This window comes from Bradyrhizobium sp. CSA112, from assembly GCF_029051645.1.
In the GTDB taxonomy this organism is placed as follows: domain Bacteria; phylum Pseudomonadota; class Alphaproteobacteria; order Rhizobiales; family Xanthobacteraceae; genus Bradyrhizobium.
Genome location: NZ_JAACFS010000040.1, coordinates 1 through 56,176 on the forward strand (window position 1 = coordinate 1; position 56,176 = coordinate 56,176).

The 56,176-nt window shown below is 63.5% G+C and carries 52 protein-coding genes and 1 tRNA gene (1 of these 53 cut by a window edge); 29 read left to right on the plus strand and 24 right to left on the minus strand.

The genetic code is table 11. The features are described from left to right. Positions 1 to 136: 136 nt before the first annotated feature. The 14 genes from GWE18_RS36020 to GWE18_RS36085 all read left to right on the plus strand — a co-directional run bounded on the left by GWE18_RS36020 (position 137) and on the right by GWE18_RS36085 (position 12,096). Positions 137 to 328, plus strand: coding sequence for a hypothetical protein (locus GWE18_RS36020; protein ID WP_275190406.1), 192 nt, complete (start codon positions 137 to 139; stop codon positions 326 to 328). A 2-nt stretch (positions 329 to 330) separates the two neighbouring features. Next, positions 331 to 1,086, plus strand: a complete 756-nt coding sequence (locus GWE18_RS36025) for an ABC transporter ATP-binding protein (protein ID WP_275190407.1) — start codon at positions 331 to 333, stop codon at positions 1,084 to 1,086. Continuing rightward, positions 1,086 to 1,955, plus strand: coding sequence for a metal ABC transporter permease (locus GWE18_RS36030; RefSeq protein WP_275190408.1), 870 nt, complete (start codon positions 1,086 to 1,088; stop codon positions 1,953 to 1,955). The genes GWE18_RS36025 and GWE18_RS36030 overlap by 1 nt, the downstream gene beginning before the upstream one ends. A gap of 2 nt (positions 1,956 to 1,957) precedes the next feature. After that, complete coding sequence (locus GWE18_RS36035; RefSeq protein ID WP_275190409.1) at positions 1,958 to 2,827, plus strand: metal ABC transporter substrate-binding protein; 870 nt, start codon at positions 1,958 to 1,960, stop codon at positions 2,825 to 2,827. A gap of 53 nt (positions 2,828 to 2,880) precedes the next feature. Beyond that, positions 2,881 to 3,933 carry a GTP-binding protein gene (locus tag GWE18_RS36040; protein WP_275190410.1) on the plus strand — a complete coding sequence of 351 codons (1,053 nt, stop codon included), beginning with the start codon at positions 2,881 to 2,883 and terminating at the stop codon, positions 3,931 to 3,933. 19 nt (positions 3,934 to 3,952) lie between these two features. Continuing rightward, positions 3,953 to 4,957, plus strand: coding sequence for a WD40 repeat domain-containing protein (locus tag GWE18_RS36045; RefSeq protein ID WP_275190463.1), 1,005 nt, complete (start codon positions 3,953 to 3,955; stop codon positions 4,955 to 4,957). Between the two features lie 85 nt (positions 4,958 to 5,042). Beyond that, the gene (locus GWE18_RS36050) at positions 5,043 to 5,399 is read left to right on the plus strand and encodes a hypothetical protein (protein WP_275190411.1); all 357 of its coding nucleotides are present in this window, start codon (positions 5,043 to 5,045) and stop codon (positions 5,397 to 5,399) included. 238 nt (positions 5,400 to 5,637) lie between these two features. Beyond that, positions 5,638 to 6,579: a dioxygenase gene (locus GWE18_RS36055; RefSeq protein WP_275190412.1), complete on the plus strand. Its 942-nt coding sequence runs from the start codon at positions 5,638 to 5,640 to the stop codon at positions 6,577 to 6,579. A 91-nt stretch (positions 6,580 to 6,670) separates the two neighbouring features. After that, on the plus strand, positions 6,671 to 7,915 hold the full coding sequence (locus GWE18_RS36060) for an amino acid ABC transporter substrate-binding protein (RefSeq protein ID WP_275190413.1): 1,245 nt from the start codon (positions 6,671 to 6,673) through the stop codon (positions 7,913 to 7,915). Between the two features lie 51 nt (positions 7,916 to 7,966). Further along, positions 7,967 to 8,833: a branched-chain amino acid ABC transporter permease gene (locus GWE18_RS36065; RefSeq protein ID WP_275190464.1), complete on the plus strand. Its 867-nt coding sequence runs from the start codon at positions 7,967 to 7,969 to the stop codon at positions 8,831 to 8,833. Continuing rightward, a complete protein-coding gene (locus tag GWE18_RS36070) occupies positions 8,830 to 9,795 on the plus strand; it encodes a branched-chain amino acid ABC transporter permease (RefSeq protein ID WP_275190414.1) in 966 nt (321 codons plus the stop codon). Before GWE18_RS36065 ends, GWE18_RS36070 begins: the two co-directional genes overlap by 4 nt. Then, positions 9,792 to 10,529: an ABC transporter ATP-binding protein gene (locus tag GWE18_RS36075; protein ID WP_275190415.1), complete on the plus strand. Its 738-nt coding sequence runs from the start codon at positions 9,792 to 9,794 to the stop codon at positions 10,527 to 10,529. The genes GWE18_RS36070 and GWE18_RS36075 overlap by 4 nt, the downstream gene beginning before the upstream one ends. Then, a complete protein-coding gene (locus tag GWE18_RS36080; RefSeq protein ID WP_275190416.1) occupies positions 10,519 to 11,256 on the plus strand; it encodes an ABC transporter ATP-binding protein in 738 nt (245 codons plus the stop codon). Before GWE18_RS36075 ends, GWE18_RS36080 begins: the two co-directional genes overlap by 11 nt. 99 nt (positions 11,257 to 11,355) lie before the next feature. Next, positions 11,356 to 12,096 (plus strand): acetoacetate decarboxylase, encoded by a 741-nt coding sequence (locus tag GWE18_RS36085; RefSeq protein ID WP_275190417.1) that lies wholly within the window; start codon positions 11,356 to 11,358, stop codon positions 12,094 to 12,096. 19 nt (positions 12,097 to 12,115) lie between these two features. Here the strand turns inward: GWE18_RS36085 and GWE18_RS36090 are convergent, their stop codons facing one another. The 8 genes from GWE18_RS36090 to GWE18_RS36125 all read right to left on the minus strand — a co-directional run bounded on the left by GWE18_RS36090 (position 12,116) and on the right by GWE18_RS36125 (position 18,556). Further along, positions 12,116 to 12,343, minus strand: a complete 228-nt coding sequence (locus tag GWE18_RS36090; protein WP_275190418.1) for a hypothetical protein — start codon at positions 12,341 to 12,343, stop codon at positions 12,116 to 12,118. Positions 12,344 to 12,555: 212 nt separating this feature from the next. Next, entirely contained in the window at positions 12,556 to 13,428 is an 873-nt protein-coding gene (locus GWE18_RS36095) for a hypothetical protein (RefSeq protein ID WP_275190419.1), read from the minus strand. Positions 13,429 to 13,660: 232 nt separating this feature from the next. After that, positions 13,661 to 15,091: a homospermidine synthase gene (locus GWE18_RS36100; RefSeq protein ID WP_275190420.1), complete on the minus strand. Its 1,431-nt coding sequence runs from the start codon at positions 15,089 to 15,091 to the stop codon at positions 13,661 to 13,663. Positions 15,092 to 15,130: 39 nt separating this feature from the next. Next, positions 15,131 to 15,520 carry a RidA family protein gene (locus GWE18_RS36105; RefSeq protein ID WP_275190421.1) on the minus strand — a complete coding sequence of 130 codons (390 nt, stop codon included), beginning with the start codon at positions 15,518 to 15,520 and terminating at the stop codon, positions 15,131 to 15,133. Positions 15,521 to 15,577: 57 nt separating this feature from the next. Continuing rightward, positions 15,578 to 15,775, minus strand: coding sequence for a hypothetical protein (locus tag GWE18_RS36110; protein ID WP_275190422.1), 198 nt, complete (start codon positions 15,773 to 15,775; stop codon positions 15,578 to 15,580). A gap of 5 nt (positions 15,776 to 15,780) precedes the next feature. Then, positions 15,781 to 16,380, minus strand: a complete 600-nt coding sequence (locus GWE18_RS36115; protein WP_275190423.1) for an N-acetyltransferase — start codon at positions 16,378 to 16,380, stop codon at positions 15,781 to 15,783. A 119-nt stretch (positions 16,381 to 16,499) separates the two neighbouring features. After that, on the minus strand, positions 16,500 to 17,642 hold the full coding sequence (locus tag GWE18_RS36120; RefSeq protein WP_275190424.1) for a type III PLP-dependent enzyme: 1,143 nt from the start codon (positions 17,640 to 17,642) through the stop codon (positions 16,500 to 16,502). A gap of 653 nt (positions 17,643 to 18,295) precedes the next feature. Beyond that, complete coding sequence (locus GWE18_RS36125) at positions 18,296 to 18,556, minus strand: hypothetical protein (protein ID WP_057855532.1); 261 nt, start codon at positions 18,554 to 18,556, stop codon at positions 18,296 to 18,298. 230 nt (positions 18,557 to 18,786) lie between these two features. Between GWE18_RS36125 and GWE18_RS36130 the strand changes: the two genes are divergently transcribed. The 4 genes from GWE18_RS36130 to GWE18_RS36145 all read left to right on the plus strand — a co-directional run bounded on the left by GWE18_RS36130 (position 18,787) and on the right by GWE18_RS36145 (position 23,433). Beyond that, positions 18,787 to 20,877 (plus strand): M3 family metallopeptidase, encoded by a 2,091-nt coding sequence (locus GWE18_RS36130; RefSeq protein WP_275190425.1) that lies wholly within the window; start codon positions 18,787 to 18,789, stop codon positions 20,875 to 20,877. Positions 20,878 to 21,041: 164 nt separating this feature from the next. Further along, a complete protein-coding gene (locus GWE18_RS36135) occupies positions 21,042 to 21,677 on the plus strand; it encodes a DUF1007 family protein (protein ID WP_275190426.1) in 636 nt (211 codons plus the stop codon). Beyond that, positions 21,668 to 22,741, plus strand: coding sequence for a nickel/cobalt transporter (locus GWE18_RS36140; RefSeq protein WP_275190465.1), 1,074 nt, complete (start codon positions 21,668 to 21,670; stop codon positions 22,739 to 22,741). Before GWE18_RS36135 ends, GWE18_RS36140 begins: the two co-directional genes overlap by 10 nt. Positions 22,742 to 22,995: 254 nt before the next feature. After that, entirely contained in the window at positions 22,996 to 23,433 is a 438-nt protein-coding gene (locus GWE18_RS36145; protein ID WP_275190427.1) for a thioesterase family protein, read from the plus strand. A 141-nt stretch (positions 23,434 to 23,574) separates the two neighbouring features. Here the strand turns inward: GWE18_RS36145 and GWE18_RS36150 are convergent, their stop codons facing one another. Beyond that, entirely contained in the window at positions 23,575 to 23,973 is a 399-nt protein-coding gene (locus GWE18_RS36150; protein ID WP_275190428.1) for an MAPEG family protein, read from the minus strand. A gap of 146 nt (positions 23,974 to 24,119) precedes the next feature. Between GWE18_RS36150 and hemH the strand changes: the two genes are divergently transcribed. From hemH to GWE18_RS36165, 3 genes are all read left to right on the plus strand, one after another. Beyond that, positions 24,120 to 25,154: a ferrochelatase gene (gene hemH, locus GWE18_RS36155; protein ID WP_275190466.1), complete on the plus strand. Its 1,035-nt coding sequence runs from the start codon at positions 24,120 to 24,122 to the stop codon at positions 25,152 to 25,154. 185 nt (positions 25,155 to 25,339) lie between these two features. Then, on the plus strand, positions 25,340 to 26,338 hold the full coding sequence (locus tag GWE18_RS36160; protein WP_275190429.1) for an SPFH domain-containing protein: 999 nt from the start codon (positions 25,340 to 25,342) through the stop codon (positions 26,336 to 26,338). A 44-nt stretch (positions 26,339 to 26,382) separates the two neighbouring features. Then, the gene (locus GWE18_RS36165) at positions 26,383 to 26,829 is read left to right on the plus strand and encodes an NfeD family protein (RefSeq protein ID WP_275190430.1); all 447 of its coding nucleotides are present in this window, start codon (positions 26,383 to 26,385) and stop codon (positions 26,827 to 26,829) included. 151 nt (positions 26,830 to 26,980) lie between these two features. Here GWE18_RS36165 and GWE18_RS36170 read toward each other — a convergent pair whose 3' ends face one another. Then, complete coding sequence (locus GWE18_RS36170) at positions 26,981 to 27,316, minus strand: helix-turn-helix domain-containing protein (protein WP_275190431.1); 336 nt, start codon at positions 27,314 to 27,316, stop codon at positions 26,981 to 26,983. Between the two features lie 73 nt (positions 27,317 to 27,389). On the opposite strand from GWE18_RS36170, the gene GWE18_RS36175 reads away from it, so the two are divergent. Continuing rightward, a complete protein-coding gene (locus GWE18_RS36175) occupies positions 27,390 to 27,944 on the plus strand; it encodes a carboxymuconolactone decarboxylase family protein (RefSeq protein ID WP_275190432.1) in 555 nt (184 codons plus the stop codon). A gap of 229 nt (positions 27,945 to 28,173) precedes the next feature. Here GWE18_RS36175 and GWE18_RS36180 read toward each other — a convergent pair whose 3' ends face one another. Continuing rightward, positions 28,174 to 29,187 (minus strand): KpsF/GutQ family sugar-phosphate isomerase, encoded by a 1,014-nt coding sequence (locus GWE18_RS36180; protein WP_275190433.1) that lies wholly within the window; start codon positions 29,185 to 29,187, stop codon positions 28,174 to 28,176. 192 nt (positions 29,188 to 29,379) lie between these two features. Here GWE18_RS36180 and GWE18_RS36185 point away from each other — a divergent pair, with 192 nt between their 5' ends. Beyond that, positions 29,380 to 31,086: an outer membrane beta-barrel protein gene (locus tag GWE18_RS36185; protein WP_275190434.1), complete on the plus strand. Its 1,707-nt coding sequence runs from the start codon at positions 29,380 to 29,382 to the stop codon at positions 31,084 to 31,086. 121 nt (positions 31,087 to 31,207) lie between these two features. Here the strand turns inward: GWE18_RS36185 and GWE18_RS36190 are convergent, their stop codons facing one another. Both GWE18_RS36190 and gltB read right to left on the minus strand, forming a co-directional pair. Then, positions 31,208 to 32,665 carry a glutamate synthase subunit beta gene (locus GWE18_RS36190; RefSeq protein ID WP_275190435.1) on the minus strand — a complete coding sequence of 486 codons (1,458 nt, stop codon included), beginning with the start codon at positions 32,663 to 32,665 and terminating at the stop codon, positions 31,208 to 31,210. 156 nt (positions 32,666 to 32,821) lie between these two features. Then, positions 32,822 to 37,555, minus strand: coding sequence for a glutamate synthase large subunit (gene gltB / locus GWE18_RS36195; RefSeq protein ID WP_275190436.1), 4,734 nt, complete (start codon positions 37,553 to 37,555; stop codon positions 32,822 to 32,824). Between the two features lie 479 nt (positions 37,556 to 38,034). Between gltB and GWE18_RS36200 the strand changes: the two genes are divergently transcribed. Further along, on the plus strand, positions 38,035 to 38,772 hold the full coding sequence (locus tag GWE18_RS36200; protein WP_275190467.1) for a hypothetical protein: 738 nt from the start codon (positions 38,035 to 38,037) through the stop codon (positions 38,770 to 38,772). Between the two features lie 171 nt (positions 38,773 to 38,943). Here GWE18_RS36200 and GWE18_RS36205 read toward each other — a convergent pair whose 3' ends face one another. Then, entirely contained in the window at positions 38,944 to 39,717 is a 774-nt protein-coding gene (locus tag GWE18_RS36205; RefSeq protein ID WP_275190437.1) for an alpha/beta hydrolase, read from the minus strand. 194 nt (positions 39,718 to 39,911) lie between these two features. Then, positions 39,912 to 40,373, minus strand: a complete 462-nt coding sequence (locus tag GWE18_RS36210) for an Hsp20 family protein (protein ID WP_275190438.1) — start codon at positions 40,371 to 40,373, stop codon at positions 39,912 to 39,914. A 236-nt stretch (positions 40,374 to 40,609) separates the two neighbouring features. Between GWE18_RS36210 and GWE18_RS36215 the strand changes: the two genes are divergently transcribed. Further along, a complete protein-coding gene (locus tag GWE18_RS36215; RefSeq protein ID WP_275190439.1) occupies positions 40,610 to 41,557 on the plus strand; it encodes an alpha/beta hydrolase in 948 nt (315 codons plus the stop codon). 176 nt (positions 41,558 to 41,733) lie between these two features. Here the strand turns inward: GWE18_RS36215 and GWE18_RS36220 are convergent, their stop codons facing one another. Together GWE18_RS36220 and GWE18_RS36225 are read right to left on the minus strand one after the other, a co-directional pair. After that, positions 41,734 to 42,408: a hypothetical protein gene (locus GWE18_RS36220; protein ID WP_275190440.1), complete on the minus strand. Its 675-nt coding sequence runs from the start codon at positions 42,406 to 42,408 to the stop codon at positions 41,734 to 41,736. A 159-nt stretch (positions 42,409 to 42,567) separates the two neighbouring features. Then, positions 42,568 to 44,382: an adenylate/guanylate cyclase domain-containing protein gene (locus tag GWE18_RS36225; RefSeq protein ID WP_275190441.1), complete on the minus strand. Its 1,815-nt coding sequence runs from the start codon at positions 44,380 to 44,382 to the stop codon at positions 42,568 to 42,570. A gap of 179 nt (positions 44,383 to 44,561) precedes the next feature. Between GWE18_RS36225 and GWE18_RS36230 the strand changes: the two genes are divergently transcribed. Then, positions 44,562 to 45,206, plus strand: coding sequence for a LysE family translocator (locus GWE18_RS36230; RefSeq protein WP_275190442.1), 645 nt, complete (start codon positions 44,562 to 44,564; stop codon positions 45,204 to 45,206). A gap of 74 nt (positions 45,207 to 45,280) precedes the next feature. On the opposite strand, the gene GWE18_RS36235 is transcribed toward GWE18_RS36230, so the two are convergent. Beyond that, on the minus strand, positions 45,281 to 46,033 hold the full coding sequence (locus tag GWE18_RS36235; protein WP_275190443.1) for a sulfite exporter TauE/SafE family protein: 753 nt from the start codon (positions 46,031 to 46,033) through the stop codon (positions 45,281 to 45,283). 244 nt (positions 46,034 to 46,277) lie between these two features. Between GWE18_RS36235 and GWE18_RS36240 the strand changes: the two genes are divergently transcribed. Next, complete coding sequence (locus GWE18_RS36240; protein ID WP_275190444.1) at positions 46,278 to 47,171, plus strand: LysR family transcriptional regulator; 894 nt, start codon at positions 46,278 to 46,280, stop codon at positions 47,169 to 47,171. Positions 47,172 to 47,195: 24 nt separating this feature from the next. On the opposite strand, the gene GWE18_RS36245 is transcribed toward GWE18_RS36240, so the two are convergent. The 3 genes from GWE18_RS36245 to GWE18_RS36255 form a co-directional block, all read right to left on the minus strand. Continuing rightward, complete coding sequence (locus GWE18_RS36245; RefSeq protein WP_275190445.1) at positions 47,196 to 48,176, minus strand: tripartite tricarboxylate transporter substrate binding protein; 981 nt, start codon at positions 48,174 to 48,176, stop codon at positions 47,196 to 47,198. 252 nt (positions 48,177 to 48,428) lie between these two features. Further along, positions 48,429 to 49,208, minus strand: a complete 780-nt coding sequence (gene hisN / locus GWE18_RS36250) for a histidinol-phosphatase (protein WP_275190446.1) — start codon at positions 49,206 to 49,208, stop codon at positions 48,429 to 48,431. A 550-nt stretch (positions 49,209 to 49,758) separates the two neighbouring features. After that, the gene (locus GWE18_RS36255; RefSeq protein ID WP_275190447.1) at positions 49,759 to 50,646 is read right to left on the minus strand and encodes an N-formylglutamate amidohydrolase; all 888 of its coding nucleotides are present in this window, start codon (positions 50,644 to 50,646) and stop codon (positions 49,759 to 49,761) included. 325 nt (positions 50,647 to 50,971) lie between these two features. Between GWE18_RS36255 and GWE18_RS36260 the strand changes: the two genes are divergently transcribed. Both GWE18_RS36260 and GWE18_RS36265 read left to right on the plus strand, forming a co-directional pair. Then, positions 50,972 to 51,331, plus strand: a complete 360-nt coding sequence (locus tag GWE18_RS36260; RefSeq protein ID WP_057852005.1) for a response regulator — start codon at positions 50,972 to 50,974, stop codon at positions 51,329 to 51,331. 134 nt (positions 51,332 to 51,465) lie between these two features. Further along, a tRNA-Val gene (locus tag GWE18_RS36265) sits at positions 51,466 to 51,540 on the plus strand. A gap of 150 nt (positions 51,541 to 51,690) precedes the next feature. Here the strand turns inward: GWE18_RS36265 and GWE18_RS36270 are convergent. From GWE18_RS36270 to GWE18_RS36280, 3 genes are all read right to left on the minus strand, one after another. Then, positions 51,691 to 53,454, minus strand: coding sequence for an adenylate/guanylate cyclase domain-containing protein (locus tag GWE18_RS36270; protein WP_275190448.1), 1,764 nt, complete (start codon positions 53,452 to 53,454; stop codon positions 51,691 to 51,693). A 130-nt stretch (positions 53,455 to 53,584) separates the two neighbouring features. Beyond that, positions 53,585 to 55,720: a glucans biosynthesis glucosyltransferase MdoH gene (mdoH, locus tag GWE18_RS36275; RefSeq protein ID WP_275190449.1), complete on the minus strand. Its 2,136-nt coding sequence runs from the start codon at positions 55,718 to 55,720 to the stop codon at positions 53,585 to 53,587. Further along, on the minus strand, positions 55,708 to 56,176 hold the final stretch of the coding sequence (locus tag GWE18_RS36280; protein WP_275190450.1) for a glucan biosynthesis protein G. It continues 1,040 nt past the right edge of the window; only the last 469 of its 1,509 coding nucleotides appear in the window; the start codon falls outside the window, past its right edge; its stop codon occupies positions 55,708 to 55,710. The genes mdoH and GWE18_RS36280 overlap by 13 nt, the downstream gene beginning before the upstream one ends.

Below are 56,176 nucleotides of genomic sequence, written 5' to 3' on the forward strand. Positions count from 1 at the left end.
CAACGGTGGTGTGCGTGTGGCTTACCCCTCTCCCTAACCCTCTGCCGCAAGGGAGAGGGAACGCACCTTTTGTGGGCCACTGCTGCGGCCGTTCCCCCACGTGGACTCCCGTAATGTTATATTATAACGTCTATCCATGTCTCACGCCCATTCCCACGACCACGCGCATCGTCACCACGGCCAGGCCCACAGCCATGGCCCGGCAACGCCGCATCCGGCGCAGGCCGCTCCCTGGTCGATCCTACGCATGACGGTCGTCGCCCGGCTCGCGGCGGCGCTCGCGGTGAGCGCTGGCCTGTGGGCGGTCGTGCTGGTGGCGATGAGGTGAGCATGCCGGCGCAGATCAAATTCAAAAACGTTACGCTCGGCTATGACCGGCATCCGGCGGTGCATCATCTCAATGGCGAGGTCGCCGCTGGCGCGCTCGTGGCCGTGATCGGGCCGAACGGCGCCGGCAAGTCGACGCTGTTTCGCGGGCTCGCCGGCATTCTCAAGCCGCTGTCGGGATCGATCGATCTCGGCGGCCTTGATATCCGCGACATCGCCTATCTGCCGCAGAGCGTCGACATCGACCGCAGCTTTCCGATTTCGGTGTTCGATCTGGTCGGCACCGGCCTGTGGCGCTCCACCGGATTTTTCGGCGGCATGGGCAAGGCGGAGCGGGACAAGATCACGCAGGCGCTCGCCGCCGTCGGCCTCAACGGATTTGAGAACCGTTCGATCGGCACGCTGTCCGGCGGCCAAATGCAGCGCATGCTGTTTGCGCGTGTGCTGCTGCAGGACGCGCGCCTGATCGTACTCGATGAGCCGTTCAATGCCATCGACACCAAGACCTCGGCCGATCTGCTGGCGCTGGTGAAGCGCTGGCATGGTGAGGGCCGCACCGTGCTGGCGGCGCTGCATGACATGGAGCTGGTGCGCGACCAATTCCCCGAAACGCTGCTGCTCGCGCGCGGGCCGGTGGCCTGGGGCGCGACCGCGGAAGTGCTGACTGCGGAAAACCTGATGGTCGCGCTGCGGATGTGCGAGGCGTTCGACGACAGCGCCGCCGCCTGCGCGGACGATATGTCGTCACGGGCCGCCTGATGCTCTACGACGCGCTGATCGCGCCCTTCATCGAATTCGAGTTCATGCGCCGCGCGCTTGCCGCCGTGATCGCGCTGTCGCTCGGCGCCGCGCCGATCGGTGTGTTCCTGATGCTGCGGCGGATGAGCCTCGTCGGCGATGCAATGGCGCATGCGATCCTGCCCGGGGCCGCGATCGGCTTCCTCGTATCCGGACTCAACCTGTTTGCGATGACGACCGGCGGATTGATCGCGGGCTTTACCGTCGCGATCCTCGCCGGCGTCGTGGCGCGCACCACGGAGCTCAAGGAGGACGCCTCGCTCGCGACCTTCTATCTGGTGTCGCTGGCGCTCGGCGTCACCATCGTTTCCATCAAGGGAACCAATATCGACCTGCTGCACGTGCTGTTCGGCAACATCTTGGCGATGGACGACCAGACGCTGCTGGTGATCGCCTTCAACGCCACGGTCACGCTGCTGGTGATGGCGGTGATCTTTCGGCCGCTGGTGATCGAATGCGTCGATCCGGTGTTCCTGCGCACCGTCAGCCGCGCTGGTGCGCCCGCGCATCTCGCCTTCCTGGCGCTCGTCGTGATCAACCTCGTCAACGGCTTTCACGCGCTCGGCACGCTGCTCGGGGTCGGCCTGATGATCCTGCCGGCCGGGATCGCACGGTTCTGGTCGCGCGACATCACCGGCATGATCTGCATCGCGGTCGCGAGCGCCATCGTGTCGGGCTATGCCGGGCTCGTGCTGTCGTTCCAGACTCGCATCCCCTCCGGTCCTGCTGTCATTCTGATCGCTGCAGTGCTCTATGTCGTGTCGCTACTATTCGGCAGTGTCAGCGGCCTGGTCCGGCAGATGTTTCCCGGCCGTCACCTCGAGGCGTAGTCATGGTTCGGTTCTGGCTTGTCGCTCTCGCCATGTTCGCGGCTGCTGGCCCGGCTCGCGCCGCGGATCGCCTCAACGTCGTCGCCAGCTTCTCGATCCTTGGCGACTTCGTCCGCAATGTCGGCGGCGATCGCGTCGATGTCGCCGCATTAGTCGGCCCCAATAGCGATGCACATGTCTATGTGCCGACGCCTTCGGACGCCAAAAGGATGGCGGATGCGAAGCTCGTATTCGTCAACGGTCTCGGGTTCGAGGGCTGGTTGGCGCGGCTGGTGAAGTCCGCCGGCGGCAAGGCTTCTGTCGTGACCACGACATCAGGCATCGCGCCGCTCAAGCTCGGCTCGGCCGCCGATCCACACGCCTGGCAATCGGTCGCTAACGCGAAGGTCTATGTGGTCAATATCCGCGATGCGCTGGCGGCTGCCGATTCGGCCCACGCTGAAACCTACAAGTCCAATGCGAGCGCCTATCTGGCAAAACTGGACGAGCTCGACCGCGAGGTGCGCGAGGCGATCGCGAAAATTCCGGAAAGCCGCCGCAAGGTGATCTCGACCCACAATGCCTTCGGCTATTTCGCCGCTGCCTATGGCGTCGAATTCATCGCGCCGCTCGGCGTCTCGACCGAATCCGAGGCCAGCGCCCGCGATATCGCCAAGATCATCACCCAGATCAGGGCTGCCAAAATACCCGCCGTGTTTCTCGAAAATATCTCCGACCCCCGCCTGATCGGCCGGATATCGGCCGAGACCGGCGCCAAGGTCGGCGGAACGCTCTATTCGGACAGTCTGACCGGCGAAAAGGGCGATTCTCCCACTTACATTGATATGGTCAGGCACAATATAAAGGCCCTGACCAGCGCGCTGAGCCCATAGGGCAGGGGCCTCCCTGCTTGCCGGTGCGCGCCATATTCCGTTCCGGAGCCATTATGTCTGAACTTTCGTCCCAAAAAATTCCAGTGACCGTGCTGACGGGCTATCTCGGCGCCGGCAAGACCACGCTGCTCAACCGCATCCTGTCGGAAAACCACGGCAAGAAATACGCCGTCATCGTCAACGAATTCGGCGAGATCGGCATCGACAACGACCTGATCATCGGCGCCGACGAAGAGGTGTTCGAGATGAACAATGGCTGCGTCTGCTGCACCGTGCGCGGCGACCTCGTCCGCATCCTGGACGGCCTGATGAAGCGCAAGGGCAAGTTCGACGCCATCATCGTGGAGACCACCGGGCTCGCCGATCCGGCGCCGGTGGCGCAGACTTTCTTCGTCGACGAGGACGTGCAGAAGAATGCGCGGCTCGACGCGGTCGTAACCGTCGCCGACGCCAAATGGCTGAGCCATCGCCTGAAGGACGCGCCGGAGGCCAAGAACCAGATCGCGTTTGCCGATGTGATCGTGCTGAACAAGACCGACCTCGTCTCCAAGCCGGAGCTGGCCGAAGTCGAGGCCCGCATCCGCGGCATCAATCCTTACGCAAAGCTGCATCGCACCGAGCGCTGCAAGGTGGCGCTGTCTGACGTGCTGGAGCGCGGCGCGTTCGACCTGGATCGCATTCTGGAGATCGAGCCGGAATTCCTCGATGCCGGTGACGATCATCATCACCACGACCATGATCATCACGGCCATGACCATCACAATGATCACAGCCACAGCCATGGCGGCCTGAAGCATTACCACGACGAGGAAATGCAATCGCTGTCGCTGCGATCGGACAAGCCGCTCGACCCGACCATATTCATGCCGTGGCTGCAAAACCTCGTCGCCACCGAGGGGCAGAAGATCCTGCGCTCGAAAGGCATTCTCGCCTTCACCGACGATGACGACCGCTACGTGTTCCAGGGCGTGCACATGATGCTGGAAGGCGATCATCAGCGGAAGTGGAAGGAAGGCGAGCGGCGCGAAAGCCGCGTCGTCTTCATTGGCCGCGAATTGCCGGAGCAGATGATCCGCGACGGCTTTGAGAGCTGTATTGTCGCGTGAGGCGGAGAAGATCGAAGTCATGTCCTCCGAACAGCTCACCATTGCATCCCTGACCGATCGCGTGAAGTCCGTCGCGGTCGGCGCTCCGATTGCCGACGTGCACTTCCTCGGCGATCGCGCAGCCTTCGTATGCGCCGAGGAAAAAGTCGCGTTGGCCGATGCCAACGGCGAAGTATCCCATGTCGACGTGCATAGCGGCGCCAACCTTTGCACGGCGTCCGATGGCCAGCGCGTCGTCACCGGCGGCGATGACGGCAAGGTCGTTGCGTTAAATGCCAAGGGCGAAACGTCGGTGATCGCCACCGACGCAAAGCGGCGCTGGATCGACAATGTCGCGCTGCATCCCGATGGCGCGTTTGCCTGGTCGGCCGGCAAGACGGCCTATGTCCGCAGCGGCAAAGGCGAGGAGAAAAGTTTCGATGCGCCCTCGACCGTCGGCGGGCTGGCGTTTGCGCCGAAGGGCTTGCGCGTGGCGGTTGCCCATTACAACGGCGTGACGTTGTGGTTTCCCAACATGGCCGCGAAGCCGGAATTTCTGGAATGGGCCGGCTCGCACCTTGCCGTGACCTTCAGCCCCGACAACAAATTCCTCGTCACCGCAATGCACGAGCCGGCGCTGCATGGCTGGCGGCTCGCAGATAACAGGCATATGCGGATGAGCGGCTATCCCGGCCGCGTCCGCTCGATGTCGTGGAGCGCGGGCGGCAAGGGGCTCGCCACGTCGGGCGCGGATACCGTGATCATCTGGCCGTTTGCCAGCAAGGACGGTCCGATGGGCAAGGAGCCCGCGATGCTGGCGCCGTTGCAGGCGCGCGTCTCCATGGTCGCCTGTCATCCGAAGCAGGACATCATGGCCGCAGGCTATAGCGACGGCACCGTGCTGATCGTGCGGCTCGAGGACGGCGCGGAAATTCTGGTGCGTCGCAATGGCGGTGAGCCGGTCTCGGCGCTGGCCTGGAATGCGAAGGGCACGCTGCTGGCCTTCGGCTCCGAGGACGGCGACGCCGGGCTGCTGGAATTCTAGGCGTCCCAGACAGGTCCAGGTTCCCCACGGAACCATGCGCCTTGCCGGCCGTTGACCTCACGAACAATTTCGTGGGTTGAACGAAATGCCTGCCGATGACGACAAGCGCGAATACCGACGGGATATGCTGCTCGCATCCGCGCTGATCGCGGCCGGGCTGGCTATCTCGGCGCTTGCGCTGACCGCGCTCAGCTCCCGCGATCCCCAGCAAACCGCGCAGGCGACACCGCCCACGCAATCGACGCCGGGCGCGGAAACGAAGCCGCCCGCACCCGCAGAGAAACCGCCCGCGCCCGCGGAGCCGGGCACCACCGGCCAACGGCCATCAGATATTCCGCCGCAACCGGCCCGGCCCGACCCGGACGCGCAGAAGCGGGGCGCTGAGCCCGCGCTGCCGCCGGCGCCAGCAGAGAAGGTTGCGCCGCCGGTCCGCGAGAAATGACCCCACTCCCACAGCTCCAATTGTGCAATCGCAAAGTTGGTGGGCCGGCGAAAACCTGCGGTGCGCGCCCTGACGCAACATTGTGCAGCCATGCGACCCCGATTCCCTCGTATCAATTTGTATGAGGGGGCACAGGCGTCGCCTCCGAACGCCTTGTGTTGATCCCCAACAAGCGGTTAGGCTTGCTGCAATAACAGCCGGCAGGTCGAACAACGGCCGCCAGGTCAGGGAGTGACGCATGCGTGAGTTAACGCCGGAAACGATCACGGACGCCGTGCTCGACCAGATGGCGACAACGCCGGACCCGCGCCTGAAGATGATCATGGCATCAGCGGTCAAGCACCTCCATGCCTTCGCCCGCGAGATCAATCTGACGCCGGCGGAGTGGATCAAGGGCATCGAATTCATGACCGCCGCCGGCAAGATGTGCTCGCCGGAACGGCAGGAATTCATCCTGCTGTCCGACACGCTCGGCCTCTCGGCGCTCGTCAATGGCCTGCACGACGCGACCGCCCTGGAGGAAGCCACCCATACCAGCCTGCTCGGCCCGTTCTACCGCGAGGCCGCGCCGACGCTCGCGGCCGGCAGTTCGATCGCCAAAAATCCACAGCCCGGCAGCGAATGTGTGCTTTACGGCCGCGTAACCGATGCCGGCGGCAAGCCGGTCGCAGGCGCCACCGTCTCGATCTGGCAAACCGGCGCCGACGGCCTCTACGACATTCAGGCCAGCGCGACCTCGGTCGATTATCGCGGCGTGTTCGCGACCGATGCGGAAGGATTCTATGTGCTGCGCACCGTCAAGCCGCTCGGCTATTCGATACCCATGGATGGACCGGTCGGCGCCATGGTGAAGGCGCAGGCGCGGCACGGCATGAGACCGGCGCATATTCACTTGTTGGTCGGCGCGTCGGGCTATCGAGAGCTCGTTACCGCGCTCTATCTGCGCGACGACCCCCATTTGGCTGATGATGTCGTGTTCGGCTCGTCGGGCGATCTCGCCGTCGACGTGGTCGCGAGCGATCCGGACTGCCCGATCAAGGGCATGCCGAGCATCCGCTTCGACATGCGGCTGTCGCGCGAAAGCGCCGCCGACAAGACCAGCGGGCGCGTCGGCGCCGATCCGTCGGCGATCATCAAACAATCGGCCAAAAACGAATCCGCGCCGGCGGGGGCCGGATAGTCCCGGTCGACCTAACCATTCGCAGCGACCGGGCGGAGATCCGGCGGAGCCGAAATGACTGATAATAACAACAACGAATGAGGGGGAAGCAATGAAACGCAGGACATTTCTCGGCGGAGCGATGGCGGTTGCCGTGCTCGGACAGGGTTCGAGCGCGTCTGCGCAGCAGCCGCCGATCAAGATCGGCATGTCGATGCCGCAGACCGGCGGTCTCGCCGGCGGCGGCAAGGCTTCGCTGCTCGGCATCGAAATCTGGCGCGACGACATCAATGCCAAGGGCGGCCTGCTAGGTCGCAAGGTCGAACTCGTCGTCTATGACGACAAGTCGAGCGCCTCGGAGACGCCGGCGATCTACGCCAAGCTGGTCGATGTCGACAAGGTTGATCTGCTGTTCGCGCCCTACGCGACCGTGCCGACGGCGCCGATCATGCCGTTCGTCAAGCAGCGCGGCCTGCTGCTGATGGGCAATTTCTCGTTCCAGGTGAACAGCAAGGTCGGCCACGACATGTGGTTCAACAATGCGCCCTGGGGGCCGGCCGATAGCTGGGCGGCATCGTTCCTCGATCTGGCGCAGAAAGCCGGCGGCAAGAACATGGCGCTGCTCACGGCGGACCAGGAATTCGCGCAAAACCTCGCGCTGACGGCCCGGGATGTCGCCAAGAAGCGCAACCTTCCTGTCGTCTTCGACCAGGTCTATCCGCCGAACACGGTGGAGTTTTCCTCCATCATCCGCGCGCTCAAGGCCGCCAAACCCGACATCGTCTATGTCGCATCCTATCCGCCTGACTCGGCCGGCATCCTGCGCGCGGTGAACGAGATCGGGATCGGCGACGACGTCAAGATTTTCGGCGGCGGCATGGTCGGCCTGCAATTCGCCGCCGTCATGTCGAACCTCGGCTCGCTGCTCAACGGCGTCGTGAACTACAATACCTGGCTGCCGGAAAAGAGCATGTATTTCGACGGCACCAAGGAATTCTTCGACAAGTACACAAAGCGCGCCGTCGAAGCCAAGGTCGATCCGCTCGGCTATTACCTGGCGCCGTTCGGCTATGCGATGGGCCAGATGATCGAGGCGGCGGTCAATTCCACAAAGTCGCTCGACCAGAAGGGCATCGCCAAATATCTGCGCGAGAACGAGCACAAGACCATCGTCGGGCCGATCGCGTTTTCGGCGGATGGCGAGCGCAAGGAAACTGCGACGCTGCAGGCCCAGTTCCGGGGCGTGAAGGACAAGGACATCGAGCAGTTCCGGTCCTCCGGCAAGCAGGTGATCCTGTTCCCCGAGAAGCTGAAAACTGGAGATCTCATCAGTCCCTTCGAGGCTGCCCGAAAGTAGGCCTCGTGGCTTTTCCGGCTTCGAGCCAAGGGGGGACCTGACGTGTTTTCGATGGACCTGCTGCTTGGCGCAGTGGTGCTTGGGGTGCTGCTCGGCTGCTTCTATGCGGCCGTCAGCGTCGGGCTGTCCGTCTCGTTCGGCCTGCTCGACGTTCCCCATGTCGCGCATCCGGCTTTCCTGGTGCTCGCGTCGTACGGCGTGTACCAGCTCAACGAGAGCTATGACATCGACCCGCTGCTGGCAGGGCTTGCGATCACGCCGTTGTTCTTCCTGTTCGGGCTGCTCGCCTACCGCGTCTACTACGAGACCTTCGAGCGGCGCGGTAGCGATGCCGCCGTCCGCGGCATCGCGTTCTTCTTCGGCATCGCGTTCATCATCGAGGTGCTGATCATTCTGCAATTCGGCGTCGACCAGCGCTCGGTTTCCGCGACCTATATCGGCAAGTCGTGGCGGTTCGGCGAGTTTCGGATACCGATCCGGCAACTGGTGGCGTTCGCAGTGGCGTTGGCGCTGACGTTGCTGCTTGCCGTGTATCTGTCGAAAACCTTCATGGGCCGCGCGATCCGCGCGGTCGCGCAGGACGAGGAGGCGTTGCGGCTGATGGGCGCCAATCCGGTCCGCATCAAGCAATTTGCCTTCGGCATCGCCACCGCCGTGCTCGGCATCGCCGGCGCGCTCCTGATCATCGTGGCCCCGGTCGAGCCGACGCTCGACCGCGCCTATATCGGGCGGACCTTCTGCGTCGTCGTCATGGCCGGGCTCGGCAGCATCAGCGGCACGCTGATCGCTGCCATCATCCTCGGCGTTGCCGAATCCATCGTGCTGACATTGTTCGGCGCCTCCTGGGCGCCGGCGATCTCGTTCGCGATGCTGCTCGGCGTGCTCGCCGTCCGGCCGCAAGGTCTGCTCGGCCGATGATGAAGCATCGCAACAGCATCGTTTTCTGGGCCGGCGCGGCCGTCTTCCTCATTGCCGTGCTGTCGATGACGCAGATCGTCCGCAACGAATATCCATTTTTTGCCGGCTACGTGATCCTGCAATTCATCGCGCTCGCGGTCGCCTGGAGCATTCTCGGCGGCTACGCCGGTTACGTCAATTTCGGCACCAACGCCTTCTTCGGCGTCGGCGTCTACACGGCGGTAGCCCTGTTCAAGGCGACAGGAGCGCCGCTCGTGGTGCAGATCGCAGCCGCCGCGGTCGTCGGCATGACGCTTGGGTTTGGCGTTGGCCTGCTGACCCTGCGGATGCGCGGCATCTTCTTCTCGATCGCGACGATTGCGCTTGCGATCATCATCGAGACCTTTGTGATGAACTGGCGTTTCGTCGGCGGTGCGGCCGGCATCCAGATCCAGCGGCCGCCGGTGATGGCGCCGTTCGACAGTTATGTGAAGATGCTGTTCTTCGTGCAGGCGCTCTTGGTGGTCATTGCCGTCTCCATCGCGCGCTACATCCAGAATTCCCGGATCGGCCGCGGCCTGCAAGCGCTTCGGGACGATGAACTCGCGGCCGAATGCACGGGTGTGCCGACCTTGAAGCTGAAACTGGTCGCCTGCATGATCTCGGGCGCGCTGATTTCCGCGGCCGGGGCGCCCGCCGCCATGTACCTGCAATACGCCGATCCATCCTCGGCATTCAACCTGAGCTACTCCGTGTCGGCGCTTGCGATGGCGCTGATCGGCGGAACCGCGCACTGGATCGGTCCTGTGCTCGGCGCCATCCTGCTCGGCTCGACGCAACAGCTTCTCGCGGTGACCATCTCCTCGGAAGTCAACGTGCTGGTGCTCGGCATCATGCTGGTGCTGTTCGTGGTTGGCGCGCCCAAAGGCATCATCGGGCTGCTGCGGCCGCGGTATCGTCTGCGCGCGGGAGGCAAGCCATGACACCGGCAGCCGCGCCTGACGCGCCCCTGCTGCAAGTTGGGGCCATTACCAAGACCTTCGGCGGCTTCACCGCGCTCGACAATATCAGCGTCGATATCCGAAAGGGCGAACGGTTCGGCCTGATCGGCCCGAACGGCTCGGGCAAGACCACGCTGATCAACTGCATCTCCGGCGCGCTGCGTCCGCAGGTCGGCAGCGTGGTGTTCTGCGGCGAGGACATCACGCAATTGCCGCCGCACTTGCGCGCGCGCCGCGGCATCGCCCGCAGCTTCCAGATTCCGCGGCCGTTCAAAAGCATGACGGTGCTGGAAAACCTCATGGTCGGGCTCGACTTCGCCAAGGTCGATTCGAGCCAGCCGGAGGAAGATGTCGCGATGTCGATCCTGACGCGGATGGGCCTTGCCTCCAAGGCCAGCGCGTCAACCGATACGCTGAGCCAGGTGGAATTGCGCAAGATGGAGCTGGCGCGCGCAATGGCGGTGCGGCCGAAACTTTTGATTTCCGACGAGGCGATGGCGGGGCTTTCCTCATCCGAGGTCGACGAGGTGCTGGACCTCCTGATCAGCCTCGGCGAGGAGGACATCACCATCATCATGATCGAGCACATCATGCAGGCCGTGATGCGCTTTTCGGAGCGGGTGATGTGTCTCGACGCCGGAAAAATCATCGCGCTCGGCGCGCCGGCTGAGGTGATGGGCAACAAGCGGGTGCAGGAGGCTTACCTTGGCACTTAGCCTTGCCATCGAGGGCCTCGATGCGGGATATGGCGCCGTCAAGGCGCTGCGCGGCGTCACGCTGCACGTCGAGGCCGGCGAGACGGTTGCGTTGCTCGGCACCAACGGCAACGGCAAGAGCACGCTGATGAAGTGCGTCATGGGCCTGGTCCGCCCGGATCGGGGCCGGCTGTCGCTGACGATCGACGACCGGTCGCACGATCTCACCAGACTTTCGCCCGAGGCGATTGTCGATCTCGGCGTGGCGCTGGTGCCCGAGGGGCGGCGGCTGTTTCCCAAATTGACGGTGACGGAAAACCTGATGCTCGGTGCCTTCCGGAAATTGGCCCGCAGCGCCATCCAGCAGAATCTCGCGCTGGCGTTCGAGACCTTTCCGGCTTTGAAGGAGCGCCGTAACCAGCTCGCCGGCACCATGTCCGGCGGACAGCAGCAGATGCTGGCGATTGCGCGCGCGCTGATGTCCTCGCCGCGGCTGCTCTTGATCGACGAGCCGTCGGTCGGGCTGTCGCCGCTATTGGTGTCGCAGACCATTGCCAAGATCGGCGAGCTCAAGCAGCGCGTCGGCCTGACCGTGCTGATGGCGGAGCAGAATTTCAACCAGGCGATCCGGATCGCCGATCGCGGCTACATCATCGTCCACGGCGAGATCGCGGTCGCCGCACAGTCGGTCGACGAATTGAAGGCCAACAATATCGTCAAGCGGCTTTATCTCGGCGGCGTCGTCTGACTGTTGTGACGGCATCGTGACGTTGTGCCGATTCTTCAGCCTCGCTCGCTGCCATCGTCTGCTCCATAATCTCAGTGCAGATGACAAAAGGGGCAAGCGATGAAGATCGATGACGTCAGGCGAACCGCCTATTCGATGCCGCTGACCAACCCGTCGTTCCCGCCGGGGCCGTACCGTTTCTTCAACCGCGAATTTTTCGTCATCACCTATCGTACCGACCCTGAGGCGCTTGCTGCCGTGGTGCCCGAGCCGCTCGAAGTCGCGGAGGCCGTCGTCAAATACGAATTCATCCGCATGCCTGACTCGACCGGCTTCGGCGATTACACCGAGACCGGCCAGGTCATCCCGGTCCGTTTCAAGGGCGAGGAGGGCATCTACGTTCATTCGATGTATCTGGACGACGAGGGGCCGATCGCCGGCGGCCGCGAGCTCTGGGGATTTCCCAAGAAACTGGCCTCGCCGAAGATCGCCGTCGAGAGCGATGTGCTGGTCGGCACGCTGCATTACGGCTCGGTGCTGTGCGCCTCCGCCACCATGGGCTACAAGCACCGCCCGGTCGATCACGACGCGGTGCTCAAGGCGATGAAGGCGCCGAACTTCATGCTCAAGATCATCCCGCATGTCGACGGGAGTCCACGGATTTGCGAGCTGGTGCGCTACTATCTCGAAGACATCACGCTGAAGGAGGCTTGGACCGGCCCCGCGGCGCTCGGCCTTTTCCCGCATGCGCTCGCCGACGTCGCGCGGCTCCCGGTGCGCGAAGTGGTCTCCGCGCTGCATTTCAAGGCCGATCTGACGCTCGGCCTCGGAACGGTCGCGTTCGATTACATGGCGAAGTGAAGGACGAGCCGCCGCACGATCAAATCGCGCCCCTGAGCGTGCAGGCGGTCGAGCAGGTCGTCACCACGCCGCGCTCGCAGGCGATGCATACCGCGACGCACTGCTTTTTGTCCTTGGGATTGTACTGGCTGTAAAGCTTGCGCGCGCAATTGTCGATCGAGCCCGTCACTTCAGCGTGGCTGACATTCTCGGGCGTGCACGCAGCCAGTGCCGCGGCCGACAGGACGATGGCAATAATGACGCGCATGTTGGTCGCTCCAACCGGGAGCCGTCGCTCGAAAGCTGCGGGCGACGGCCTTGGGCCCTCGCAGAAAATTACCCTTCAGGATGGCGCGATTGAATTAATCGCGGGTTACGAGGACCCCGGTTCCCGTGTGCCGATCTGGCGCCGAAATCGAGCAGAGCACTGTGCACTGCAGCGAGAAACCAGGCCTGCGCCGCGTTGCCGCGAGTATTCCGTTACTTCTTGTTAAGATTCTGGAAGGGCTCAAAAGCCTCCCTGCCGGACCCGAGATTCTCGTAGATCGAAGCGGATTTGTTCATCAGCTCATAGGTCCGGTCCTGGTCCGCAGTGCGATCCTTCTGGAAAGTCGACACGAGTATGATCGCCGTCATGTAGTTTCCGAAAGCGGCCTGCTCGGCGGCGAACAGGTCTTTGAGGCGCGCATCGCGGGAAAAGAACTCGGATAGCGTCTTCTTGATGCCTTCGTCCTGCGCCGACAGCGATTGCAGGGACCACATCGCCGTCCCCAATGTCATGACCCGAAGGAATTTCGCCTGGTTCGCTTTGCAGTCGTACTTCGTGCAGGCGACCTTGGCCATGACGCTGTCGCGCCCTTTCGGCGCGAGACCGGGACCGAATTTGCTCATCATGAATCCGACGCGTAAGCCGTCACTGGCCATGCCGTCATCGGCGCTGGAATAATTATCGAGAATTCGCCGGATATGCGCCGTGTTGCCGGACGCCATGTAAGCGCCGATGAGCAGGTCATTGTCGGCCGGCGTGGAGGACGGCGTCACGGCATCCAGCGGCGGCATCCGCGCCGCCCGCAATCTGTCGGACAAGCCGGCAAGATTGTTGTCGGCGGCAAACTTCTGCGCCTCGTCGGGCAAGCCCGCCCTGTACAGGCTGACGACGTCGACCGACTTCACGTAGTTCGAGGTCTCGGCCTTGAGAAGGCGCTCGCGTTCCTGCGGAGAACTCCTGAACAGTTCGCCGAGGAAGCCGATGATGGTGTTGGGTTCGGCCCGGCCGGTTGCGGCCGTTTGCCGGAGCTGCGCCAGCGTGTCGTCGACGCAGGCTGGCGGCTTGCTGCGGTAGTAGCTCGCCATGCACCCGTCGCCGGCCGCGAGGGCTACGCCGGGACAGAGCGACCAGATTATCAGGGCGATAGCTGCGCCCGCGTTTTTCAGCTTCGCGGAACGGGCTGTATCTGAATTTCGGCTCATTGTCACCGGCGCGGCTGTCAGGGCATCACGTTGTGGTTGTGTACCCTATCAGCCTCACCTCGATTTCGACAATGGCCGTCGCATCACCTCGCCGGCCTGCGCCGTGCCGACGCGGTTACCGCACCAGCACGTTCCTGAATTGCCAGGGATCCGACGTGTCGATGTCTTCCGGAAACAGGCCCGGCCGGTCCGACAGCGGCGTCCAGTCGGAGTAGAAACCTTTCACCGGGCCGAGATACGGCATTTGGATTTCGAGGCAGCGGCGGAAATCCATCTCGTCGGCCTCGACGATGCCGGCGTCGGGGTTTTCCAGCGCCCACACCATGCCGGCGAGCACGGCTGACGACACCTGCATGCCCGTCGCGTTCTGATAGGGCGCGATCCGCCGCGTTTCCTCGATCGAGAGCTGCGAGCCGTACCAATAGGCGTTCTTGCCGTGGCCGTAGAGCAGCACGCCGAGTTCGTCGATGCCGTCCTCGATCTCGTTCTCGTCGAGAATGTGCCACGACGCCTGCATCTTGCCGGTCGCACCGAACATCTCGTGCAGCGAGAGCACCGCGTCGTTCGCCGGGTGATACGCGTAGTGACAGGTCGGGCGGTAGACCACCTTGGCCCCGTCGCGGACGGTGAAGTAATCCGCAATCGAGATCGACTCGTTGTGGGTAACGAGGAAGCCGTATTGCGCGCCCGGCGTCGGGCACCAGGAGCGCACGCGGGTGTTGGCGCCGGGCTGCAGCAGATAGATCGCCGCGCCGCAGCCCTCGGTATGCTGGCGGCCGTTGTCCGGCATCCATTTTTCATGGGTGCCCCAGCCGAGTTCGGCCGGCTGCATGCCTTCAGAGACGAAACCTTCGACCGACCAGGTGTTGACGAACTTGTTCATCGGCTTCGGCTTCTTCGAGCGCTGGGTGTCGCGCTCGGCGATATGAATGCCCTTGACGCCGAGCTTCATCGCAAGCTGACCCCAGCCTTCGCGGCTCTTTGGCTCGTTGACCTCAACGCCTGTGTCACGGGCGACGTCGAGCAGCGCCTGCTTGACGAACCACGACACCATGCCCGGATTGGCGCCGCAGGTGGAGACCGCGGTCGTGCCGCCCGGGCTCTTGTGCTTCGCCGCCAGAAGCGTCTCGCGGAGCGCGTAGTTGGAGCGCTTCTCCGGGCCGATCTTCTTGTCGAAATAGAAGCCGAGCCACGGCTCTACGACGGTGTCGATGTAGAGCGCGCCGATCTCGCGGCATAGCGTCATGATGTCGACGGACGAGGTGTCGACCGAAAGGTTGACGCAAAAGCCCTGGCCGCCGCCGGCGGTGAGCAGCGGCACCAGCACCTCGCGGTAGTTCTCGCGGGTGATGCCCTGCTTGATGAAGCGCACACCGTGCTGTTTGGCCAGTTCGCCGTCCTCATGCGGGTCGATGATGACGAAGCGCGATTTGTCGTAGTCGAAATGCCGTTCGATCAAAGGCAGCGTGCCCTTGCCGATCGAGCCGAAGCCGATCATGACAATGGGGCCGGAAATTTTCGCATGGATTTGCGCGGACGGGCTCATCGGTAAGTCTCCGGAAAAGTATCGGTCGTGGATGGGGGATCAGGGGGTGCGGCGCTTCGCGGTCACTTCGATCTCGATTTTCATCTCGGGCTTGTAGAGTCCCGCGACGACGAGAAGCGTTGTGGCCGGGCGAATCTCGCCGAACGTTTCGCCGCAGACCGCGAAGAAAGCGTCGGCATCCGCGAGGTCAGTAATGTAATAGGTCGCGCGGACGATATCGGCCATTGCAAAGCCGCCTTCCTTCAGCGCAGCCTCGATGTTCTTAAAGCAGTTGCGTGCCTGGCTTGTGACATCGGCCGGTATGACCATGGTGGTGTAGTCGTAGCCGGTGGTGCCGGCGACGAAGGCGAAATCGCCGTCGATGACGGCACGGCTGTAGCCGGCAGTCTTCTCGAACGGCGAGCCGGTGGAAACCAGACGGCGGGGCATCGGAACCTCGATCTTGGCAAGGGCCTTGGGAATGATCCGGGGCGAGATTGGCGCGGTTTAAGGGCTTTTCGCCGCTGCGTGCAACCCCTCGTGGGCTACCGGGATGGCCTGGACGTCGGAGGCCGGGGCCGCGGAGCCGCCCCAGCGGCGCGCCAGGATGTCCCTGACAATCATGACCGTGATCATGATCACGATGCCCGTGGTGATGGCACTGCGGAAGCGCGGCCGCGCATCGCGGGAAAGGCTCGCCGGCATGGCCGTCAGGCCGCGCGCGGCACGAGCAGCGCCTTCCTGGCACGGCTTGCCTTGGGTTTGGGCAGCGGCGCGCCGGTCGGCACGATCATGCCCCAGGCGCCGTCGAGCGCGCCTTCGCAGAGTTCGCGGCCGAGCAGCCGGTCGCGCTCGAACGCGCCCGGCAGCGACAGTTTGCCGGTCTTGGCGGCAGAGAAGCCGAAACGGGCGTAATAGGGCGCATCGCCCAGCAGGATTACCGCGCGATGGCCACGCGCCTTCGCCGCCGCGAGCGCGTGGTCCATCAGCGCAGCCCCGACGCCGAGCTGGCGGGAGGAAGCCTCCACCGCCAGCGGGCCGAGCATGAGCGCCGGGATGCCCCCGGCGCTGACGTGCCACAACCGGACGGTCCCGACCAGGCGGCCCTGGCGCACGGCCGACAAGGCAAGGCCTTCGGCGGGCGCGCGTCCATCGCGCAGGCGCTGGCAGGAGCGCGTATGGCGGTTGTCGCCAAAGCAGGCATCCAGCAGCGCCTCGCGCGCAGCGACGTCCGAGGCCCGTTCCGCACGGATCGCGAACGGAGCGGCATCGGAGATGAGAGCCGTAGTGGTCTTCCGCAAAGCAGTCATGGCACGTCAGTCCCCGCTTCCACGGCAGGCAAGCCGCGCGAAGCGTTGTCAGAAAATCGGCAATGAAGGGAGGGAGCCGGCGCACCGGCTCCCGTTATTCGAGCCTCAAACGAGGCTGATCAGATGTGGTAGGTCCGCAGCGGCGGGATGCCGTTGAACGCCACCGACGAGTAGGTCGACGTATAGGCCCCGGTGCCTTCGATCAGCAGCTTGTCGCCGATCTCGAGCGTCACCGGAAGCGGATACGGCATCTTCTCGTACAGCACGTCGGCGCTGTCGCAGGTGGGACCTGCGAGCACGCACGGCGTCATCTCCGCGCCGTCATGCGGCGTGCGGATGGCGTAGCGGATCGACTCGTCCATCGTCTCGGCGAGACCGCCGAACTTGCCGATGTCGAGATATACCCAGCGCACCTCGTCCTCGTCGCTCTTCCTGGAGATCAGAACGACTTCGGTCTCGATGACCCCTGCATTTCCGACCATGCCGCGGCCCGGCTCGATGATGGTCTCCGGGATCTGGTTGCCGAAATGCTTGCGCAGCGCACGGAAGATCGACCGGCCGTACTGCACGACCGGAGGAACGTCCTTGAGGTACCGGGTCGGGAAGCCGCCGCCCATGTTGACCATGGACAGGTTGATCCCGCGCTCGGCGCAGTCCCGGAACACCGTCGAGGCCATCGCCAGCGCGCGGTCCCACGCCTTCACCTTGCGCTGCTGCGAGCCGACATGGAACGAGATGCCGCACGGATCCAGGCCCAGACGCTTGGCGAGGTCGAGCACTTCGACCGCCATTTCCGGGTCGCAGCCGAACTTGCGCGACAGCGGCCATTCGGCGCCTGCGCAATCATAGAGGATGCGGCAGAACACCTTGGCGCCGGGGGCGGCACGGGCGACCTTCTCGACCTCGGCGGCGCAGTCGACCGCGAACAGGCGAATGCCGAGCGCGAAGGCGCGTGTGATGTCGCGCTCCTTCTTGATCGTATTGCCATAGGAGATGCGGTCCGGCGTCGCACCCGCAGCCAGCGCCATTTCGATTTCGGCGACGGTGGCCGTGTCGAAGCACGAGCCCATCGAGGCCAAAAGCGACAGCACTTCGGGCGCGGGATTTGCCTTCACCGCGTAGAACACGCGGCTGTCCGGCAAGGCCTTTGCGAAGGTCTGGTAATTGTCGCGCACGACTTCGAGGTCGACAACGAGGCACGGCTCGGTGTCCTGGCCCTCGCTGCGGCGGTTGCGCAGGAATTCCTGAATACGTTCGGTCATAGCACCCTCCAAACGGCCCAGCGACGGGACCCGTTCAAATTTTGATCTCGGCCATGAGTGCTTCGGCGTTGTCGCACGATGGAGACGCGACTAGGCCTTGAAGAACTCGGACCGAATTGTGCTGCCGTGGATTGGTCGGGAATTTCCCGCCCGCACACCTGGCAATGAAGGACAAGCCTTTTCAGTAGCCCGCGCCGGCGGTGGAATGCCGGTAGAGACCAAAAAAGCCCGATCCGTCGTTGCTTTAAGTCGCGTCCCCCGTTGAGAGCGGGGTGCGCCGGTTCGCCTCCGGCTGCCAGTCACGGTTGCAAAGGATGGAGAGACCTTCAACGGCATCTCTTGAGAGAGATGCTGGCCACTCAAACTTGAGAGACCCTCGGTTCTTCATCCCTTGGCGGCTGTCCGGCCTCTTGTCCGGATACCTACCGACTGACACACGACCACAGGCACGTGCGAAATTGGGCAAGGCTGGAAATAAGACTTTTGATTTCGCTTCGCAACAATTTTTTTAGGCTGGGGAGAAATTTCTCAAACGTGTGCTTACAAATTCGTTCGCAGCGCGCCGCCGACGACAAACATGAACGGTCGTTAAGATTTCCGGGAGAGACGTGAGCGCTTCAGCGCCTGTGTCGCAGCGCTTTCTCGAACGCGCGTCAGGCGCGCCTGAAGAACGGCTCGATGCGCTGCGCGGCGCGGATGAACGCCACCATGATCAGCACGCCGATCCCGAACAGCACCGCCTGCAGGATGTGAGCGCTGGTGTCGTTGAGGCCGAACAGGATCGCGAGCGCCCAGCCGCCGGCAAATGCCGCGCCGAAGACCTCCGCGCCAATCAGGATCGCCGCCGAGATGACGGTGATGACGCTCGGCCAGGCGATCGCGCGGGAGGAGCTGGAAGCGGGCTGTGGGCTCATGAAATAGTTCCTGTTTGAGGGGCGCAATCTCTCCGAAAAGGGCCTATCTATCAAGCGCAAAAGGCCCAAAAATGCCGCATCGCGTGGTATAGATTGCCGCATCTTCCAGAGCGTTTTCGTGCGAAATGGGTGCCGGTTCGTGTAACGAAAACGCGTCAAAGCAAAGCGTGGAGCCCGGGCCTGATGACGTCAGGAACGGAAGGGCTCCAGAGGCGAAAACGGGATTTGTGATGTCAGAAACGCAGCAGATGGCAGCCACTCCGGAAGCCCGGGCAAACCCGCTGCTCGAGCCGTGGCAGACGCCATTCGAGACGCCGCCGTTTACCGAGATCGAACCGGAGCACTTCCTGCCCGCCTTCGAGCAGGCCTTTGCCGATCATGCCGCCGAGGTCGCGGCGATCACCCACGATCCTTCCACGCCTGACTTCGCGAACACGATCACGGCGCTGGAGCGCTCCGGCAAGCTGCTCTCCAAGGTCTCGGCGGTGTTCTACGACCTGGTCTCGGCGCACTCCAATCCGGCGATCCTGGAGATCGACAAGGAAGTCTCCTTGCGGATGGCCCGGCACTGGAACCCGATCATGATGAACGCGGTGCTGTTCGGCCGCATCGCGATGCTGCACGAGAAGCGCGCCACGCTCGGCCTGACCGGCGAGCAGAAGCGGCTCCTGGAGCGCACCTACACCAATTTCTACCGCGCCGGCGCCGGCCTCGACGAGGTTGCCAAAAAGCGCCGCGCGGAGATCAATGAGCGCTTGGCCCAGCTCGGCACCTCGTTCAGCCACCATCTGCTCGGCGACGAGCAGGACTGGTTCATGGAGCTCGGCGAGGACGACCGCGCCGGCCTTCCCGAGGCCTTCGTCGCCGCGGCCAAGGCGGCTGCGGAAGAGCGGGGCATGGAAGGCAAGGCGATCGTGACGCTGTCGCGCTCCTCGGTCGAGCCGTTCCTGAAGAGCTCCTCCCGCCGCGATCTGCGCGAGAAGGTCTTCAAGGCCTTCACCGCGCGCGGCGACAATGGCAACGCCAACGACAACAACGCCACCATCGTGGAGATTCTCCAGCTCCGCGAGGAGGCCGCCAAGATCATGGGCTTTCCGACCTACGCCGCCTACCGGCTGGAGGATTCCATGGCCAAGACGCCGGAGGCGGTACGCAGCCTGCTGGAGCGGGTCTGGAAGCCGGCCCGGGCGCGGGCGCTCGCCGACCGCGACGCCCTGCAGGCGCTGATCGCGGAGGAGGGCGGCAATTTCACGCTCGCCCCGTGGGACTGGCGCTACTACGCCGAGATCCTGCGCCAGCGCCGCGCCAATTTCGACGACGCCGCGATCAAGCCCTATCTCGTGCTCGACCACATGATCGAGGCCGCCTTCGACTGCGCCACCCGCCTGTTCGGGATCACTTTCTCCGAACGCAAGGACATTCCGGTCTGGCATCCGGACGTCCGGGTCTGGGAGGTCAGGGATGCCGACGGCAAGCACAAGGCACTGTTCTATGGCGACTACTTCGCCAGGCCCTCAAAGCGCTCCGGCGCCTGGATGACCTCGCTGCGCGACCAGCAGAAGCTCGACGTCGACGTCGCCCCGCTGATCATCAATGTCTGCAATTTCGCCAAGGGCTCAGGCGGCCAGCCGTCGCTGCTGTCGCCGGACGATGCGCGAACCCTGTTCCATGAGTTCGGCCATGGCCTGCACGGCATGTTGTCCAACGTGACCTATCCCTCGCTGTCGGGCACGAGTGTGTTCACCGACTTCGTCGAACTGCCCTCGCAACTTTACGAGCACTGGCAGGAGCAGCCGCAGGTGCTGCGGCAGTTCGCAAAGCACTACCAGACCGGCGAGCCGCTGCCGGACGACCTGCTGCAGCGCTTCCTCGCCGCCCGCAAGTTCAACCAGGGCTTTGCCACCGTGGAGTTCGTCTCCTCGGCGCTGATCGACCTCGAATTCCACACCCAGCCGGCCGAGGCCAGCCGCGATGTCGGCGCGTTCGAGAAGGCGGAGCTGGAGAAGATCGGGATGCCCGCGGAAATCGCGCTGCGGCACCGGCCCACGCAGTTCGGCCATATCTTTTCCGGCGATCACTATGCGTCGGGCTATTACAGCTATATGTGGTCGGAAGTGATGGACGCCGACGCGTTCGGCGCTTTCGAGGAGGCCGGCGACATCTTCGATCCCGCCACCGCCAAGCGCCTGCACGACGATATCTATTCTTCGGGCGGCTCGCGCGAGCCGGAGGAGGCCTATGTCGCCTTCCGCGGCCGCGAGCCGGAGGCCGATGCGCTGCTGCAGCGACGCGGCCTGCTCGAAACAACACCGGCGGCCTGACTAAGCCGGCGCCGCCTCCACGAGTCGTCCCTGCCTAGTGCGCAATTGCGCACGGGCGCAGGGACCCATAACCCCTGGTGTTCGTTGTGAGGGAAGAGCCTTTGCCACACTGCCAAAAAGAGACGACACGGCGTATGGGTCCCTGCGTTCGCAGGGACGACGTGTTGCGTGGAGCGCTCGCATTGTTGGGCGTGATCGTCGCGCTGTCGCTTGGCACAGCCTCGGCCGAGGCCCACCCGCACGTCTGGATCACCGCCAGGAGCGAGGTGGTCTACGCGCCCGACGGCTCGATGACGGGGGTTCGTCACGCCTGGACTTTCGACGACATGTTCTCGACCTATGCGCTGCAGGGTATCGAGACCAAGACCAAGGGCGTCTATACCCGTGAGGAACTGGCGCCGCTGGCGCAGACCAATGTCGAGTCGCTGAAGGATTTCGCCTATTTCACCTTCGCCAAGGCCGACGGCAAGAAGACGAAATTCACCGAGCCGGTGGACTACTTCCTCGAATACAAGGACAGCGCCCTGACGCTGCATTTCGTCTTGCCGCTGAAGGCGCCGGCGACGTCGAAGCAGCTTGCGCTGGAGGTGTTCGATCCCTCCTACTTCATCGACTTCAAGTTCGACGACAAGGACCCGATCAAGCTGGTCGGCGCGCCCGCCGCCTGCCAGATGCAGTTCCAGCGGCCGAACGACGAAACCGCCAACACCCAGCGCTTGAACGAGCAGAATTTCATGAACGGCGACAACTCCAATTACGGCGCGATGTTTGCCAACAAGATCACGGTGAACTGCCCGTGAGGCAGATGCCCGCCGGCCTTGCGCGAGGCGTCACCATCACCATTGCCGCGCTGTCGGCGCTTATTGTTTTCGACGCGGCCTTGCACGCTTTGATGGCACAAAATCCGTTCGGCGGACCGCGACCCGCCGCCGAGCCGCAGGTCGGCGGCATCGTCGGCTGGATCCTCGCCAAGCAATCCGAATTCTACCGCGAGATGTCGCAGACGATCCGGGCGGCCAAATCCGACGGCAGCGCAGTCTGGACGCTGCTCGGCATCTCCTTTGCCTACGGCATCTTTCATGCTGCCGGCCCCGGCCACGGCAAGGCGGTGATTTCGTCCTATCTCGTCGCCAACGAGGAAACCGCGCGGCGCGGCATCGTGCTGTCGTTCGCCTCGGCGCTGCTGCAGGCGCTGGTGGCGGTCGCCATCGTGGCGGTGCTCGCCTGGCTGCTCTCCTCCACCGCCAAGACGATGTGCTCCGCGGAGAAGGCGATCGAGATCATAAGTTACGCACTGATCGCGGCGCTTGGCGCCCGGCTGGTCTGGACCAAGGGCGGCGGTTTTATGCGCGCATTGGCGAAGCCGGAGCCGGCGCTGGCCGTCGCGCACCATCCTGGTCATGGCCATCACCACCATGATCATCATCACGGCCATGACCATGTTCATAGCCACAGTCATGACCACGTGCATGACGAGCATTGCGGCCATTCGCACGGGCCGACGCCGGATCAACTCGCCGGCCACGGCGGTTGGCAGCGTGGCTTGGGCACGATCTTTGCCGTGGGCATGCGGCCCTGCTCGGGCGCGATCCTGGTGCTGGTATTTTCGCTGGCGCAGGGCCTTTTCCTGGCCGGCATCGCCGCGACCTTCGTGATGGGACTCGGCACCGCCATCACGGTCGCAACCATCGCGGTGATCGCCGTATCGGCGAAAGGCCTGGCCCGGCGGCTCAGCGCCGGGCGCGAGGGCGGCGGCACGCTGATCATGCGCGGCATTGAATTCGGCGCCGCCGGGCTGGTCCTCTTGTTCGGCCTCGGCCTGTTGTTCGGCTATCTCGCCGCCGAACGCGCAACGTGTCTGTAATCCACGCTACGAACTGTTGTTCCTGCGAACGCAGGAACCCATAACCACAGGATTAAGTTGTTGGACGAAAGCCGTCGAACAGGGTTTCTCAAAACTAGCGGCACGGCGTATGGGTCCCTGCGTTCGCAGGGACGACAATTTACCGCGATAGATTCTGCAGCTCTATTTCGGTAACGCAAGTTGCCCGGCTTTTTGAAATTGGTTCGGTGCGCTATGCAGGCAACCAATCATGCCAAGGCATAGTCGGAGAAACGATGTCACGCGAGCAATTCTGGTTCTTTCACCCATTCCGGGTGCGCTATTCCGAAATCGATGGCCAGGGCGTCGTCTTCAACGCGCACTACCTGACTTATTTCGATACCACCATCACCGAATATTTCCGCGCGCTCGGCTATGATCAGTATGCCGATGCCAAGCAGACGGGCGAGGATTTCCACGTCGTCAAGTCCGTCATTGAATACAAGGCCCCGGTAAGGTTCGACTGGGAGTTGGACGTCGGGGCGCGCGTGGCGCGGATCGGCAATTCGAGCATGACCTTCGAACTCGCTATTTTCCTGAAGGGCGGCAATGACGCGCTGGTGACAGGCGAAGTCATCTGGGTCAACACCGACCAGCAGACCCATCGCCCGGTCCCGATATCGAAGGCGATCCGCGAGCTGATCGCGACGCGGGAGAAACATCTGGCGGCGTGAGATCTGCGTCGCGAAAATGCGAAACTGTTTCCACCCCGTCATTGCGAGGAGCGAAGCGACGAAGCAATCCATTTCTCCGCAAGTGGCCAAATGGATTGCTTCGCTTCGTTCGCAATGACGTGGGATGGGTCCCGGCGAACCTCACGCCGGCAGATATGCCCTCAGCGCCGGCAAGAAAAAGATCGCGATGTTGATCGCAAAGCCGAGGCTCCAGAGGATCGAGCGGAGCGTCGGGCGGTTGCCGAGATAGGTGAAGACATAGGCGATCCGCACGATCAGAAAGAGAACGGCGAGTTCGTCGATCAGGTTCTGCGGGCCGAGCCGGAATTCCGCCAGCAGCACAGCAACGGCAAAGAACGGAAAGGCCTCGATGCCGTTCTGGTGGGCGCCGAGCGCGCGGGCGCGGATCGGGTCCTGGTAGAAGCCGGGATCGCGCGGCCGGGAATTATCGAACTGTCGAAAGCTGATCCATTTCACGGACGCGATCGTCATCAGATAGAGCATCAGCGTTCCGAAAACGCACCATTCGGCGATCGTCATGGTCCCTCCCGCCCGCGGGATATGGTTGGAGCATGATCTGATCGGAAAACCGGGGTCCACTTTTCCGGATCATGCTCTGCGAAGCGTATCGAACCGGCCATTATCTTGACAAGGATGGTGCAACGCGCGAAGCCATCGAAATCATGATGGCGGTCGCTCCTCACGGAAATGCGAAGCCGGCGCCGGCGTTATCGCCGCAACGCGTCGGCGTGCTGCTGGTCAATCTCGGCACCCCCGACACCGCCGATGCCGCGGGGGTGCGGGTCTACCTGAAGGAATTCCTCAGCGATCCCCGGGTGATCGAGGATCAGGGGCTGTTGTGGAAGCTGATCCTGAACGGCATCATCCTTCGCGTCCGTCCCGGCCGGAAGGCGCGCGACTACCAAAAGATGTGGAATTTCGAGAGAGGCGAATCCCCGCTCAAGACCATCACCCGCTCCCAGGCCGAAAAGCTTGCCGAGGCGATCGCCGATCACGAGCATGTCGTGGTCGACTGGGCGATGCGATACGGCAATCCGTCGATCCGTTCGCGCATCGACGCGCTGACCGCGCAGGGCTGCGACCGCATTCTGGTGGCGCCGCTCTATCCGCAATATTCGGCTGCGACGTCGGCGACCGTCTGCGACGAGGTGTTTCGCGTCTTGGCGGGCATGCGCGCACAGCCGACGCTGCGGGTGACGCCGCCTTATTATGACGATCCTGATTATATCGAGGCGCTCGCGGTCTCGATCAATGCGCATCTGGCGAGCTTGTCATTTCCGCCCGATCTGATCGTGGCGTCGTTTCACGGCATGCCGCAGAAATATGTCGACAAGGGCGATCCCTACCAGGCGCAGTGCGTCGCAACAACGGAAAGCCTGCGCAAGCGCTTGGGGCTCGATGCCTCCAAACTGGTCCTTACATTTCAATCGCGCTTCGGCAGCGACGAGTGGCTGCAGCCCTATACGGATAAGACCATCGAAAAGCTGGCGCGAGATGGCGTGAAACGCATTGCCGTCGTGACCCCCGGCTTCTCCGCCGATTGCCTGGAGACGCTGGAAGAGATCGCGCAGGAAAATGCCGAGATCTTCAAGCACAACGGCGGCGAGCAGTTTTCCGCCATTCCCTGCCTCAACGATAGCGAGCCCGGAATGGACGTCATCCGCCAGCTCGTTTTGCGCGAGCTTCAAGGCTGGATATAGCTGTCCGGAAATTTGCCGACAGCTTGCCGCCGTTCGGACCAGAGAACATCTGGTGGCCGTCAAACCTTTCCCTAGCTATATACCATAAATTGAGAACGGCCGGTCGAACCGGCGCCGCAGCGCTGCGGACTCATCATGAGAGACCGCGTCCGGCAACGCGCACCTTGCCGTATCTGGAGGACTTTATGACTGGTTTCGATATTTTCGCGATCGCACTTGTTCTGCTCGTCATTGTCACACTGTTTGCGGGCGTCAAGACGGTGCCGCAGGGCTATGACTGGACCATCGAGCGGTTCGGCAAATATACCCGCACGCTGTCGCCTGGTCTGAACATCATCGTGCCCTATTTCGACCGCGTCGGCCGCAAGATGAACATGATGGAGCAGGTGATCAACATTCCGGAGCAGGAGGTGATCACCAAGGACAACGCCACCGTGACGGTGGACGGCGTCGCATTCTTCCAGGTGTTCGACGCCGCCAAAGCAAGCTACGAGGTCGCCAATCTCGAGCAGGCCATCATCGTGCTGACCATGACCAACATCCGCTCGGTAATGGGATCGATGGACCTCGACCAGGTGCTGTCGCATCGCGACGAGATCAACGAGCGTCTGCTGCGCGTGGTTGACGCCGCAGTGTCGCCGTGGGGGCTGAAGGTCAACCGCATCGAGATCAAGGACATCGTGCCGCCGGCCGATCTGGTCGAGGCGATGGGCCGGCAGATGAAGGCCGAGCGCGTCAAGCGCGCCGACATTCTGCAGGCCGAGGGCCAGCGGCAATCGGAAATTCTTCGCGCGGAAGGCGCCAAGCAGGGTCAGATCCTGCAGGCCGAAGGCCGCAAGGAGGCTGCATTCCGCGACGCCGAAGCGCGCGAGCGCTCCGCTGAAGCCGAGGCCAAGGCGACGCAGATGGTCTCCGAATCCATCGCCAAGGGCGACATCGCCGCGCTGAACTATTTCATCGCCGACAAGTACATCAAGGCGTTTGGGCAGCTTGCGGATTCCCCGAACCAGAAGGTCATCATGCTGCCGATCGAAGCGATGAGCATTTTGGGATCGCTTGCCGGCATCGGCGAGATCGCCAAGGCCACCTTCGGTGAGGCCGCGACATCAGCCGCGGCCGCGCGGCGAACGTCATCGGTGCCGAACACCGGTCCCACCCCTCCGCCAGTCACGCCGCAGCGGTAGGAATTGATCCGGATGGTCATACTGGTTGATGAGAGGTTCGTGTCATGGCCGAAATTTTCTTTACGTTGGGCGCCTGGAACTGGCTGATCTTCGGCTTCGTCCTGATGGCGCTGGAGCTGCTCGCGCCGGGTGTCTTCATGTTCTGGCTCGGGCTCGCGGCGCTGCTGACCGGGCTGTTGTCGTTTGCGATCAACCCGTCCTGGCAGACGCAGCTGTTGATGTTTGCGGTGTTCGCGGTCGCCGCCGTGCCGGCGTGGCGGCACTTTGCGCGCAGCGAGGGGAGCCGCAGCCGGAGCAACCCGTTTCTCAACAAGCGGACCGAGGCGCTGATCGGCCGGGAATTCACCCTGGAAAAGCCGATCGTCGGCGGGACGGGTACGGTGCGGATCGACGACACGATCTGGCGCGTCGCCGGCCCCGACGTGCCGGCCGGCAGCCGCGTCAGGGTCGTGCAGGCCGATGGCGCGAGTCTCACGGTGGCCGTTGCGTAGTTGACTCCCTCGCCCCGCTCTTGCGGGGAGAGGGTTGGGGTGAGGGGCTCTATCCGCGAGTGAGCTCTATCGATCGACCTGTATCCCCTCACCCGCCGCGCAAGAGCGCGGCGACCTCTCCCCGCAAGCGGGGCGAGGTAGAAGCGACCGCTCAACTCCGTCTGCTCCATCGCTCGGCGAAGTGATGCAGCGGCAGGAAGCGTTCCATCAGCTCCCTGCCGAGCAGCGTCAGGCGGTAGCCGTCGCCGGGCATGAGTTCGACGAGGCCGGCCTCGCGGAGCTCCGACAGCCTGGCCTGAACCACCGTGGGCGAGGCCTCGTCGCAGGCGGTGCGCAGGGCACGGGAAGTCAGCGGCTCCTGACGCAGCTCCCAGATGATCCGCAAGGTCCAGCGTCGGCCCAGCAGATCGAGCAGCGCCATGATCGGCCGGCCCGTTCTGGAGCCGCGTACGCCCCGTTTCCCAGCGATATCGGCCTGTTTTGCCATCCGAAAGCCTCTTGCGTGCTGCTACCGATTATGTAGCATGATGCTACATTATTTGTAGCACAGGAGTCAGCCGATGTCACAGACCGCACCGCGCATCGCGCCGCTGCAGCCGCCTTATGCGCCTGACATTGCCGAGCAGTTCGCCCGCATCATGCGCGGGGCGCCGCCGCTGGTGTTGTTTCGCGTCATGGCCGGCAACGCCCGCGCCTGGGAGAAATTCCGCGCCGGCAGCCTCTTGGACCGCGGGCCGCTCAGCTTGCGGGAGCGTGAGATCGTCATCGATCGCACCTGCGCGCGAACGGGGTGCGAGTACGAATGGGGCGTGCATGTCGCGACGTTTGGTGCAGCCGCGCACCTGACGGAAGGGCAAATCCGCGCCACCGTGCTCGGCGCCGCCACGGACGGATGCTGGTCGGCCGCGGAGCAGGCGCTGATCGCCGCCGTCGATGCGCTGCACGACCGCGCGACCCTGAGCGAGGCCGAATTCGCGGCGCTGTCGGCGCATTACGATGATGCGAAGATATTCGAGATCATCCTGCTGTGCGGCTTTTACCGTACCCTTTCGTATCTCGCCAATGGTCTGACGCTGCCGCTGGAGGAGAATGCGGCGCGGTTTCCAGAGGCCTGACTCGTCATTGCGAGCGGAGCGAAGCAATCCATAACCCCCGCGGAAACGGCATGGATTGCTTCGTCGCGTTGCTCCTCGCAATGACGGGGAGAGACCGAACTTGTGCCCGCGTGCAGGGATCGTAGGGTGGGCAAAGCGAAGCGTGCCCACCATCATGCTCGTGCCGTAAAGCGGTGGGCACGGCGCAAGAGCGCCTTTGCCCACCCTACGAGACCTACGAATCCAACAACTACGCCACGCCCGCGCGCAGGAAATCGTGCAGGTGCACGATGCCGACCGGCTTGTTGGCGTCCGTCACGATCAACGTCGTGATCTTCGAGGAGTTGAGGATCTCCAGCGCCTCGCCGGCCAGAACGTCGCGGTCGATCGTTTTTGGATTTCTGGTCATCACCTCGTCGACGGTGGCCGTCATCAGGTCGGGCCCCATGTGACGGCGCAAATCGCCGTCGGTGACGATACCGGCAAGATGCCCGCTGCTATCGACGATGCCGACGCAGCCAAAGCCCTTCGACGTCATCTCGACCAGCGCCTCGGACATTTTTGTGCCGAGCGGCTTCAGCGGCACAGCGTCGCCGGAATGCATGAGGTCGCGGGTGTATTTCAACAGCGCCCCGAGCTTGCCGCCGGGATGCAGCACGCTGAAATCGACCGACGTAAAGCCGCGGCCTTCCAGCAGCGCGATCGCCAGCGCATCGCCGAGCGCGAGCATCATCAGCGAGGAGGTGGTGGGCGCAAGGTTGTGCGGGCAGGCCTCGCGCGCCTTGGGCAGCGCCAGCGCCACGTCGGCGGCTTTGGCGAGCGAGGATTCCCGCTCCGCCGTCATCGCGATTACGGGTATCCGGAACCGCTTGGCATAGGTGATCAGATTCTTCATCTCCGGCTGCTCGCCGGACCAGGACAGCGCCAGGATGACGTCGTCGGGCGTGATCATGCCAAGGTCGCCATGGCTTGCTTCGGCGGCATGAACGAAGAACGCCGGCGTGCCGGTGGAGGCAAAGGTCGCAGCGATCTTGCGGCCGATATGGCCCGACTTGCCGAGGCCGGTGACGATCAATCGTCCCTTGGCGTTCCGGATCAGGTCGGCAGCGGCGACAAAGGGCGTGCGGAGGTCGGATTGCAGCGCCGCCGATAGTGCGGCGATCCCGCTGCCTTCGGCATCGAGCGTGCGCAGGGCCGATTGAACGGCAGCGTCGGCGGAGTCGGTGCCGGATGATTGTGCCATCAGCGGTTTTGGATTGGCCATGTCTGTCCCAGGGGAGGAGGGCGCTTCGCGCCGAAGCCGTCCATAGCATGGCCCGCCGGGCGATGCGACGTGCGCGGCACCGCCCTGAACGCCTCATTAACCATAATTGTTTTAACTCCATTAACGACGTGCTCACGCGCGCGCTCGATGCGTATCAATCAAGTATCTGTTTTTGTTGGAGTATTTCTCAACGTGAGGGCTGGGCCAGTAACGGGCCGGATCAACCGCGCGCGCGTCTTTCGCGCAGCCTTGCCGTGCCTTGTGCTGATCGCCCTAACGGGAACCGCGGCGCACGCGCAAACCGTCACGCCGGACCTGTTCAGCTCGAAGCGCACCGGCCAGATCACGTCGCCCGATTCGCCGCTGCGCCGGACCGCGGCCGAGGTCAACGATGCGCTCAACAGTCCGAGGCTGCAGGAGGGCGACAAGCCTGCGCCGTCGCGGATCGGACAGATCCCGAAATATGGTCTGCCGGCGGCGAACGGCGCCGCCGATACGGGCTACGACTCGCTGAACCGCAAGCGCAAGAAGCCGAAATACTATCCAGGGCAGGCAAAGCCGAAGCCGCCGGTCGGTCCGGGTAGTCCACCGCCGCCGATCGCGTCGAACGCGCGGCTGCGGCTTTCGATTCCGCCGTCGGAGTCGGCGCACAAGACGCCTATCCCGCCGGCGATGGCGGGCACGGTGGTGGGACAGCCGCCGCGCAAGCGCCTCAGGATCGACGACGATCCGTTCGGCGCGGTCGGCGATTACGCCGGCAGTTTTCTGATCAAGTCCGCGGTCGAATTCTCCGGCGGCTACGATACCAATCCTGGCCGGCTCGTCCCCGCGCAAGGCAAGCCGTTCTATGTGATCGCGCCGGAATTCCTCGGGGTCTCCGACTGGGAGCGTCATGCGCTGGTCGCCGATCTCCGCGGCTCCTTCACCGGCTATACCAGCAACCTCACGCCGAACGCGGACGGCACGCCGCTGTCGGCGCCGCTAGATATCGATCGGCCCAATTTCATCGGTCATGTCGACGGCCGGCTCGATGTCAGCCGCGACACAAGGCTGATGGCGCAAGGCCGCCTGTTCGTCTCGACCGACAATCCCGGAAGCCCGAACGTGCAGGCGGGTCTCGCCAGATATCCGATCCTCACCACGGTTGGCACGACTATAGGCGTCGACCAGACCTTCAACCGGCTGCAGGTTTCCGCCGGCGCCACCGTCGACCGCACCGACTATACCAACTCGAAACTCACCGACGGCACCTCGACCACCAACGACGATCGCAACCTCAACCAATACGGCGGTGTCGGCCGCGCCAGCTATGATTTGCGGCCCGGCGTGAAGCCGTTCGTGGAAGTGCAGGGCGACAGCCGCGTGCATGATGTCAAGCTCGACCGCGGCGGCTTTGCGCGCGATTCTAGCGGCGGCTACGTCAAGGGCGGCACCAGCTTCGAATTCTCGCAGCTGTTGACCGGCGAAATCGGCGTCGGCTACGCCGCGCGCGACTATGTCGATCCGAGGCTGGATCGCCTGGAAGGCCTGCTCGTCTCGTCCTCGCTGGTCTGGACCGCGACGCCGCTGACGACGGCAAAATTCTATTCCGACACCACGATCACGGAGACCACGCTGCCCGGCACGTCGGGCGTGCTGACGCACATCTACACCGTCGAAGTCGACCACGACTTCCGCCGCTGGCTGACCGCGATCGGCAAGTTCACCTGGGGAGAGCTCGACTATCAGGGCAATTCGAGGCGCGACAAGATCTACGCGGTCTCGGGCGAAGCCATCTACAAGATGAACCGCAACGTCTGGCTCAGGGGCACGCTGCGCCGCGACTGGCTGGATTCGAATTTGCCGGGCAACAGCACGGCGTCGACGGTGGTGATGCTGGGGGTGAGGCTGCAGAATTGACCGCGTCATTGCCGGGCTTGACCCGGCAATCCATCCCTTCGCAAGAGTCCCATGAAGATTGATGGATGCCCGGATCAAGTCCGGGCATGACAATTGTGGACGCGGCCCGTCCCGCTTCTCATTACCGCGGCAGCGTCGTCGTCCCCATCAGATACTGATCGATCGCCCGCGCGCACAGGCGGCCCTCGCGGATCGCCCAGACCACCAGCGACTGGCCGCGGCGCATGTCGCCGGCGGAAAAGACGTTGGGCAGCGAGGTCTGGTAGTCCTGCGTGTTGGCGCGGACGTTGCCGCGCTGGTCGAGGTCGACACCCAGCGTCTTCAGCATGCCCTCGTGCACGGGATGCACGAAGCCCATGGCGAGCAGTACAAGCTGCGCGTCGATTTCGAACTCGGTGCCGGGCAGCGGCTTGAACTTGTCGTCGACCTTCACGCAATGCAGCTTCTGCACCTTGCCGTCGACGCCGGAGAACTTCTGCGTCAGCACCGCGTATTCGCGCACCGCGCCTTCGGCCTGGCTGGACGAGGTCCGCATCTTGAGCGGCCAGTTCGGCCAGGTCACGCCCTTGTTCTCGTGCTCGGGCGGCGCCGGCATGATTTCGAGCTGGGTCACAGACCTCGCGCCCTGCCGGAATGAAGTGCCGATGCAGTCGGAGCCGGTGTCGCCGCCGCCGATCACGACGACATGCTTGCCGCCAGCCAGGATGTCCCTTTCGCTGCCGAGCGGCTCGGAGGAGACGCGGCGGTTCTGCTGCGGCAGGAAATCCATCGCAAAATGGATGCCGTCGAGGTCGCGGCCCGGAATCGGCAGGTCGCGGCCGGCTTCCGCGCCTCCCGTCAGTGCCACGGCGTCATATTGGGCGAGCAGTTCGCGCGGATCGATCGCGCCTTGCTCGGTGCCGCCGACATGGACGCCGTAATGGAACGTCACGCCCTCGGCCTCCATCTGCGCCACACGGCGGTCGATGATGTGCTTTTCCATCTTGAAGTCGGGGATGCCGTAGCGGAGCAGGCCGCCGGCCTTGGCGAATTTCTCGTAGACATGGACGTCATGGCCGGCGCGCGCGAGCTGCTGCGCGGCCGCAAGGCCCGCGGGGCCTGAGCCGACGATTGCGACCTTCTTGCCGGTCTTCGCCGGCGCAATCTCGGGCTTCAGCCAGCCATTGTCCCAGGCGCGGTCGACAATCGCGCATTCGATGGTCTTGATGGTGACCGGGTTGTCGTCGATGTTGAGCGTGCAGGAAGCTTCGCACGGCGCCGGGCAAATGCGGCCGGTGAATTCGGGGAAATTGTTGGTCGAGTGCAGGTTGCGCGAGGCTTCTTCCCAGTTGCCCTGATAGACGAGGTCGTTGAAATCGGGGATCTGGTTGTTGACCGGGCAGCCCGGCGTACCCGGCGCCACCGAGCCGGTGCCGTGGCAATAGGGGATGCCGCAATTCATGCAGCGCGCGGCCTGATCGCGGGTGTCCTTCTCGCTTAAGGGAATGACGAATTCGCGATAGTGCTTCACCCGCTCGGCGACCGACGCATACTTGCGTTCGTTGCGGTCGATCTCGAGAAAACCTGTGATCTTGCCCATTAAACCTGATGCCCCTGCATCTCTCGTTCGTCTGTGTCCATTCTATTTCCGTCACCTCTCCGTCATTGCGAGGAGCGCTAGCGACGAAGCAATCCATGGTTCGGCTTGTGGCGCTATGGATTGCTTCGCTGCGCTCGCAATGACGGGCTGATGTATCTAAGCCCCGATCGCGATTTTCGGCTCGGCGTCGGCGTTCGCCTTCAATTCCTTCAGTGCGCGGCGGTATTCCACCGGCATCACTTTCCGGAATTTCGGCAGCCAGGCCTTCCAGTTCGCGAGGATCTCGGCGGCCTTCTGCGAGCCGGTCAGCTTGGCGTGGCGCGTGATCAGGATGTGCAGCCGCTCGATATCGGACTCCAGCAGATTGGCGAACACATCGACCCGGCCATGCGCCTCGAGATCGCCGGAGTGATTGTAGGTGCCGGCGTTGATCATCTCTTCCGACAGCACCGGCTCGAGTTCGACCATCGCGAGGTTGCAGAGCCTTTCGAAATCGCCGGCCTCGTCCAGTACATAGGCGATGCCGCCGGACATGCCGGCCGCGAAGTTGCGCCCGGTCTTGCCGAGCACCACGACGATGCCGCCGGTCATGTATTCGCAGCAATGATCGCCGGCGCCTTCGACGATCGCGACTGCGCCGGAATTACGCACCGCGAAGCGCTCGCCGGCGATGCCGCGGAAATAGCACTCGCCCTCGATCGCGCCGTACATCACGGTGTTGCCGACGATGATGGACTCCTCCGGCACGATGCCGGAATTTTTCGGCGGCTTGACGATGATGCGGCCACCCGAAAGGCCCTTGCCGACATAGTCGTTGCCTTCGCCTTCGAGATCGAAGGTGACGCCACGGGCAAGCCAGGCGCCGAACGCCTGGCCCGCGGTGCCCTTCAGGCTGACATGAATGGTGTCATGCGGCAGTCCGGCATGGCCGTAGATCTTGGCGACCTGGCCCGACAGCATCGCGCCGGCTGAGCGGTCGGTGTTGTTGATCTCTTCCTCGATCTTCACCGGTGCGCCGCGATCGAGCGCGGCCTGCGCCTTCTCGATCAGGCGGCGGTCCAGCACCTTCTCCAGATGATGGTTCTGGGCCTCGGCGTGATAGATCTTCTGGCCCGTCTCTTCCTTCTGCCGCACGAACAGCTTCGAGAAATCGAGCCCCTTGGCCTTCCAGTGCGCCACCAGGGTCGACTGGTCGAGCATCTGTGTCTGGCCGACCATCTCGTCGAAGGTGCGGTAGCCGAGCTGCGCCATGATCTCGCGCACTTCCTCGGCAACGAAGAAGAAGTAGTTGATGACGTGCTCGGGCTGGCCGGTGAAGCGCTTGCGCAGCACGGGATCCTGCGTCGCGACGCCGACCGGGCAGGTGTTGAGATGGCACTTGCGCATCATGATGCAGCCGGCCGCGATCAACGGCGCGGTGGCGAAGCCGAATTCGTCGGCGCCGAGAAGCGCGCCGATCACGACGTCGCGTCCGGTGCGGAATCCGCCGTCGACCTGGACCACGATGCGGCTGCGCAGCCGCTCGCGCACCAGTGTCTGGTGGGTTTCTGCAAGGCCGATTTCCCAAGGGCTGCCTGCGTGCTTGATCGATGTGAGGGGAGAGGCACCGGTGCCGCCCTCGAAGCCCGCGATGGTGACGTGGTCGGCGCGCGCCTTGGCAACGCCTGCGGCCACCGTACCGACGCCGATTTCGGAGACCAGCTTCACCGAGACCTGCCCGTCCGGATTGACGTTCTTGAGGTCGTAGATGAGCTGCGCCAGATCTTCGATCGAATAGATGTCGTGATGCGGCGGCGGCGAGATCAGGCCGACGCCGGGCGTCGAATGCCGCACGCGCGCAATCGTCGCGTCGACCTTGTGGCCGGGCAACTGGCCACCTTCGCCGGGCTTGGCGCCCTGCGCCATCTTGATCTGCATCATGTCGGAGTTGACGAGATATTCCGTCGTCACGCCGAAGCGGCCCGAGGCGACCTGCTTGATCGCCGAGCGCATCGAATCGCCGTTCGGCATCGGCTTGAAGCGATCGGACTCTTCGCCGCCTTCGCCGGTGTTCGACTTGCCGCCGATCCGGTTCATGGCGATCGCGAGCGTCGTATGCGCCTCGCGCGAGATCGAGCCGAAGCTCATCGCGCCCGTGGCGAAACGCTTGACGATCTCCTTGGCCGGCTCGACCTGGTCGAGCTTCACCGGCTTGCGCTTCTCGTCCTCGGCGGTCTTGATCCGGAACAGGCCGCGCAGCGTCAATAGCCGCTCGGACTGCTCGTTGAGGATCTTTGCAAAGGCACGGTAGCGCTCCTGCGAGTTGCCGCGCACGGCATGCTGCAGCGCCGAAACGGATTCAGCCGTCCAGGCGTGGTCCTCGCCGCGGGTGCGGTAGGCATATTCGCCGCCGACATCGAGCGCGGTCTTGTAGACCTGCGCGTCGCCGAACGCGTCCGTATGGCGGCGCGCGGTTTCCTCGGCGATTTCGGCCAGGCCCACGCCTTCAATGCGGGTATGGGTGCCGGCAAAATACTTGGCGACGAAGTCGGCCTTGAGCCCGACAGCGTCGAAGATCTGCGCGCCGCAATAGGACTGATAGGTCGAGATGCCCATCTTGGACATCACCTTGAGCAGGCCCTTGCCGATCGACTTGATGTAGCGCTTGACGATCTCGTGGTCGTCGAGTGCCCCCGGCAGGCGGTCCTTCATCGCGATGATGGTTTCGAACGCCAGATACGGGTTGATCGCCTCGGCGCCGTAGCCTGCCAGGCAGGCGAAATGGTGCACTTCGCGCGGTTCGCCGGATTCGACGACGATGCCGACCGAGGTACGCAGGCCCGTGCGGATCAGATGATGATGCACGGCGGCGCAGGCGAGCAGTGAGGGGATCGGAATCCGGTCCGAGCCCGCCATGCGGTCGGACAGGATGATGATGTTGACGCCTTCGCGCACCGCGCCTTCGGCGCGCGCGCAGAGTTCATCGAGCACCTGCTCCATTCCCGCCGCGCCGAAGCCGGCGTGGAAGGTGGTGTCGAGCGTACGCGACTTGAAATGAGTGTCCGCGACATCGGAGATCGAGCGGATCTTTTCCAGGTCGGCATCGGTCAGGATCGGCTGGCGCACTTCGAGCCGCTTGGTCGAGGCCATGCCCTGCAGGTCGAACAGGTTCGGCCGCGGCCCGATGATCGAGACGAGGCTCATGACGAGCTCCTCGCGGATCGGATCGATCGGCGGGTTGGTGACCTGCGCAAAGTTCTGCTTGAAGTAGGTAAAGAGCGGCTTCGGCCGGTCCGACAGCGCCGAGATCGGCGTGTCGTTGCCCATCGAGCCCGCGGCTTCTTCGCCGGTGGCCGCCATCGGCGTCATCAGGATGTTGATGTCTTCCTGCGAATAGCCGAACGCCTGCTGCCGGTCGAGCAGCGGCAGGTTGGAGCGGATGCCCTTGGTGGCTGCGTCGGGCAATTCCTCCAGCACGAGCTGGGTGCGATGCAGCCAGTCGCTGTAGGGGTGGCTCTTGGCCAGCGTCGCCTTGATCTCGTCGTCGGGAATGAGGCGTCCCTGTTCGAGGTCGACCAGCAGCATCTTGCCGGGCTGCAGCCGCCACTTGGTGACGATCTGGTCCTCGGGGATCTTCAGCACGCCCATTTCGGACGCCATCACGATGCGGTCGTCCTTGGTGACGAGATAGCGCGCCGGACGCAGCCCGTTGCGGTCCAGCGTCGCGCCGATCTGGCGGCCGTCGGTAAAGGCGATCGCGGCGGGGCCGTCCCACGGCTCCATCAGGGCGGCGTGATATTCGTAGAAGGCACGGCGCTGCTCATCCATCAACGGATTGCCCGCCCACGCTTCCGGAATCATCATCATCACCGCGTGCGGCAGCGAGTAGCCGCCCTGCACCAGGAATTCGAGCGCGTTGTCGAAGCAGGCGGTGTCGCTCTGGCCTTCATAGGAGATCGGCCACAGACGGCTGATGTCCTTGCCGTAGAGCTCCGAATGCACGGAAGCCTGGCGGGCCGCCATCCAGTTGACGTTGCCGCGTAGCGTGTTGATTTCGCCGTTGTGGGCGATCATCCGGTATGGATGGGCCAGCGACCAGGTCGGGAAGGTGTTGGTCGAGAAGCGCTGATGCACCAGCGCCAGCGCGCTCTCGAAATCTTCCTCATGCAGATCGGGATAGTACTTGCCGAGCTGGTCGGCGAGGAACATGCCCTTGTAGATCACGGTGCGGCACGACAGCGAGACCGGATAATAGCCGGCGAGCCCGCGGTCGCGGCGCTGATAGATCGCCTGCGAGATCGACTTGCGCAGGATGTAGAGCCTGCGCTCGAACTCTTCCTCGGTCTTCGCCGTGCCGTTGCGGCCGATGAACACCTGCATGTGGTAGGGCTCGGTCGGCTTGACAGTTGCGCCGAGCGAAGCATTGTCGGACGGCACGTCGCGCCAGCCGAGCAGCACGAGGCCCTCTTCCTTGATCTGTTCGGCGATGATGCTCTGGATCACTTTGCGCCACGCCGTCTCCTTCGGCATGAACAGCGCGCCGATCGCGTAGTGGCCGGGCTCCGGCAGCTTGAAACCGATTTCGGCGGCCTTGCGCGCGAAGAAGGCGTGCGGGATCTGCACCAGAATGCCGGCGCCGTCGCCGGCGCGCGGATCGGCGCCGACTGCGCCGCGATGCTCGAGGTTGCAGAGAATGCTGATCGCGTCGGAGACGATCTGATGCGACTTGCGGCCCTTGATGTTGGCGATGAAGCCGACGCCGCAGGAATCCTTCTCCATGCTGAGGTCGTACAGGCCCTCGGCCGGCGGACGCCAGTCATGCTCGCGCGCGATGTCCGCCGGTTTCGAAGCCGCGGTCGCCGACAGTGTTTCTGTCACGATGTTTTCGCGCTCGAATTCCGACCCGCTCATCTCATTCCTCTCAATCAGGCTAAGGGCCTCACCGCATCGTCGGCGCACCTTGGACGCTTGCGGCACCCACCGGGCCACCGCTCGTCCTCCGCGAGCCGCAATTTCTTAAATTCAGGCCGGGCGTTCAACGTCCCTGAGGAACGGCCTTGCCTGCACTGCCCCGGCGCTCGTGGTGCCACGGTTTCGTTGCAATCCCTGTGCCGGGACCGCTCCGCAATTGAGACAGCGATACTGTCCTAACTTCGACCATGCCAAATTTTTCTTTATCACACAAGCGCGTGAAAGTCCTTAGCGGGCATGCGAATCGGCGCCTGGCGGCCCGGGAAAAACTGCTGGTGGCAGGTTTGCGGCAGCGGCGCCCCGATCCGGCCCAAGGACCGCCGAATTTCGCAAGGAAATTCCTGGCCGGGCCGGTAGGCGAGAGAGCGAAATGCTCCCGCTTCAGCCCGGCGGCTGCGGACTTACAGGAGCTTTCGGTGATGAAGTTGTTCACGGGATCTTTGGCGGCGGGACTGGTCCTTTTTGCGGGCGGCGCGCAGGCGCAGGTGCCCGGGCCTTCTTACACGGCGGCGTCGGATTTCGATGCCCCCTATGCGGTGGCACCGCCTCCGGTTCCCGGGCCGGAGTACGTGCCCGGGCGGCAGTACGTACCCGGTCCGCGCTACGCACCCGGACCGCAATACGGATACGGCCCCGGCTTGCTGCCGTCGACGGAAGTTTATTCCGTGCTGCGCGACAACGGATTCTTGCCGCTCGGCATCCCCAGGCTCCGCGGCGTCGTCTACACGATTGCGGTGCACGACCGCGGCGGCGAGAACGGCCGGCTGGTGATCGACGCGCGCAATGGCCGGATTATCCGTTTCGTGCCCGGGTACCGCATAGGCGACAATTACGACGAGGAGCAGAGCGCTCTCCAGGGACCTCCGGAGGCTCCGCCGGCGGCCCAGATCCAAGGTTCAGCCCAAGGTTCAGTCCAAGGTTCAACGCGGTCGTCTCGGCCAGCCACTCATGTTGCGAGCCGCACCGTGCCGGTGCCGAAGGCCAAGCCGCTTGCCGCCAAACCCGCTCCCGCGACGATCCAGAAGGCGGCAGCGCCTGCTCCGAAGTCGACCGAGGCGCAGGCGGCCGCCCCGGTGACAACCGGCTCGGTCCCAGCAAAGCCCGTCCCGCAGATTGCGCCGACCCAGGACATGCCCACGGTGCAGGGGCTGGAGTGACTCTATCGTCGTCCCTGCGAACGCAGGGACCCATAACCACGAGCGGTCGTTTTGCGAAGGCGTCTGCCATATCGCCTAATTGATAGATCACGCGGTATGGGTCCCTGCGTTCGCAGGGACGACAGAGACAAAAACGCCCCGGTCTTCCCGCGGCGTTTTTACTGCGGCGAGCTATTCATGCTGACCGGCGGCGGCCAGGATCAGGTCGGCGACTTTGTCGGGCTGCGAGACCAGCGACAGGTGGCCGGCTTCGAGTTCGACCGTCGTCGCATTCATCCGCTTGGCCAGAAACCGCTCGAGGTCGGGATTGATGGTGTAGTCGAGCTTCGACACGGCGTACCAGCTCGGCTTGCTGCGCCAGGCGGCAGCGGTGGTGCGGCCGGTGAACAGGGAGGCCGCGGTCGGCTCTTGCACGGCGTAGAGAACTTCCGCGGTCTTTCGGTCGACCCCGTTCGCAAAATATTTCAGAAACGCGTCCTCGGACAATTTGGTGAAGCCGTCATGCTCCTGAACGCCGGCGCGCGCAGGGCCTGCCGGAAACTTCTGCGAGAGCGCTACGAAATCCTCGCCCGCGTCGGGCGCGCGCGCCGCGACATAGACCAGCCCGGTGACCTTCGGGTCGGTGCCGACTTCGCTGATGACGGTGCCGCCCCAGGAATGCGCCACCAGCACGGTCGGGCCGTCCTGCTGCGCCAGTGCGCGGCGCGTTGCGGCCACGGAATCTTCCAGCGAGGTCAGCGGATTCTGGACCGCGGTGACGTGAAGGCCCGCCGCCTGCAGCCGTGGAATGACTTCCAACCAGCTCGATCCGTCGGCCCAGGCGCCGTGCACCAGCACGACGTTCTTGGCCTTGACCGGTGCCGCGGCCGCTGCCTGCGCCGTCTGTGCGGCGAGCGATCCGGCAAGGATGCCGGCAATGACTGTCAGTGTCTGTAAGGTCTTCATCGATCTGCTCCGTGTCCGTTTGTGCCGGCTCGCTGAGAACTTCGATCAAAGCAGCAGCAGCGTTACGGTTGTCACGCCGACGTGACCCGTGCGAGGCCTTGCACAATTGCGCATCAGGGTTGCGCGCAAAAAAAGCGCCCCGGTTTCCCGGGGCGTTTTCGCGTTCAGCCGATGCCGGCCGAAAGCTGGCCGCCTTACGCGGCGACCGAAGCGTCGACCACCTGCGGGGCGCCCGAATTGATCGGAATGCTGCGCGGCTTCTTGGCCTCGGGGATCTCGCGGACGAGATCGACGTGGAGCAGGCCGTTCTCCAGCGAGGCGTTCTTCACCTGCACGAAATCGGCAAGCTGGAAGATGCGCTCGAACGCACGCGCCGCGATGCCGCGGTAGAGCACTTCAGAATTGTCCTTGTCGTTCTCGTTGGCGGTTTTCTCGCCCTTGATCGTCAGCGTGTTTTCCTTCGCGACGATCGAAAGCTCGCCTTGCGAGAAGCCGGAGACCGCAACGCTGATGCGGTAGGCGTTCTCACCGGTGCGCTCGATATTGTAGGGCGGATAACCGGGGCTGCCGTCTGAGGTCGCCTGATCGAGCAGGTTGAAGAAGCGGTCGAAGCCGACGGTGGAACGATAAAACGGAGTGAGATCATAGGTACGCATGGGTAGTCCTCCATTGAGCGACTGTTTCAGTTAACCCGCCCGCCATCGGGCCGGGCTTTAGTCTTCGTGCAGCCTCAGCGTTTTGGAGCTTTGGGTTTCGGTTCCGAAACACTGGTAGCGGCCTGCACAGAAGTGATATGGGAGGGGTGAAACGGTGTTCAAGAGGGGCGAAACAGGCCCCTTTTTTGCGCTCCTGCCTTGATTTCCAGCCCTTTTCACCTAGCCGGTTGCTTGTCATGACGCTCGTCTCTATCCCCGCCAATCCTGTTCCGGAGGACGTCGTCTCGGGCACCATCAAGACGCCCGACGGTGCGGAACTGCGGTTCGCGCGCTGGTCGCCGCCGGCGGGGCGCAAGGGCACGGTCTGCGTCTTCACCGGGCGCAGCGAGCAGATCGAGAAATATTTCGAGACGGTGCGGGACTTGCGCGATCGTGGATTTGCGGTGGCGATGATCGACTGGCGCGGCCAGGGACATTCCTCGCGCCGCCTGCGCGATCCGCGCAAAGGGTATGTCCGCGACTTCTCCGATTTCGAGGTGGACGTCGAAACCTTCGTGCAGCAGGTGGTGCTGCCGGATTGCCCGCCGCCCTTTTTCGCGCTGGCGCATTCGATGGGCGGCGCGGTCCTGCTGCGGGTCGCGCATGCGGGAAAGCGCTGGTTCGACCGCATGGTGCTGTCGGCGCCGATGATCGACCTGCCGGGACGCAGGACCGCGTTTCCGGCACGGGCGCTGCTTCGGACCATGCGGCTGATGGGCCAGGGCGGCCGTTACGTACCGGGCGGCAGCGACGCGCTGACCGGAACGGAATCCTTCATCAACAACCCCTTCACCAGCGATCCCGTGCGCTACGCCCGCAACGCCGCGATCCTGGAAGAAGACCCGACGCTGGGCATCGGTTCGCCGACGGTGGCCTGGGCCGATACCGCATTCAGGGCGATGCATACCTTTCGCGGCATGAACTACCCGTCCGAGATCCGCCAGCCGATCCTGATGCTGGCAGCCAGCAACGACACCATCGTTTCCACGGCTGCGATCGAGGAATTCGCCTACCACCTGCGCGCCGGCTCACATCTGGTGATTGCGGGCTCCAAGCATGAGATCTTGCAGGAGCAGGACCGCTACCGCTCGCAATTCTGGGCGGCGTTCGACGCCTTCGTGCCGGGCACGCCGCTGTTCAAATGACGCTCACGCGCTGTCATTGCCGGATGGCGTTCCCCGGATGCTGCGCAGCGCGCCGCCCTTGCGGCGTGGTGCGCTGCTGATCCGGGGTCCACTCGCTGCGATAGTAGGTCCCGGCTCTGCGGAGCAGCGTTGCACGCTGCACCGCGTCCGGGACACGCGAGACGATCGAGGGAGGCTTACGTCCTTCCAGCCGACGGCTTCGGCAGCCGCGCCGTGATCCGCTCCGGCAGCCGCCGTTCGACGAACAGCGTCCTGACCTCGGCGACGCTGAGGTAGCGCGCCTCGCCTTCGCCCTTGCCGAGGATTTTCAGCAGGACAGGCCATTCGCCCTTCATCAGGATCGGGTAGTACCAGTGCGCCGCATCGCCGTCGCGCTTGATGTTGGCGGCCATGAAGGCGTCGATCTCTTTCGCCGTCAGTCCGAGTTCGATGCCCCCTGAAGGATCCTTGCAGTCCTTGCCGAAGGTGGCGAGCCGGTCGATCTGCTCTTCATGAACCTTCGCGCCGGCGTCGAGAATGCGCGAGCCGCCGCCATGCTTGTCGAGGGGACCGTTGCGCAGTTCGTCGAGCACGGCGCCCGAGGTCGCGCTCTTCAAGACGCGCAGCGGCCCGAGGCCGTTCGCAATGACGGCGACCATCCAGGTTTTCAGCCGCACACTCTTTTGGGCCGAGCCGGTTTCGCCGCTTGCGAGGCCGATCATTTCGGTGAGCTTTTCTAGCGGCACGTCGTGGCCGCTGACGTAGCCATTGGCGACCAGCGCGCGCAAAAACGGGCATGGATTATTGGGGGAAACGGGAATCTGTCCGGCCGGCGTGGTGGGCGGAGCAGTACCGATGGGGTTGTCCGACATGGCTTCAAATCCTCAAAGCGACAAGTATGAAAATCGGTCCGCCGCCAAAGGCGAAGCGGATGACGGTTCTGAAAAAAGGAATTCGGTGGCGCGCTACTTCAGCGTGTAGCAAGTTTTGGCGGAATTCGACGCCGTGTCAACCGACCGGCTTACACACGCTCAGGAATCTGCGGCGAGCTTGGGAGAGGATTCGACGAGTGTCAATCTACTGAAGGGGATGCCGGCTTTCACAAGGCCGTCGCGGTAGTGGGCAATATCGGCCGGCATCTTCCAGTGAAAATTCCGCAAATAGCGCTCGACGGTCAGGGTCGGGTAGTTGCTCAAGAGAACCTCGGCCGCGTTTGCCGCTTCTGCGGTTCGTCCCAATTGCGCCAACGCTGCTGCGCGTATCGCCAGCGCCTGGAGATGATTGGGATTCACATAAAGCTCTTCGCGCGCCCAGGACAGCGAAGCGTCATATTGCCCGAGCAGGTAGTGGCTGAAGGCATTCACTGCGGCCCACTGATATCGAGGGTCGTTGTTGCCTTGCTGCGCCGCCATCGTAAACAGTTCGATGGCTTGCCGGTGTTCGCCGCTCGTGAGATGACAAAAGCCGAGCACGCCGCGGGCGCCCATGTCGTACGGATTGAGCCCGACTGCGCGCTTTGCGGCATCCATTGCCGCCTCGTAGTGTCCTTCCACTGCGTGCAGAAAGGCCAGAATCTGAAACGCAAAAGACGAACGGGGGTCGAGCCGGACGCTGCTTTCCGCGAGGCTCATCGCAGATTCCCACAATTCGCGTGTGCTCTTGATCCATCCGAACTGCATGCCCTGCATCTGGATCGTGGCGAGATAGGCGCGCGCGATCGACAGCGTCGGATCGAGCGCGATGGCTTCTTTGAACAGGCTGATCGAGGTTTCGTAATCCGCCTTGGTGTGCAGGTAGTAGTAGGACAGCCCTTTCAGGAACCGATCCCATGCAGTGATGTCGTTCGACGACGAGCGGGGTGGGGCGGAGGCTTCCGCCCGGTAGATCTCGGCCGCGATTGCGGCTGACAGGCTGGTGGTGAGTTCGTCCTGCATCGCGAACAGGTCGCCGATGTCGCGGTCAAGCCGGCCGGTCCATAATTGCTCGCCGGTCTCGGGCGCGATCAGCTCGGCGGTGACGCGGATCTTGGTTGCGGCGCGCCGGACCGAACCCTGGATCAGATAGGTCGCGTCGATCTCGCGCGCGATCAGGCGCGTGCTGACGTTCTTGCCCTTGAACGAGAACGTCGCATTCCGGCTCAGCACCCGGTAGAACGATTGCAGCGACAGCGCGTGGATCAGGTCCTCGGTGAGCCCGTCGGAAAAATACTCGTCGGCGCTTTCGCTGAGATTCGCGAACGGCAGCACGCCCACGATTGCCGTGCGATACTGGGCCGGAAGATTGGTGACCGACGTTTCGGTCGAGGCTTTGGGCGCAATGCTGCTGGTGTCGGACCCGGCGGGCTGCCAAGTCCATACATGGATTGGCTCCTCGATATTCTTGAACCGGTGGGGACCGGCATCAACGAGCGTCACGCTGAGACGCTTGCCGGCCTCATGACAGGCCTTGCCCGAAACGGCGATGCCGCCGGGTTCGGCGACCGATTCGAGGCGAACGGCGATGTTGACATCGTCGCCGAACACCTCGTCCTCGTCGGCCATCACATCGCCCATGTGGATGCCCATGCGGAATTGCATGAGGCGGTCGGCGGGGAGGTGCTCGTTGCGCTCCGCCATCACCATCTGCATCGCGACTGCGGCCTCGATGGCGCCGACGATAGAGGGAAATTCCAGGAGGAAGCCGTCGCCGGTGTTCTTCACCAGGCGGCCACCATGATTGAGGATGATCGGGTAGATCGCGGTGCGATGGGCCTTGAACGTGGCGTGCGTCCCCGCCTCGTCGGCCCCCATCATGCGGGAATAGCCGGCGACGTCAGCGCAGACGATGGCTGCCAGGCGTCTCTCCATGTCCCCACTATATCCCCAACGGTGCCGGAATGGGCGGCATAACCACTACGTGGTCCGCCAACCGATTCCAATGTTTATAAAATATGCGTAATCTAGCGGAAGCCCAATTTGCTCATGATAGCACTGCAAACCGTCTAGGATCGGCACACGCGCAAAAAATAAGGGCAGGTTGGGTCAAAATGATGGTTGAGACGCTCGGCATTCACGAACTCTGGCTTTTCGTCCTCTCCGGGTTGCTGCTCAACGTCACCCCAGGCCCGGACACGGCCTATATTATTGGCCGCAGCATCCAGTTGGGCTGGCGCGGCGGGGCGGCAGCGGCGATCGGCATCTGCTGCGGCTGCCTGGTCCATGTATTCGGCGCCGCCATCGGCCTGTCGGCGCTGCTGATGGCGTCATCGACCGCCTTCACGGTCCTGAAATGGGTCGGCGCGGCCTATCTTCTGTTGACGGGCATCCAGATGCTGAAGTCGCGCCCGCAGCCGATTGCGGAGGTGGCGGCAGCGGCCGATACGTCGCTTTCCCGCGTGTTCTGGCAGGGCGCGCTAACCAACGTGCTCAATCCGAAAGTGGCGTTGTTCTTCCTGGCCTTCCTGCCGCAATTCGTGGCCGCGGAGTCTGCCCACAAGACGCTGGCTTTTCTGGCCTTGGGCATAATCTTCATCTTCAATGGCATGCTCTGGTGCCTCGGGGTTGCAGCTTTCGCGGCAAGGGCGGCGCGCCGCATCAGGCAATCGGCCAATGTGATGGCCTGGATCAACCGCGTGCTCGGCGGACTGTTCGTCTATCTCGGCGTTCGCGTTGCGATGCTGGAGGCGCGCTAGGTTCGGCTTGTCCGCCTGTCCAGAGAATTCCTTCGCAGGGAATTCGCGGGCTTCCTGCATGGCCTCGGGAGAAGTTACGACATCAGTTTCACGAGCGCATTGCTGGCGAGGTAGAGGCCGAGAACAATCATGCCGATCTGGAACCAGCGCCGAAAGATATCCGGCTGCAGCCGCGTCCGCACCGCCTGTCCGATGAACATGCCGGCAAAGGACGCCGCCATGGCGACCGCGCCCGGCAGTGCGGTTGCGGTCGTCAGCAGGCCGGCGCCGGTGAGGTTGAGACCAAGCGCCAGGGTCGCGACCGTGAAGAACACGCCCAGTGCCTGGATCAGTTCTTCCTTTTCCATCCCGATCGCCTGCAGGAACGGCACGGACGGGATGACCTGTACGCCGGTTGCCGCCGAAATCATGCCGGTGACCAGCCCGACGATGCCGCCGACCCATTTTTCGTTTCGGCGGGCAATGGTGAAATTAAACTTGCTCAGGCCGATAATGGCATTGATCGCCAGCAGCAGGCCGAGCGCGATCGTGGCGTAGCGCGCATAGGGCCCGGTCAGCGACCCCGCGTTCAGCCAGACACCCGCGGCCGTTCCGGCCAGCAACGGCCATAGCCGTCGGAAAATATCGCGCAAGTACGGACCGCCGAAGGTTTGCCAGATGTTGGTGACGATCGCCGGCACGATGACGATGGCGATCGCCTGGGCCGGCGGCATCGACACCGCAAGCAGGCCCATCGACACCGTCGGCAGGCCGAGCCCGATTGCGCCTTTCACGAAGCCCGCGAGCAGGAACGTAGCGGTGACGAGGAGAAGCAAGGAATCCAACATGGCCGGACCTTGACCCATCGACGCATCGGGCACAATCTGGAGGTTACGGAGACAGCCTTCGGAATGGGCGAAGGCTGGTGATGGGCCGGCCGCGCGCATTGTCCTCATCCTGAGGAGCGCGCATGGCGCGCGTCTCGAAGGATGGCCGCGGGCGAAATCCGGGCCTCATGGTTCGCCCGGCGATGCGAAGCATCGTCCGGAGACGCGCCTTCGGCGCTCCTCACCATGAGGGTTAGGAGGGCTTATGCGATTCGATCTGGTCGATCTTCAACTCTTCGTCGCTGTTGCCGAGACGCGCAGCATTACCAACGGCGCGGCAAAGGTTCATCTTGCGCTGGCATCGGCGAGTGCGCGGATCAAGGGGCTGGAAGAAGCATTGGGCGTGCCGTTGCTGACGCGGGGCCGTCGCGGTGTCGAACTGACGCCGGCGGGCGAAAGCCTGCTCGATCATGCGAGGATCGTGCTTCACAATGTGGAGGCGATGCGCGGCGATCTCTTGGCCTTTGCCCGTGGTGCGAAGGCCACCGTGCGCTTTCTCGCCAACACATCGGGGCTTTCGGAATATCTGCCGAAGGCACTGGCTGCGTTTCTCGCCGCGCATCCTCACATTTCGATCGACGTGGAGGAGCGCGAAAGCGCCGAAATCGCTCGCGCCATCGTAATCGGTGCCGCCGATCTCGGGCTCGCCGCCGAACATGCGCTTGCGGACAATATCGAGCGGATGCCGTTCAGCGAAGATCGCCTGGTGTTGGTTGCCGGGCGGGGCGACGAGCTGGCGAACCGGCGGCAGGTCGATTTCAGCGAAGTGGTGGCGCGCGATTTCATCGGCCTGATTAACTCGATCGCGCTGCATGCCCATATCAGCGGACACGCAGCGCGTCTTGGCGCGCGTTTGCGCTTTAGAGCGCGGCTGAACAGTTTCGATGCGATCGGCCAGATGGTTGCCGCCGGCATCGGGATTGGCGTGATGCCTGAGGTCGCCGCAAAGCGCTGCGCGCGGTCGATGAAGATCAATGTTGTCAGGATCAGGGACTCCTGGGCCAACCGGCGGCTCGTGATCTGCGCCCGCAGCTTCAAGTCGCTACCCAGGCCTGCGCAGCAATTGGCCGAGCATCTGCGTAAATCGGCACCGCGTTGAAGAGGCCTGACAGGAAGCCGGACGTTACTTGCTTGCGGCAAGGCCGGCGGCCTTGATGACGCGCGCCCACTTTTGGGTTTCGCTTGCGATGTAGTCACGAAAATGCGCCGGCGTGTTACCTGCGACCGTCAGGCCCTGATCGGCGAGCTTCTGCTTCACCTGCGGATCGTTCATCGACTCGTTGGCGAGACGGTTCAGGGTGATGAGGATCGCCTCGGACGTTCCGGCCGGCGCGATCATGCCGTACCAGTTTTCGATCAGGAGGTCGGGCATGCCGACCTCCGCGGTGGTCGGCACGTCGGGTGAGGTGGATGCGCGTTTCGGAGCGCCGAGCGCAATCGGGCGCAGGGTGCCCGCCTTGATATGCGGCAGCAGCACCGGCAAATCGAGGAACGCCATCTGCACCTGCTGGCCGAGCAAATCGTTGATGGCCGGCGCAGCGCCCCGGTAAGGCACGTGCACGATGTCGATCCTGGCCGTCTGCTTGAGCAGCTCACCGGCAAGATGCGGCATGCCGCCGACGCCGGCGGATGCGAAATTGAGTTTACCCGGCTGCGCCTTGGCGAGCGCGACCAGTTCCTTCATGTCGCCGGCGGGAACATTGCTGGCGACAACGAGCATTTCCGGCACCGTCGTCACCAGCGTGACGGGCGCGAAATCCTTCGTCACGTCGTAGGGCACCTTTTCCATCGTCGGGTTGATGACCAGCGCGCTCGCGCTCACAATCCCGATCGTGTAGCCGTCGGGGATTGCCTTTGCGATCGCATCGGTGCCGAGCACGCCGGCCTGGCCGCCGCGATTGTCGATCACAACCGGCTGCTTTGCGATTTCCGACATGCGCTGGCCCACCACGCGCGCGATGATGTCGTTGGGACCCCCGGCCGGAAACGGCACGATCAGCTTGATCGGTTTTGTGGGGAAATCCTGGGCTGAGGCCAAGGCCGGCAGCAATACCGGCAACAACAGCAGCGTCAGTCCGGCAAGCAGCTTGCTCAGCGGTCTCATGATGCTCCCCGATCCCGCATCTATTGTGCGCGTTGGCGGGCATCGTACGCGATGAACCGCTCGACGCAAGGTCCTGCCGTTTCGACGGGAGCCAGGCCGCGTCAAAGCAGGAGTTCGTCGGTACGCGCGAGCCTGACCGATCGCTGCGTGATCAGATTGCTCCAGACCCCCAGTTGTGGTGGCACGCGACCGCGTGGCATATCGAATCGACGACGATCAATGCATCCATCGGGGTCCTGCGCGGCTGTGCCGCTAGCTGTTCAAGAGCTTCAGCGTGGCCTCATGCACGCGGGCGTCGCCGGCGGCGACGATGCGACCGCCGGTCTGCGCGGGCTTGCCTTCCCAATTGGTGACGACGCCGCCGGCGCCGGTGACGATCGGGATCAAGGCCGCGATGTCGTAGGGCTTGAGTTCGGTCTCGACCACGAGGTCGAGATGGCCGGCCGCCAGCATGCAGTAGGAATAGCAGTCGCCGCCATAGCGCGACAGCTTTACCGCACTCTCGACCCGGCCAAAGATCTCGCGGTCGGCGGCGTTCATCAATAGTGGGCTCGTGGTGAAGGAGGTCGCTTCCTTCAGCGAAGCGCAGCGCCGCGTCGTCAGCCGCCGCTCGCCGGACGGCCCGGAATAATGCGCCGAGCCGCTATCGCCGGAAAAGCGCTCGCCGATATAGGGCTGGTGCATCATGCCGAACACCGGTGCGCCCTTGTGCAGCAGCGCGATCAGGGTGCCCCAGATCGGAAATCCCGCGATAAAGGATTTGGTGCCGTCGATGGGATCGAGCACCCAGACATATTCGGCGTCCTCGCGCTCGTTGCCGAATTCCTCGCCGACGATGCCGTGCTGTGGAAAGTTGGCCTTGATCAGGCGGCGCATCACCGCTTCGGCGGCGCGGTCGGCCTCGGTGACGGGATCGAAATCGCTCGCGCTTTTGTTGTCGATGGAGAGCGAGGTCCGGAAGAACGGCAGGATGGTTTCGCCGGACGCGGTCGCGAGGCGGCCGATGAAGGCTGTGAAATCGATGACCGTCACGGCTGTCCCTTACCGGAATGAAAATACTGCCTCTTGCCTAGCTCAATCCGCGCTGCCGCGCACGACCAACGGCGCGTTATCCCATTCGTTCAGAGGTATCGGCTTTCGAATCGGCTTTCGACTAGGCTTCGTTTAAGGGTGGATTTTTGGTTAGTCCCGCTATCACGAAGTTGCGAGTTTTGGCATACCAGCACTGCACGAAGGCCGTGGCTCAGCCGGGTTTCCATATAAAGCATTGATTTTACTTACTTAAACTTCATGCATTGGAAGTGTTGCCGATCTGCCAGCTTGTTCCACTTTGGACGGCAGCGATCCAAAAGCCCTTGCGTTTTGTGCAGCGCGGCCGCATATTGTTGCGGTGCGGTAGGGCCTCGCCCTATCGCTGCCCTCCTTGGGCGTTTCCTCCCTAGACTTGGGCCGCTTGTTCATTCAAGCGGCCCTTTTTTCTTGGGGTGCTCTGTCGTCATTCCGGGGCGCGAAGCGAACCCGGAATGACGAGATTCCGGATCGCCGCTGCGCGACGTCCGGAATGACGGCTAGGCGTGAGCCTCTACTCCGCCGCCGCCTGGAACGGGCCGAGATCTCCGAGTGGGACCTGCGCCAGCGCTTGCGCCAGCGCGGCGAAATCGGCGGCCACTTGCGCAAAGCGAGGGCCGCGCTCGCGCCGCCGCTCGTCCATATAGATCGCGCGGTTGAGTTCGAGCTGCACGGTGTGCAGCCCGCTGGCCGGATTGCCGTAGTGCTCGGTGATAAAGCCGCCGGCATAGGGCTTGTTGCGCCCGATCGAATAGCCGAGCTTGCTCATGACTTCCTCGACGACATCGGGCAAAAGGCTCGCACAACTGGTGCCGTAGCGGTCGCCGATCACGATATCGGGCCGCCGCGGCTCGTCGCGCGAGACGCCGACCGACGGCATCGAATGGCAATCGACCAGGATTACGGTTCCGAACGCCTGATGGGCCTTGTTGATCAGCCGCCGCAGCGCGCGATGATAGGGCTTGTAGAGCGTTTCGATCCGCCCCAGCGCGTCGTCCACCGAAAGCCGCTCGCGGTAGATTTCCTGCCCGTCGCCGACCACGCGCGGAATGGTGCCGAGGCCGCCAGCAACCCGCATCGAGCGGGTATTGGCGAAGCTCGGCAGGCGTCCCGTGAACATGCGCGGATCGAGCTCATAGGGCTCGCGGTTCACGTCGACATAGGAGCGGGGAAAATTGACCCGGACCGTCGGAAAGCCCTGCGCGCTCAGGTCTCCGATCAATTCGTCCATGAACGAATCCTCGGATCGGCGCAGCGCGGCAAGGTCGATCCGGGAGGTGTTAAGGAATTCGAGCGGATAGACCGAGCCGGAATGGGGGGAGTTGAAGATGATCGGCGCACGCCAGTGCTCCGGCTCCGCGATCTCGAACGGGGGCGACAGCTCGCCATTAAACTGGGTCATCGTCGGGCGCCGTCCCTTGAATGTCCGCATTCCCTTTGGGCCGATCGATCAAGCGACCGATTCTGCCGGAGAAGGGCAGGGGTTTTGTAAGGATGCATTGTCCGTAATCGCAATCATTCTGCCAAGCGAAAAAAGCCGCCGTCCTGCTGGAACGTGTCGCAAACGCCCGAAAAGCGCCGCCTTGATCGATCCTGATATGGGGCGCTACAGAAATATAGCGTTGCTTGCCAAGCCAAGACGCCGCTACCCTTCACCCGAAATTTACCCTCAGTCGGGCTTAGTGGGTGGAATGATCCTCCAAGCCCGGGCTCGATGACTGATCGCCATGCACAAGATCCTCCTCGCCGAAGACGACAACGACATGCGCCGCTTCCTGGTCAAGGCGCTGGAAAACGCGGGGTTTCAGGTCTCGCCCCACGATAACGGCATGTCGGCCTATCAGCGGCTGCGCGAGGAGCCGTTCGAGATGCTGCTCACCGATATCGTGATGCCGGAAATGGACGGCATCGAGCTGGCGCGCCGCGCCTCGGAACTCGACCCCGACATCAAGATCATGTTCATCACCGGCTTTGCCGCCGTCGCCCTGAATTCCGATTCGGACGCGCCCAAGAATGCCAAGGTGCTGGCCAAGCCGGTTCACCTGCGCGAGCTGGTCAGCGAAGTGAACAAGATGCTGGCGGCCTGATTCGGTCTCGATTTCGAGCGAAATCACGTCAGAAATTACCTCGAAGCATCCTTGCCGGGGCGCTTTGGAGCCGATATACGGACCCCACCCAATACGATTAAAGCTGGAGCGGGACGACTGGTCGTCCCCATCCAGGGCGCGTAGCTCAGCGGGAGAGCACTACCTTGACATGGTAGGGGTCACAGGTTCGATCCCTGTCGCGCCCACCAGCCTTCGCTTGCTTCGCAAGCTACGGCTGGGCAAGCCACACTCAGTCCTATCGTAGCGAAGCAAGCGAAGGCTGCCGCGCCGGAGCCACTTGGCGAAGGCGGGCTGTATGCCGCGAGCCACGGCTAGGCACTACTCAGGCTTCTGCGATCTTACCCCGGTAGCCCGGCTTTCAGTAATCCCGCCTCGTGCCGCCTGCGGTCGGTCTCCTGCTTGTAGTGCTGGGTGGCGAGATAGGCGGCCACCGAGAAAGTCGGTTCAAGCTTCACGACCTCAGCGGCATGTGCGGCCGCGGCAACGTTATCGCCCATCTGCGCGAAGATGGCCGCGAGGAAGGCGTGATGGGTGTGGTCCGGCCGCGTGATCCGCGCGAAGGCTTCGGCCGCTTCCGCGAATCTCTCGGCGCAGTAGAGCGCGCGGCCAAGGTGGTTCCAGAAGCGCTCGGGGTGGTACGGATTGAGGCGCATCGCCTTCCTGATCCAGTCGATCCCCTCTTCCGGCCGGCCCAGCCAGGTCAGAAACTCGCCCTGCTGCACCACGACCAGATCATAGTTCGGATTGAGCGCAATTGCCCGTTCCTGATGATAGGCTGCTTTGTCATGATCGTTGCGCGTCAGGTTGACCGCAGCCAGGATGCGGTGAACGTCGCTGTCGTTGTCATCCAGCGCCAGCGCAATCTGCAGCTCGTCAGCGACCCGCTGAAAGGTGGCGTCGCGATCCGCGCACCATCCATAGACCCAGGTCTGGCCCAGTACGCAGGCCTTCCAGGCATGGGCATGCGCGTAATTGGGATCGAGCGCGATGGCGCGATCAAGCAGAAGCTGCGCCTCTGCGTTGGCATCGCGCTGCGAGCGGTGGTGCAGCACTTTGGCGGCGAGGACACATTCATACGCGGCCATGTTATCGGTTGGCTTGCGCTTTACGTGTTCCTGCCTGGCCGCTTCGACGCGGCCGGGAAGCGTTGCAACGATTGCGCCGGTCACTTCGTCCTGGATGGCGAAGATGTCTTCGAGCTTGCGGTCGTAGCGCTCGGCCCAGATGTGCCGGTCGGTCTGCGCGTCGATCAACTGCACAGTGACGCGCACGCGGTCGCCGACCTTGCGCACGCTGCCCTCGAGCACATACTCGACGTCGAGCTCGCGCGCGACCTCCTGCACCTTTACGGCTTTGCCCTTGTGCACGAAGGTCGAGTTGCGTGAGATGACAAGCAGGTCACGAAAGCGCGACAGCTCGGTGATGATGTCCTCGGTGAGGCCGTCCGCAAAGAATTCCTGCTCCGGATCGCCGCTCATATTCACCAGCGGCAGCACCGCGATGGAGGGCTTTCTGGTAACGGGTGTCGCCGAAGCCTCCTTGCTGCTTTCGAGCGCCACCATCGTGGCTGAGTCAAGCCGCACCCGAAAGACATGGATCGGGCGGGTGATATTCTTGACGCTCTGCTCGCCGAGATCCTCGAATGCGATGTCGTCGAGCCGATCGCCGACTTGATCGCGCACCGCGCTCGAGATGCAGATGCCGCCCGGCTCGGCAAGCACCTGGAGACGCGCCGCGACATTGACGCCGTCGCCGAAAATGTCGTTCTCCTCGACGATCACGTCGCCAAGATTGATGCCGATGCGGAACTGAATCCACCGGGCCGGCGAAACGTCGGCGTTGCGCCGCGCCATCCTGCGCTGGACCTCGGCCGCGCACAGTACCGCGTCGGCAACGCTCTGGAACTCGACGAGCAGGCCATCGCCGGTTGTCTTGATGATGCGACCGCGGTTCTTGGCGATGGCCGGATCAATGAGCTCAAGCCTGTGGGTCTTGAGACGTGCGAGCGTGCCCGCCTCGTCGGCCTCCATCAGCCGGCTGTAGCCGACCATGTCGGCGGCAAGAACCGCTGCAAGTCTTCGCTCTGGTCCAGGCGCTTGCATTTTCGCCTCTCGGGCCAGCAGTCTAGCAGATTTGCCGCATGGGCCAAGGATGCATCCGGGGTGCAAGGATGCACCCGGGATGACGGCAGCCGCCTTTCAATCTCAAGCAGCAGGAAGGTGGGTCCTGCAATTACGCCGAATCTGGCAGGGCGAATAGAACGGCGAGAACCGGGGGCGACTTGAGCACCGCGAACTTCTCTCGCGCGCTGAGAAAGCCCGCCGCCTCCTCGAAGGTTTGAGCATCTTCGATTTTTGCGCGCGCGATCGCGAGATGCGGATCGACCTCGCCGCGCTTTCGCGGCCGTTGTCCGGAATTGTTCAGATGCGCTTCGAGCAGACCGGCATCGCGGCGCAATTCGTGCAGCGGGCAGGCGAGCGGTGAGTGCGGCGCGCTGGCCAGTTCATTGGCCCTTGCCAGTACCGGTGGCGGCGCGGTCTGCTCCGGGGTCTTGAACAATCTGGAGCTGCGGTTCGGGCCCGATGATGACGACAATATTGCAATCGGAATGGAAAGCAGCAGGCCGAGGATCACCGGCGTCATCCAGAGCAGCAATGGCAGCGAGACGGCATAGGCGGCGGCGGCCATGGCGATCCCGAACAATGTCGGCACCGAATAGGTGCTGACCGTGTCACGGTGCGAGACCGCGCCATCGTCGCGGCGTTGCACCTGCCATCCGGCATCGCGCCCGGACAGGATTTCTCCGACGGCGGATGACTGGAAGATCATCATGACAGGCGCGGTGAGGCCCGAAAGAATCGTTTCGGCGATGATGCCGGCCAACACCAGCAGACCGCCGCCGAATTTTCTCCGCGTGTCGCCATCGGTCAGCATCACGGCGAAGGCCAGCAGCTTCGGCGCGATCAGCATGCCCATCGTGCCTGCGAACACCCACGCCGCCAGGACCGGATCCTGTGCCGGCCATTGCGGAAACAGCGAATATCCCTTCGGGAAATATTCCGGCCGGACGAACTGCGCCTGCAACGAGACCAGGATTCCGAATACGAGAAAGATCAGCCAGAGCGGCGCCGTGAGATATGATCCGATTCCCGTCAGCAGATGAAGCCGCGATACCCAGTGAAAGCCGCGGGTCGGCAGCAGCGCCAGATGCTGCAGATTGCCCTGGCACCAGCGCCGGTCGCGGGCGGCGAAATCCGAAAGCGTCGGCGGAGATTCCTCGTAGCTGCCGCGAAGCGTCGGCGCCATGTGGATCGCCCAGCCGCCACGCCGCATCAATGCCGCCTCGATGAAGTCGTGGCTCATAATATGCCCGCCGAACGGCTTGCGTCCCCTGAGTTCGGGCAGTCCCGCATATTGCGCAAAGGCACGGACGCGAATGATGGCGTTGTGTCCCCAGTAATTGCCTTCGGAGCCGTGCCACCACGCGATCCCCGCGGCCAGCATCGGACCGTACAGCCGCCCGGCGAATTGCTGCCAGCGCGCGAACAGCGATTTCGCATTGACGATGACAGGCAGCGTCTGAATCAGCGCGGCCTTCGGGTGCGCCTCCATGGCGGCAACGAGGCGAACGACGCTGTCGCCGGTCATCAGACTATCCGCGTCCAGGATCAGCATGCACTCATATCTGGAGCCGAACCGCCTGATCCATTCCTCGATATTGCCCGACTTGCGCGCGGTGTTCTCGGGGCGGTGGCGATAGAAGATCGTGGCCGCGCTGCCGACGTCCTGCCGCAGCTTCAGAAAGCATTTTTCCTCGGCGATCCAGGTCGCGGGATCGGTGGTGTCGCTCAGCACAAACCAGTCGAACTGCGCGCCGTGCCCGGTCTCGGCGACGGATTCATAGGTTGCGCGCAATCTCGCCAGGACACGGTGGGGGTCCTCGTTGTAGGTCGGCAGCAGCATTGCGGTCCGGCTGTGGATCGCGGGCAGGGGAGTGCTGGGGTCGATGCCGAGCTCGTTCTTTTTCCTCACCAGCAGCACGAAGAAGCCGGCCAGCCCGGACATGAAGGAGAAAGCGATCCATGCAAACAGCAGCACGAACAGCGCAAGAATGATCGATTCCAAAACCGTGACACCGCCGACCTGGAGAACCCGGTACATCTCGTAACAGCCCGCCGCTGTCAGGATCGCGGTGCCGGTCAGGACGAAGCCGCGCCGGGCCCACATCGATGCGAAGCGCGGCGCCGGTTGCGGCTCAAACCGCCGCAACGGCTGCACCGCCATATCCATCGGTGCTTCCCGGGGAAGAAATTCGTTCAACGGGATCTCGCCGGTCTCAGGCGCGCGGGCTTTTGCTACGGTATCCATCGATAGACCCAGGCCTCCGATATCGCCTCATTGTCCTGCATGAGCGATGCGCGGATTTCGACCGGGGTCTTTTCCTTCAACAGCTCGAAGCTCAATCGCCAGCCGCCGGTCGCCGGGTTTGGCTGGGTGACGATGTTCTGGATCTTCGCCTTCTCGGCCGTCACAACACCGCGCAGGATTTTCGGATCGACCGATTTCAGCCGCTCGCCGATCACGTCGAGCACGAAGATCATGGCGTTGTCGCCCCGCGCGCCGATGCCGGTTCGGGAAAATCGCGCGAGCGACGTGGACTTCGGCGCACCCGGTCCCCAGTGCAAACGATAGGTGTAGGTGTGCTCGCCCTTGGCAGGTAACAGATTTTTGGGAAGCCAGAACGAGGCAATGTTGTCGTGAATCTCTTCCTTGGTGGGGATTTCGAGCAGCTTCACCGCGCCTTCGCCCCAATCGCCGATCGGC

What these genes read in the sequence shown, in the direction of transcription:
- GWE18_RS36020 (WP_275190406.1), top strand. Translation starts at nt 137, where the DNA reads ATGTCTCACGCCCATTCCCACGACCACGCGCATCGTCACCACGGCCAG.
- GWE18_RS36025 (WP_275190407.1), top strand. Translation starts at nt 331, where the DNA reads ATGCCGGCGCAGATCAAATTCAAAAACGTTACGCTCGGCTATGACCGG.
- GWE18_RS36030 (WP_275190408.1), top strand. Translation starts at nt 1,086, where the DNA reads ATGCTCTACGACGCGCTGATCGCGCCCTTCATCGAATTCGAGTTCATG.
- GWE18_RS36035 (WP_275190409.1), top strand. Translation starts at nt 1,958, where the DNA reads ATGGTTCGGTTCTGGCTTGTCGCTCTCGCCATGTTCGCGGCTGCTGGC.
- GWE18_RS36040 (WP_275190410.1), top strand. Translation starts at nt 2,881, where the DNA reads ATGTCTGAACTTTCGTCCCAAAAAATTCCAGTGACCGTGCTGACGGGC.
- GWE18_RS36045 (WP_275190463.1), top strand. Translation starts at nt 3,953, where the DNA reads ATGTCCTCCGAACAGCTCACCATTGCATCCCTGACCGATCGCGTGAAG.
- GWE18_RS36050 (WP_275190411.1), top strand. Translation starts at nt 5,043, where the DNA reads ATGCCTGCCGATGACGACAAGCGCGAATACCGACGGGATATGCTGCTC.
- GWE18_RS36055 (WP_275190412.1), top strand. Translation starts at nt 5,638, where the DNA reads ATGCGTGAGTTAACGCCGGAAACGATCACGGACGCCGTGCTCGACCAG.
- GWE18_RS36060 (WP_275190413.1), top strand. Translation starts at nt 6,671, where the DNA reads ATGAAACGCAGGACATTTCTCGGCGGAGCGATGGCGGTTGCCGTGCTC.
- GWE18_RS36065 (WP_275190464.1), top strand. Translation starts at nt 7,967, where the DNA reads ATGGACCTGCTGCTTGGCGCAGTGGTGCTTGGGGTGCTGCTCGGCTGC.
- GWE18_RS36070 (WP_275190414.1), top strand. Translation starts at nt 8,830, where the DNA reads ATGATGAAGCATCGCAACAGCATCGTTTTCTGGGCCGGCGCGGCCGTC.
- GWE18_RS36075 (WP_275190415.1), top strand. Translation starts at nt 9,792, where the DNA reads ATGACACCGGCAGCCGCGCCTGACGCGCCCCTGCTGCAAGTTGGGGCC.
- GWE18_RS36085 (WP_275190417.1), top strand. Translation starts at nt 11,356, where the DNA reads ATGAAGATCGATGACGTCAGGCGAACCGCCTATTCGATGCCGCTGACC.
- GWE18_RS36090 (WP_275190418.1), bottom strand. Translation starts at nt 12,343, where the DNA reads ATGCGCGTCATTATTGCCATCGTCCTGTCGGCCGCGGCACTGGCTGCG.
- GWE18_RS36095 (WP_275190419.1), bottom strand. Translation starts at nt 13,428, where the DNA reads ATGGCGAGCTACTACCGCAGCAAGCCGCCAGCCTGCGTCGACGACACG.
- GWE18_RS36100 (WP_275190420.1), bottom strand. Translation starts at nt 15,091, where the DNA reads ATGAGCCCGTCCGCGCAAATCCATGCGAAAATTTCCGGCCCCATTGTC.
- GWE18_RS36105 (WP_275190421.1), bottom strand. Translation starts at nt 15,520, where the DNA reads ATGCCCCGCCGTCTGGTTTCCACCGGCTCGCCGTTCGAGAAGACTGCC.
- GWE18_RS36110 (WP_275190422.1), bottom strand. Translation starts at nt 15,775, where the DNA reads ATGCCGGCGAGCCTTTCCCGCGATGCGCGGCCGCGCTTCCGCAGTGCC.
- GWE18_RS36115 (WP_275190423.1), bottom strand. Translation starts at nt 16,380, where the DNA reads ATGACTGCTTTGCGGAAGACCACTACGGCTCTCATCTCCGATGCCGCT.
- GWE18_RS36120 (WP_275190424.1), bottom strand. Translation starts at nt 17,642, where the DNA reads ATGACCGAACGTATTCAGGAATTCCTGCGCAACCGCCGCAGCGAGGGC.
- GWE18_RS36125 (WP_057855532.1), bottom strand. Translation starts at nt 18,556, where the DNA reads ATGAGCCCACAGCCCGCTTCCAGCTCCTCCCGCGCGATCGCCTGGCCG.
- GWE18_RS36130 (WP_275190425.1), top strand. Translation starts at nt 18,787, where the DNA reads ATGTCAGAAACGCAGCAGATGGCAGCCACTCCGGAAGCCCGGGCAAAC.
- GWE18_RS36145 (WP_275190427.1), top strand. Translation starts at nt 22,996, where the DNA reads ATGTCACGCGAGCAATTCTGGTTCTTTCACCCATTCCGGGTGCGCTAT.
- GWE18_RS36150 (WP_275190428.1), bottom strand. Translation starts at nt 23,973, where the DNA reads ATGACGATCGCCGAATGGTGCGTTTTCGGAACGCTGATGCTCTATCTG.
- hemH (WP_275190466.1), top strand. Translation starts at nt 24,120, where the DNA reads ATGGCGGTCGCTCCTCACGGAAATGCGAAGCCGGCGCCGGCGTTATCG.
- GWE18_RS36160 (WP_275190429.1), top strand. Translation starts at nt 25,340, where the DNA reads ATGACTGGTTTCGATATTTTCGCGATCGCACTTGTTCTGCTCGTCATT.
- GWE18_RS36165 (WP_275190430.1), top strand. Translation starts at nt 26,383, where the DNA reads ATGGCCGAAATTTTCTTTACGTTGGGCGCCTGGAACTGGCTGATCTTC.
- GWE18_RS36170 (WP_275190431.1), bottom strand. Translation starts at nt 27,316, where the DNA reads ATGGCAAAACAGGCCGATATCGCTGGGAAACGGGGCGTACGCGGCTCC.
- GWE18_RS36175 (WP_275190432.1), top strand. Translation starts at nt 27,390, where the DNA reads ATGTCACAGACCGCACCGCGCATCGCGCCGCTGCAGCCGCCTTATGCG.
- GWE18_RS36180 (WP_275190433.1), bottom strand. Translation starts at nt 29,187, where the DNA reads ATGGCCAATCCAAAACCGCTGATGGCACAATCATCCGGCACCGACTCC.
- GWE18_RS36190 (WP_275190435.1), bottom strand. Translation starts at nt 32,665, where the DNA reads ATGGGCAAGATCACAGGTTTTCTCGAGATCGACCGCAACGAACGCAAG.
- gltB (WP_275190436.1), bottom strand. Translation starts at nt 37,555, where the DNA reads ATGAGCGGGTCGGAATTCGAGCGCGAAAACATCGTGACAGAAACACTG.
- GWE18_RS36200 (WP_275190467.1), top strand. Translation starts at nt 38,035, where the DNA reads ATGAAGTTGTTCACGGGATCTTTGGCGGCGGGACTGGTCCTTTTTGCG.
- GWE18_RS36205 (WP_275190437.1), bottom strand. Translation starts at nt 39,717, where the DNA reads ATGAAGACCTTACAGACACTGACAGTCATTGCCGGCATCCTTGCCGGA.
- GWE18_RS36210 (WP_275190438.1), bottom strand. Translation starts at nt 40,373, where the DNA reads ATGCGTACCTATGATCTCACTCCGTTTTATCGTTCCACCGTCGGCTTC.
- GWE18_RS36215 (WP_275190439.1), top strand. Translation starts at nt 40,610, where the DNA reads ATGACGCTCGTCTCTATCCCCGCCAATCCTGTTCCGGAGGACGTCGTC.
- GWE18_RS36220 (WP_275190440.1), bottom strand. Translation starts at nt 42,408, where the DNA reads ATGTCGGACAACCCCATCGGTACTGCTCCGCCCACCACGCCGGCCGGA.
- GWE18_RS36225 (WP_275190441.1), bottom strand. Translation starts at nt 44,382, where the DNA reads ATGGAGAGACGCCTGGCAGCCATCGTCTGCGCTGACGTCGCCGGCTAT.
- GWE18_RS36230 (WP_275190442.1), top strand. Translation starts at nt 44,562, where the DNA reads ATGATGGTTGAGACGCTCGGCATTCACGAACTCTGGCTTTTCGTCCTC.
- GWE18_RS36235 (WP_275190443.1), bottom strand. Translation starts at nt 46,033, where the DNA reads ATGTTGGATTCCTTGCTTCTCCTCGTCACCGCTACGTTCCTGCTCGCG.
- GWE18_RS36240 (WP_275190444.1), top strand. Translation starts at nt 46,278, where the DNA reads ATGCGATTCGATCTGGTCGATCTTCAACTCTTCGTCGCTGTTGCCGAG.
- GWE18_RS36245 (WP_275190445.1), bottom strand. Translation starts at nt 48,176, where the DNA reads ATGAGACCGCTGAGCAAGCTGCTTGCCGGACTGACGCTGCTGTTGTTG.
- GWE18_RS36255 (WP_275190447.1), bottom strand. Translation starts at nt 50,646, where the DNA reads ATGACCCAGTTTAATGGCGAGCTGTCGCCCCCGTTCGAGATCGCGGAG.
- GWE18_RS36260 (WP_057852005.1), top strand. Translation starts at nt 50,972, where the DNA reads ATGCACAAGATCCTCCTCGCCGAAGACGACAACGACATGCGCCGCTTC.
- GWE18_RS36270 (WP_275190448.1), bottom strand. Translation starts at nt 53,454, where the DNA reads ATGCAAGCGCCTGGACCAGAGCGAAGACTTGCAGCGGTTCTTGCCGCC.
- mdoH (WP_275190449.1), bottom strand. Translation starts at nt 55,720, where the DNA reads ATGGATACCGTAGCAAAAGCCCGCGCGCCTGAGACCGGCGAGATCCCG.